This is a genomic window from Paenibacillus sp. 01T431 (assembly GCF_056398625.1).
Window position 1 is genome coordinate 173,015 of the sequence record NZ_JBFTPT010000012.1, and the last position, 57,671, is coordinate 230,685.

Here is a 57,671-nt window from a genome sequence, read left to right on the forward strand (position 1 = left end):
CTGCAACCGCTACAGGGTAGCGGCGAGAAGCGGCAATACACAAGACAGCTCAACGGGCAACATTGGCTTCCGCGTGGCCGCGGACCTAGTCCCTAAAGTAACTTAACGGCTATCGATACGGAATAAATGGAGTAGCTTAATACCCTCACGGTAACGGTGAATATTACGCCATGTGATCATGGTGTTTAGAATCACGATTAACGTGAGGATTTTTTGTCGTCGCTCTAGTGCTGAAGCGTTCGGCGCACAGGCGAGCCTGCTGCGAATTTTCTCCAATAAATTAAATGATCAACTGGAAAATATCATACCTGATTACCAGAGGTTGGAGCTGGAGAATGAGAAGGATATCGATCTAATTCAGGGTTATTTTTTCAACTATTGGAGCAATGGTCAAGGCATCATAATCGAGATGAAAGAAAGAGCCGCTTGCTACTTATTTGAATATTTTCCGAAACGAAAAAGCGAAGCTACTGCTGCTGTATTCGGATCTGAAGGTGTATGAGGTCGCGGACATGTCGGCTGTACCTACTGCCTTGTTTTGACAATTGTTTGAATGGAGAAATCATGTTATCCGTTAGTCAATTCCCTATGGGGGCAGAAGATGAACGATATGTTCATTTCTGTCCTTTTTTGTTTTAAAAATAATGAGAGAGTGAGGAGTTAGAAAAATGTAATCGACGAAGTTTAGGCACCTATACTTGCGAATGCGATGGGTCAGCATGGCAACTTAAACAATTTTTCATTTGTTAAAATAGGGTGGCAAGTGCGCCGCTTGTGTACAAAACGCACAACTGTAACCTCGTTAAGGTGAGACGAAGCCGTTCACCCAGAAAAAAATGTAGCTAGCACCTTGTACATCGCATTCAGTTAGAGAGGACGTAGGGATACGTCTTCTTTTCAAACGCAGAGAGATGCCGAACTTATAGTCARCCATTAGTCCCTTTACTTATGACAAATTGGTGGTCAACGTGGAAACAAAGGCAAGATGAATTAGGAGCGGTCGGTTTTGCTTAAAGATGAATAGCTTCCTCCTATGTGTTTTTTAATTTTAGCTCTCGCAAGTGGAGTCGTTCATTAATATACAGGAATAGCAAATGTTATCCATTATTAAACTCCAATTTATTTCTAGCGCTGATATTAGTGATGAGTTGAACTTATCCACATTTCACTTCAAATACATAACGCTGCAATCCCATTGGCAACGATGAGGTCAAAGGTTCGAACCCGGCGGAATCCATAATAATTAAAGCCTTTAAACACAGCATATCGGGTGTTTAAAGCTTTTGTATGGAGAGTAGGTTTAGAATCCTAGTTCGAGGTCGCATTTGCTCTTCTTTTATGATGTGGTTGCGTTTTGTTATAGGTTGCATAGGGTGGACGCGCCGCTATAGGAATGTAATAATTGACTTTAGGCGAATAGATATTTAGAATTTTAAAGGGAAAAATGTTTACATTTAGTGAAGTTAAAGAAACGAGAATAGGAAATGAGGTTTAAAATGAAGAAAGAGAATAAACAGACAGCAGTATTGGTCGCGGTGCTGCGAGGACTCATCGTTGTCATCGGTGCTTTTATTACGGCCTATGGCCTTGAGGCAGTATTAATTCCGAACAACGTATCGGACGGCGGCGTGACGGGTCTTAGCATCGTAGGGTCGAATCTATTCGGGTTGCCTTTGGGACTTCTCATTGCGATTTTGAATATACCGTTCGTATATTTAGGGTATAAACAGATTGGAAAAAGCTTCGCGATATATTCCGTGATCGGTATTGCTTCGCTGGCCGTGGGTACCGTCGTTATGCACCATATTACTCCGATCGTAGAAGGCGATACGCTCCTCGTCACCGTTGTCGGAGGCATCATTATCGGTTTAGGGATGGGTCTTGCTCTTCGGAACGGCGGCGCGCTGGATGGCATTGATATGTTGGCGGTATTGCTTTCCCGTAAGCTTCCTTTCGGTACAAGCGATCTTATCTTATTCCTGAACGTATTCGTATTTATCGTCGTCTCGACCGTATTTGGCTTGCAGGGTGCTATATTATCGGGGATTGCTTATTTTATAGCTTCCAAGGTGATACATATCGTCGAAGAAGGCCTCAGCGGAGCTAAAACGTTTAAGATCATTACCAAGCATCCTGAAAGCATGATTGACACTATTCGCGATCGCTTGGGTCGCGGCGCTACGTATAGTGTGGTGCAAGGCGGCTATTCAAATGAGCATTTTAAAGAAATCACATGCGTCATTAACCGTCTGGAAGAGCGAAAAATGAAAGAAATTATTCGTGAGATTGACGAAAATGCTTTCATCATGGTGTATGAGGTTGCTGAAGTAAAAGGTGGCAGCTTTAAGAAAAAGGACATCCACTAACAAATTTCAATTTCTAACCCCTTTTGAAGTGACATCAAATAAGTTAGACAGGTTATTTTATTAGGCGACATTCTGGGAATGAGTTTCGGTACTGTACCGGGTTCATTCCTTTTTATTTTGCCTTCACTAGCTCATCTCGAACTCTTCGATAGCCTTAGCGCCCTTTTTTTAACTATCGTCCATAAAAAAATTTTTTAAGTGTGAAAAATAATAGGCTCTTCGATTGTATTGCTAATGTAAGGGCGATATCAGAAACAATGAATAAAAGGCTTGAATCTTAACTAAAAACGCTACGAGGTGAAAGAAATGAAAACAAAATTCAAAATGATTACTATGTCCACTATTACCGCATTATCATTAACCTTTGTAGGTCATAGCTATGCAGCTACTAACCCTTTCTCGGATCTAACGAATATCGCGGTAAAGGATAAAATTGTTGCCTTACAAGAACAAGGCTTAGTCCATGGTATTTCAGACGACTTATTTGCCCCGAATGAAACCATCACAGCGGCACAAGGTATTCAGCTTATTGTTAATGCTGCGAATTTGAATCTAGATTTAGTAAGATTCCTTGTAGAACCTAAAGCTACGGATTATTTCAAAAACGCAGACAATGATGCTTGGTATGCGAATGCCTTAATTACGGCAAGCGTTAATGGAGTCGTACTGCCAGCCGATCTGAATCTTAACAAGAAATGGACGCGTGAAGAGTTCACTCACCAGCTTATTAGCACGATTGAAACGCATAGCAATCTTCCAAAGATTAAGCTTGTTCCTGCCCAGATTAACGATAGCACGGATATAACCATTGATTATGACGGATCCATCCAGCGCGCGCTTGCTTATAACGTAGTGAAATTAGATGAACAAGGGAACTTCCATCCTAAAGCTGAAATCTCTCGCGCTGAGGCAGCGGAACAAATCTACAATGTACTCGACTACATTAAGGCACATCCTGCTCCATCGCCACAACCAGATCAAGATTTAGAAACAAACTCAAAAAGATCGCCTTGGTCAACAAGTCCACAAATACCAGGAACAAAATAAGATCTACAAAATTGGTTTCTCAAAATGATAAAGCGATCTCCCTAATCATGGGGGATCGCTTATTTTTGACTTTAATGAGTATTAACTTTATTTTAAGTGAGTGTTCCTCTTTGGAGCTCGCTTCATGGAAAGATTCTCCTTCAATATCGATTTTAGGCAGACTCTGACCATTTCTTGTTCCGTTTCTTGTGTGAACTGTTATATGGATTCTGACCCGAGAGTTTGGTTCGCGGGAGGGTACGAAGCGGGGGCGAATTTCGTCCCCAAACATCGGATGCCATTCGATTAGAACCTATGGTTTTATAAGGCGAAGAGATAATTGATGAAAAAGGCTGATGAAAATCATCGGTCTTTTTATTATCTAAATGACGGAGTACAGGGAAATGTCATTAATTGTTGAATTTAGGATAAAGAATATACGATTAACATAATGCCCAATACAGTAAGGTATGAAGTATTGTTAAACTGGTGGGGAATTGATCAAGAAGATGCTGATTTTGGTACAGTGAACGAATTGGCATTACAATTTCTTGAAGCAGATAGGCTTGAGTTGTATAACAAAATAAGTGAAAAGATAACTGGCCTTGAGGGATGAAACCTTCAAGGTTTTCTTTTTATCCAGACTAGTGTCGAGTAAAGCAGGCGGGAAAAACGACCCAATGGCTTGTGCTTGTCGGACTCGCGCTGATGGCTTTCGCCCTATTAAGGCTTGCATTCAATGAATACAATATAAAACTCAAAATAAGAAACATTCCAGACTTAGCAGCTTGGTTGCTGCTACCTGGAATGTTTCTTTTACAAAATTATAAGTTTGAAATCGCTCGTGAAAGTACTTTGTATTTCTCATAGCGATCCTGATAGAGGGACGTATTAGATTCACTTGGGTAAAATATCCGCAGCGGTTTGACAAGTATGTTTACGGCTTCCTCATAAGTTTGGTAAACCCCTGAAGCTTTTCCAGCGAGAATGATGTTACCCATCGTTCCAGCTTCACTAACGTTTAATCTCTCTACAGGACAATTCATAATGTCAGCTTTAATCTGTAGCCACAGGTCGGATTTAGCCCCACCGCCTACCGCGCGCAGCGACTCAATAGGAATTCCCGCTTCCGCAAGGCATTCGAGGTTGTAGCGCATTTCATACGTAACACCTTCCATTAAGGCTCGGTACAGATGGGTGGAATCTGTATCAAATGATAATCCATAAATCGTACCCTTGGCTTCGGGATTCATGTATGGCGTACCCGATCCGGCAAAATGAGGAATCACGAGCAAATCGGTAGGTGATGTTGCAGATGTTGAATTCAAATAGTCGTAAACGTTAATGCCTAATTTGCGGGCTTCTGCTTCGGCGATTTGACCGAACTTGTCTCGGTACCACCGAATAAGGGAACCGCCAGTAAAATTGAAGGCATATGTCAAATATAAACCTTCAATGACATGCGGTGCGCAATTGAATTGATACTGGAGCATCTTCGTATTCAGAATTGGTGAAGAATAGGCAGGCGTAATACATTCCACGGTTCCGATACCGTCCACCGCATGATTGTTATGTAAAATACCTGCACCGAGAGCTGCACAGGCTTGATCATGGCCGCCGGCTACAACTAACGTTTCTGAACGGAAGCCTAGCGATTGTCTTATTTCATTGCGAATGGGGCCAATGATTTGACCAGACTGAATGAGGTCAGGAAATTTGTCTGCTTCAATTCCGGCGGCATCAAACATATCAGAGTCCCATTCTTTTTTGGACACATTAAAGGCCATGGTGCGAGAGGCCAAGGTGTAGTCTGTAACCGAAATACCCGTGAGTAAAAAAGCGATGAAATCGCCAAACGGCATGAATTTCCATACTTTTTGGTAAATCTCAGGCTGGTATTGTTTGATCCACATGACCTTCGGAAGGGAGAACATCGGATGCAGAGGGACTCCGGTAAGCTCCATCGTCCGTTCCTTACCGATTTTTTGTTCAATAATTGCAGCTTGCTCTATACCTCTTGAATCCGTATACAAAATGGCATTGCTTAATACATTTCCATGATGGTCGACGGGAACAACCGTCTCACCCAAGGAAGAAATGCTGAGGGCGTGAACAATGACGCCGGGAACAGCTAAGAGCACATCCGCGATAACCCGTCTGACGGACTCCCAGACTCGTTCTGGATTTAGCTCAAAAGCTCCTGGTTTAGGCTGTTCCAAAGGGTATTCCATATACGCGGCTGATAGAAGAGTTCCGCCCTCATCAAAGAGCGAAGCCTTACATCCAGTCGTTCCGATGTCGAGTCCCATTAGTGACAATTTATAATCCCTCCAATCATAAGTGTATGTTTATTATAAACAATTTTTGTTTGTTTGTATAATAGAAATTTTGAAATAATCTTTTAAACGAAATAGCTGAAAACTTTGATATATAGCGATATTAATGGGATTCTGCTATTTGAAATGCTATATTCGAAAAAAACGAATTTTAATATTTAAATTTCATGGTTGCTTATTAGATAGGAATTAACTATAATATGTTTGAAACGAACATTAAATAATATAGACTGATAGAAAGGTGGAAGGTAATTTGTCTAAAGTCTCCATGGGTGAAATGCTGCGGGATGCTTCTCGTAGGGGCTATGCAGTCCCATGCTTTAACGCAATAAATTTAGATATGGTTCGCGGAATCATTGAGGCCGCTGAGGATGAACAGTCGCCAGTCATCCTATGCCATGCTGAAATTCATTTTAAGTATACACCGCTCGAGCAGATTGCACCCATTATGGTAGAAGCGATGAACCGTGCCAAGGTACCGGTCAGCATCCTTCTCGATCACGGAAAGAGCTTCTCCGCGGTAACGAATGCGATGCATTTAGGCTTTAACGCAATCATGTTTGATGGTTCGGAGTATGAGTATGAAGAAAATGTTCGCAGAACCGCAGAGGTCGTGAAGATTGCTAAAACGCTTGGCGTTTCGGTGGAAGGAGAGCTCGGCTACGTAACTCGCCCAAAAAGCGGCGGGGCGGAAGGTGAAGATGATGATTCCATCATTGACGATACTTCGCTTTATACCGATCCCGAGCAGGCAAGGGAGTTTGTTGAGCGAACCGGTATTGATGCGCTTGCCGCTGCATTCGGTACTGTGCACGGCGTTTATTTGAAAAAACCAGTTTTGGATTTAATGCGCTTGGAGCGAATTCGGAATACGGCCGGTGTTCCGATTGTGATGCACGGTGGGTCTGGATTGTCGGAGGAAGACTTCCATAAGTCGATCGATCACGGTGCGTCTAAAATCAATTATTACACAGGGATGGCGCTTAAGGTTGTTGACCGGGCTAAAGAACGTTTTATCCAGTCCGAAGAGAAGACGTTCTATCACGAATTCATGATGAATGTCATTCAGGACTTTAAAGAAGACGCGCAGCATATTATGCGCACGTTCCGCAGCAGCAACAAAGCGTAATCACCAATAAAACAAGTATATGGGGTGTGTCAAATATGTCCGTTACCGCTCGTTTAAATCGTTTATTTAGTGAACAAGGCAAGTGCTTTGATGTCGCGATCGATCATGGCTTTTTCAATGAATATTCATTCTTGGCCGGCATTGAGAATATGAAAGCAGCAATCGAGACCATTGTACGTGCCAATCCCGATGCGATACAGCTTAGCGTTGGTCAAGCAGAGCATCTTCAAGCTATTCCAGGCAAAGAAAAGCCTTCACTCGTGCTGCGTACAGATGTTGCTAACGTATACGGCACGAAGCTTCCTTCACACTTATTCAGTGAACTCATTCATAATCCGGTTGAACAAGCAGTTCGCCTGGACGCAGCATGTGTCGTTGTAAATCTGCTGCTTCTGCCGGGACAACCGGAGCTTCATCGTCAATGCGTGCAAAATATATCAAAGCTGAAAACGGAATGTGAGCGTTATGGCATGCCACTTATGGTTGAACCGCTCGTTATGCTTCCGAATGAGCAAAAAGGCGGCTATATGGTCGACGGTGACATTACGAAGATCGTTCCGCTTGTTCGTCAAGGTACGGAGCTTGGCGCGGATATTATCAAAGCCGATCCATGCGATAACGTAGAGGATTATCATAAGGTTGTAGAAGCGGCATCAGGCAAGCCGGTATTGCCGCGTGGCGGCGGACGGGCTTCTGACGAAGAAATATTGTCGAGAACTTACGCACTTATGCAGCAGGGAGCTTCAGGAATTGTATATGGACGCAATGTCATCCAACATAATAATCCAGAGGCGATGACTCGCGCATTTATGGCTGTAGTTCACCAAGGCGCGACGCCTGAGCAAGCATTAGCTATTTTGAAAGGAGCGTAATCGGCATGGCGAAAAAAGTCATTCGCTTCGGCGTTATCGGCTGTGGGTTAATGGGAAAAGAATTTGCAAGCGCCTCAGCGCGTTGGTGCCACTTGAGCAATGTGGATTATATTCCTGAGATTACACATGTATGCGATGCGCATCTGCCTGCGACAGAATGGTTCGAGAATAACGTGCCTAGCGTGAAGAAAACCACCTCCGATTACCGCGAGCTCATTGCGGATCCGGAAGTGGATGCTGTCTACTGCGCAGTGCCGCATAACCTGCATGAGCAATTATATATAGATATCATTAAAGCTGGAAAACATTTGCTTGGTGAGAAGCCATTTGGCATCGATGCAGAAGCCAATCAGTCAATTATGAAAGCAATCGTGGAGAATCCGGACGTGATCGTTCGCTGCTCCTCTGAATTTCCATTCTTCCCGGGAGCCCAACGGATTGTCGAATGGGTTAATCAAGAAAAATTCGGACAAATTATCGAGGTTGAAGCCGGCTTCTGGCATAGCAGTGACCTCGATCCGAACAAAACGATCAATTGGAAGCGTCGTATCGGAACTAATGGTGAATACGGCTGCATGGGTGATTTGGGCATGCACGTCGCACATCTGCCGTTCCGCTTCGGTTGGAAGCCAGCTAACGTAAGGTCACTGCTTAGTAAAATCGTGCAGGAACGTCCGGATGGTAATGGCGGCATGGCCGCTTGTGAAACATGGGATAATGCGATATTGGCATGTGACGTCAAAACAGATAAGTATAATTTCCCGATGGTGCTTTCCATGAAACGGATTGCACCAGGTCATGCCAATACTTGGTTTATCCGCATTAACGGCACAAAAGGCTCTGCAGAATTCACGACCAAGAACCCGAAGCAAGTCGCATTCCTTCCATACGAGCCAGGGGGCGAGCAGGCATGGCATATTTCAGATGTTCCATATAAATCAACCTACGGAACGATTACTGGAGGTATTTTCGAATTCGGCTTCTCGGACTCGATTTTACAGATGTGGGCAGCTTTCTGCGATGAGATCGCAAATGGACAAGACAACCAATCTTCCTTCCAATGTGCGAAACCGGAAGAAGCGGCCATGAGCCATCGACTATTCACAGCGGCTTTGGAGTCAGAGAAAACAGATAATACGGTTTTGCTGAACTGGGAATAGGACTGCTTAAGGGGGAGGAAAACGTGGAGCTTTACGGAAGGAAATGGAAACGTCGCGAGCTGGAAGCGAGAGTTGGCCGCATTGAGCAAATTGGCGGTGTTGAACGTTATACAAGAAGTGAAGGGCCTGAAGCGGGAGTAGACACGTTCCGAGTGCGAACCGGAGGGGGGTTATGTTACTGGGTAACGCCAAGCAAGGGAATGGACATCTCACTTGCTGAAATGCATGGCATACCAGTTAGTTGGTCCTCGAGCAATGGAGAGCCTCACCCTTCTTATTACGATCAGCGAGAAGCGGAGTGGCTGCGAACAGCATCCGGTGGATTGCTTATGACCTGCGGATTATCACAGGTTGGATCGCCGGGTAAAGACATCGACGGTGCTTACGGTCTTCATGGCCGAATTCATCATACGCCAGCACGTCAAATTTCATCTTGGTCAGAATGGGCGGGCGATGATTATGTGCTGCGAGTCCGTGGAGTCATAGAGGAGACCTCGATTTTTGGAGAGCATCTACGCCTGACTAGAACAATAACTAGCCATTTAGGTGAAAATCGCATAACGATCCTAGATTCTGTTCAGAACGTTGGATTCCGTCCTGCGCCTCATATGATGCTATATCATTTCAACTTCGGATTCCCGCTGCTTGCCGAGGACACGACAGTGGAACTTCCGAAAGGAAGAACGTCAACTCGCGACAGCGATATGGATATGAGAAGGATGGGATTATGGCAATCGCCTGATCCTGCCTTTAGAGAACAAGTGTATTATCATAAACCTGATCAAAGCAAGGATGCGGTCTTTGCACGTATTCATAGTCCCTCATTCCCGATTCGTCCTGCAAACACCAATTCACATGGTTTATCGGTAGAATTGGAATGGGATCCTGTCACGCTTCCGAAATTCGTTCAGTGGCGAATGCCAGGGTCAGGTGAGCATGTACTCGGACTGGAGCCTTCTAATTGCTGGACGAGAGGAAGGACGGACGAAAGGGAGAGAGGATCGCTCCGTATATTAGAGCCGAGTGAAACCGTCGATTATCGATTGGAATTGCGATTTATTTAAACACATTCTAAGGAGGATAAAGGTATGCTGCAGACTAAGCCTTATGTATTTTGGTTCGTAACCGGAAGTCAGGGACTGTATGGTGAAGATGTTTTGTCAAAAGTGGAGGACAACGCGAAGGAAATGGTCGCTGGGCTGGATCAAGACGATGCTCTTTCTTATAAAATCATATTTAAAGCTGTCGTAACAACGCCGGAAGCTATCCGTCGTGTCTGTCTGGAAGCGAATTCAGACGATCATTGTGCGGGAATCATTACTTGGATGCATACGTTCTCGCCAGCAAAAATGTGGATCTCAGGCCTTACCCAACTGCGTAAGCCGTTGCTTCACTTTCATACGCAGTTTAATGTAGATATTCCATGGGATAGCATTGACATGGATTTCATGAATTTGAATCAAGCGGCACATGGCGACCGAGAATTCGGATTTATTGGAGCCCGTCTTGGCATAGCCCGTAAAATCATTGCAGGTCACTGGAAAGACGTGCAAGTACGCAGCAGAATCGGTTCTTGGATGAGAACGGCTGCCGGCTTTACGGAAAGCCAAACGATGAAGATCGCTCGTTTCGGTGATAACATGCGTTATGTCGCCGTCACGGAAGGCGATAAAGTAGAAGGACAAATAAGGTTCGGTTGGTCGGTGAACGGTTATCCTGCAGGTGATCTGGCGGAACGTGTGCAGGATGTCACGGATGGACAAGTCAAGGAATTGATGGATGAGTACTCAGAGCTTTATGACTTCACAGAGAACGGCCAACGTGAAGGCACCGAGCGTGATGCAATTCGGGAACAAGCACGTATCGAGATAGCATTAAAAGCGTTTCTTCAAGAAAGCGGTTACAGTGCATTTGTAACAAGCTTTCAGGATTTACACGGCTTGAAACAGCTGCCCGGGCTAGCTGCGCAGCGACTTATGGCTGCCGGATACGGCTTCGGAGCAGAGGGTGATTGGAAAACTGCCGCTCTTGTTCGCATTATGAAAATAATGGCTGAAAACAAAGGCACGTCCTTTATGGAAGATTATACATATCACATGCAGGAAGGCAATCAGCTTGTGCTCGGCGCTCATATGCTAGAGATATGTCCGACAGTTTCTGTTAGCAAGCCAAAGATTGAGGTTCATCCGCTGTTCGTCGGCGGTAAAGCCGATCCGGCTCGTCTCACTTTTAATGGGAATAGTGGTAAAGCAATCAATGCTACCGTAGTTGATCTTGGAGACAGATTTCGTCTGATAGTGAACGAAGTAACTGCTGTGAAGAACGAGAAGGAAATGCCGAACCTGCCGGTAGCGCGTGTTCTGTGGAAACCTGAGCCGTCGTTATCAGATGCTGCGGAAGCGTGGATTTTGGCTGGCGGCGCGCACCACTTTGGTTTCTCTTTTCATGTTACAAGCGAGCAGATGGCTGACTGGGCTAAGATGGCCGGTATCGAATGCATCATTATCAATCAGACCTCTACGATGACGAGCTTGGAGAACGAGATTCGTTGGAATGATCTATATTACCGTTTGAACCATAAATACTAGATGTTTTAATGACGAGAAACCAACGCTCCTGTCTGTTGTGCGCTATAAAGAGCCGTTTGTGTTTCTCGTCCATTTTCATTCCGGGGGGACTTGCGATGTTGAGTATTGAAGTTAAAAGTGAGTTAAAAATGATTGTAGGCGATTCCTATTTTAAAGACGATCCCCAGTCGCTGATTACCCATTCCTATGACGGTACGCCGATGCAGCAAGCACTGCCTGATGGCGTCATTTATCCGGAAACGACCGATCAGATTTCAGCAATTATGAAGGTTCTCCATCGTCATCGTATTCCCTTGATCACCCGCGGCTCGGGAACCAACTTATGCGGAGGAACTGTTCCTGTTACTGGTGGCGTTGTAATGGTTATGCACAGAATGAATCGGATATTGGAGATTGATCTTGAAAATTTGACGGCGGTTGTACAACCCGGCGTGAACACGAAGCAGTTTATCACTGAGGTTGAAAATCTAGGGCTTTTTTACCCGCCTGATCCGAGCAGTATGTCCATTTCCACAATCGGTGGAAATATTGCAGAATGCTCTGGCGGTCTCCGTGGTCTCAAATACGGAACGACCAAAGATTATGTTATCGGACTCGAAGCAGTTTTAGCCAATGGTGATATATTGCGAACGGGCGGAAAGCTGATGAAGGATGTGGCTGGTTACGATCTTACGAAGCTTCTTGTCGGCTCAGAGGGAACGCTTGCCGTTATTACGGAGGCTACACTTAAGCTTATTCCACCTCCAAAAACAAAAAAAACGATGCTGGCGATGTACAGAGATATCAATGGAGCTGCGAGAACGGTATCCAAAATCATCGAAAACCGGATAATTCCTGCGACGCTGGAGTTTATGGACAGTCCAACCATTCAGGTAGTCGATGATTATGCGAAGCTCGGATTGCCAAGGGATATGGAAGCGATTTTGCTTATCGAGCAGGATGGCGAAGCTGAGACAGTTGAGCGAGACATAGCTATGATTGAAGAAATATGCCGAAGTGAGCAGGCTGATCGTATTGATGTTGCAGAAACCGCAGAGGAAGCACTGAAATTAATGACAGCGCGCCGCAGTGCGTTCACGGCGTTAGCGAGACTGAGGCCTACGACGATACTTGAGGATGCAACTGTCCCACGTTCAAAGATTGCTGACATGGTTTTGGAAATAAACCGTATTGCCAAGAAACATAATGTTCAGATTTGCACCTTCGGGCACGCAGGCGATGGTAATCTACATCCTACGGCAACTACGGATGCTCGAGATCATGAAGAGGTGCATCGCGTGGAGGTCGCGTTCGAGGAAATCTTCGAAGCAGCTATCCGTTTGGGAGGTACAATTACGGGGGAGCATGGAGTTGGTATCGTGAAGGCTCCATTCTTAGAATGGAAAGTAGGTACGGCAGGTATTGAAGTGATGAAAGCGATCAAGTCGGCGTTTGATCCACTGAACATTCTTAATCCAGGAAAAATGTTCGCGAAGGAAACAAGGAAAAGGGTGGTAATCGGACATGCATGAGAAAAGCATAGATAAGCCGAGAAGTCCGATGGCTTCTAAGCTCGCAGCCAAACTGGATTATGAGCAGCTAACTAATTGCATGCGCTGCGGATTTTGTCTCCCTGCATGTCCGACCTTCAGGGAAACCGGTATTGAGGCAGAGTCACCAAGAGGACGAATCGCCTTAATGAAAGCGGTTGTTGACGGCATAATGGAGCCTGACCAGCAATTTGAGGAGCAAATGGATCATTGTCTTGGCTGCCGAGCGTGCGAATCTGCTTGTCCCGCCGACGTGAAATACGGGCAGCTTATCGAACAAACGCGGGATGCAATTGAAGAACATACCGATCGGCATCGTTGGTGGGTAAAAGGGATTCGCCGCACCGTATTAAAAGAGATGTTCCCTCATCAAAAACGGATGCGACTGCTGGGTGGCGCTCTTATGGCCTACCAGAAAACAGGGCTTCGCAAAGTCGCTCACGCCAGCGGGATGATGAAGCTGTTTCCATCGCATTTGCGGGAGATGGAGAACATATTACCTGACACATCATATAAAGGAGTGGCCGAGAAAATCGGGGTCAGGCACTTGGCTAAAGGGGAAAGAATCGCTACCGTTGCATTATTTCGAGGCTGCCTCATGGATATGATGTTTACGCAAACCAACATCCATACCGTTAAATTGTTAACGGAGTCGGGATTTGACGTGCTCATACCCGTGACTCAAAATTGCTGCGGCGCCTTGCACGCCCACAGTGGGGAGTCCGAAGAAGCCAAATCTCTTGCGCGGGTGAATATCAGAGCCTTTAAGGATGCGAACGTCGATTTTATCGTAACCAATGCGGGAGGCTGCGGAGCAATACTGGTCGAATACGATCATTTACTCCATGATGATCCGAATTGGAAAGCAGATGCCGAATGGTTTGCCGAGCGGGTCATTGACATTTCCGATCTTCTGGTTCGGATAGGCCGCAAGCTGCAGTTCTCAGAACGAGGTAAAAGTAAAGCTGAGAAATCACTCCGTATAACATATCAAGATTCTTGTCATCTCCGTAATGTCATGCGTGCATCGGATGCACCAAGAAAGCTTATGGGAGAGATTGATGGCGTAAATTATGTTGAAATGAAAGAAGCGGATCGCTGCTGCGGCTCTGCAGGTATTTATAATGTGACTCAACCGGAAATGGCAGGACAAATACTGGAGCATAAGATGGTGCACGCAAATAATACACAGGCGGAATACATTGTGACCAGCAATCCTGGCTGCTTGCTGCAAATGAAGCATGGGATTGAGAAGCACGGCTCTCCTGAACGAGTGAAAGCTGTCCATATCGTGGATTTTCTATTTGATCGATTGAACATCGATTAGTAATGAAGTAAATTCAAGTAGTAAAATGTTTAAAATAGACGAAAACATTATGAAATGAAACATATTTTGTTGATTTCCAAGAATTCATTCCATACAATAAAGGTACAACCTTTCGGAAATGTAATCGTTTATTGCTTTTGCTTAAAAACCATCTGCTGGAGATATGAGGGAGTGCCATGAAGGACGACTTGAATGACAGACAAAAACAAATAATTCAACAGTTACAGACCAAAGGTGAGGTCAAAATATCGGAATTGAAGGAACACTTCGACGTAACGGATATGACTGTGCGAAGAGATTTGGAGAAAATGGAACGCAGCGGCCTGCTTAAAAGAACGTTCGGTGGCGCCATTCTTGCATCGAAAGATGTTGCCCTGGGAGAGCGTTCTATTGTACGAGGAGTAGAGAAAGAACGAATCGGGCGTCTTGCAGCCAGCTTAGTGCAGCCTGGTGAATCGATATTTATTGATGGAGGTTCTACGACGCTTCAGATTGCACGGCATCTCCCGGAAGATGCCAATATTACCGTTGTTACGAATGCTATTAACGTAGCTGCCGAGTTGTCAGAAAAAAGGATTCCGACCATAGTTCTTGGTGGAATATTAATGGATACGACCAAGTCAATGGTTGGGCCTGTCACACTGGAGACGATTTCTCGTATGGCATTTGACAAGGTGTTCTTAGGAGCAACGGGACTTCATCCTCAGCACGGATTCAGCAACTCCAATATGCATGAAGCAGAAATCAAGCGTGTTGCCATTCAAAAAGCAAAAGAGTCGTATATTGTAATTGATCACTCTAAGTTCGGTACGAGCATGCTGGTTTCTTTCGCGGATTTGAAAGTCGTCACAGCAATAATTACGGACGAAAGACCGAATCAAGAAATGGTTTCCATTTGTCAAACTGCCGAGACAACCATCTTCTTAGCATAGATATCATTAGTTGAATTTGTCTCTACGCTTATGTTTTATGTATCACTTAATTGTTATTGAAATGAAATCGATAAGGATGAATGAACCAATCGTTGTGACATCACAATGGTTGGTTCATTTTTATTGCCGAATATTATACAGAATCTACGTTGTCTACCAACCATACTAGTTATGCTTGAGCAGATTCATCAAATATTGAAGCCAAAATACCACCAAAACACATAGCAGTTTCAAAGATAAGTACATGTTAATAGAGATGGACGAAGTGATAGGATAATGATGTTAAGAAGGGATCCTATCACGGGGGGGTATTTAATTGAAAACAATGATTTGGAATCGAGTTTTCCTAGTTGTGATGATTGTGATGTTGTTGACGATGAGTTGGCCGACGGGAACGAATATTTCATATGCTCAAGCAGGTGAAAGCTCGATTTTCTTTGACAATTTTGAAGATGAAGAAGCTGCAGCCTGGACCCATGAAAGTGGAACCTGGGCTACCGTTAATAGTAAGGGAGTAACTTTATTTTCTGATGAATTCGAGAATGGAAGTGCTGCAGGGTGGACTAATAATGGGGGCGAGTGGTCTAGCGTACAAGGCGAAACGTCCAAAGTCTATCAACAGAGTTCCAGCAACAGGGGAGCAGAGCTAATTGCAGGGAGCAATGCTTGGACAGATAACTCCTTTGAAGCGGATGTGAAGCTGATCAGCGGCGCTGGAGCGATGCTGGATTTTCGGCATCAGGATAACCAGAATTTTTACTATTTGTATATGAGTGAATCGTACATCAGGCTGATGAAACAAAACGGCAGCGCTCAAGATTGGTTAAAGGCATATGATGGTCCTTCACTTGATGTCTCGAGGTTTGTGCATCTGAAAATCGATGTGATAGGGAATCAAATCCGAGTATATAAAGACGATGATTTGGTCATAGAGACTACGGACGATAACGGTTATATTCCATCCGGTAAGGTAGCGCTTGCCACATGGGCCTCATCGGCGCAATTCGATCATGTTGCCGTGACAGATCTGTCTGCTAATCAAGTTTATTCGCAAACGGAGAGTAGCGGCGGTATTTCCTATACAGGCAATAGTACTTGGGCTGATTATTCCGTACAAGCTCAAGTTATGCCGACAGCGATAAGCGAGGATGGAACGGTAGGCTTAAGCCTGAGATATAAGGATAGTCATAACAGATACGATCTACAATATATCGAAGCTGGGAAAATCCAGATTGTCAAAGTTTTGGACGGAGAAGTGACAGCGCTTTCAGAAGCGGCTTTCAGCATGGAAAAGGGCAAGTCCTATACATTCAAAGGTGTAGCAGGGGGGAAATACATCGATTTTTATATTAACGGCGTTAAACTACTGTCTACAGTAGACACATCTTTTGCAACCGGAAAGATTGCTTTGACGATGTCGAGGGCTACTGCGGACTTTGATAATATCGAGGTGCAAAAGGTATTAGCACCTGTTAATTCGGATGGTCATACAGCTTATTATGTTAGTTCCAGCACTGGCGATGATGCGAACGATGGTTTAAGCGCTGAACGCGCATGGAAAACTCTGAATAAAATCAATATTTCGACTTTCAGTGCAGGGGATTCCATCCTTTTGAAATCGGGCGACGCATGGAATGAACCGCTTGTTTTGAAGGGCTCCGGCTCGAAGGAATATCCGATTACTGTTTCTTCTTATGGTTCAGGCGCTAAGCCTGTCATTTCGTGGAATGCTCCATACGGTGGAAGTGTTGTCACAGGACATAATTTAAGCCACTGGACGATTAAGGGATTAGCCGTTAACATCCTAACCTCTTCAACGTTATCATGGAGCAATATTACAGCAGGAATAAACGTTATTTATGATAATGCCGAGCGGTACGAAAATCTGCGAATTGAAGAGAATGATGTGTACAGCGCTAATTACAACAGTAATAGCAATGGAATTATGATTACTGCGTTGATTCCGGGAACAGACATCAAAGAGGTTGCGACGGATGTGTCGATAATTAACAATGAGGTCCATAATGTGGGGTGGTATGGAATAACCACTGCTGGATGGGATACCGCGAAAAACGAGGATTTGCGCTCCCAGATGCTTTTTGGAAGATTTAAAATCAGCGGAAACTACGTGCATCATACTGCCAGCCAAGGAATCGTTCTGCAAGATGCTCATCATTCCGTTATAGAAAGAAATGTTGTTCATGACGGAGGTCTCGGTGTGGACACTTGGGGGCCAGGTGGCTTGTGGATCATTGCCTCCCGGGATTCTGTAATTAAATTTAACGAAGTTTATAACATGAAGGACGCGGAATCGGGTTATGACGGATCAGGGGTCAACGTGGATTGGTACTGTGACAATATTACCGTTCAGTATAATTACGCGCACGATAACAAAGGCAATGGAATAACGACAATGAGTAATTACGGAACAAAAATATGGAATAACAAAGTCAGAGGCAATCAAGGGCTACAATCGAACGGGAATGGTCAAATTGCGCTCGGGAATTTCACGGGTAGACCCGATCTCTCATCAGGAGAGCATGATCTTGATGTTGCAAATAATATGATCATCGTAGACATAGAGAATACGGCCGCGATCAATAGCGCTTCTAATCCCCATGGAACGTGGACAGGAAATAAGATTTATAATAATCACGTTGCGATTGCCAGAGGAATAACGAACTTCAATATTTTCGATATTGCTTCAAATACGAACTTTGATGTTATTGATCATAACGATGTCACTAATGAAGCACYAGCCTTTAGCTCGATTTATCATGGAACAACCTATACGAGTCTTGGATCATGGCAACAAGGTACAGGGTTTGACGGCAATACACAAGTGCTGCCGATTGATGAATCGATTCCTTCGACGGTAAATCAAGTTACCGCGACGCTTAACGATTATCCTGAGTTATCCTGGTCGGAGGCAGAAGATCAAGGGAACGGGATCCTGCACTATAACATCTATAGAAGCGAAGACGCGGCTTTTTCGCCAGCTTATTCCAATATGGTGGGAGAATCCGCTACGACAAATTTTATTGACAGGGAAGAAGCACAGCCAAACACGACGTATTATTACAAGGTAGAAGCGGAAGATCGGAGCGGAAATGTAGGGGCTGCTTCAGAGGCTGTCCATCTAACTACCGGACCGACTGTCCCGGAAACCGAGCAACCGAAAATGGTTGATTTTGCAACCTTTCGAGATGGTTATCAATTAAATGTTACCGATTTACAGACTATGCCTTATATCGCGGGAATACGACCCATTCAAAAAGTAGAGCTGTACGTGGATGATAGATTGATTCAGGAAATGACGGTATCGCCTTATGCATATACCGTAAAGGGCTTAAGCAATGGAGAGCATACTTTGCAATACAAGGTTTACGATATGACCGGGACTGTTACCGAGTCGAGACGGATTAAAGTAAACAAACAAGTTACCGCCCTGCGCAGCTTATTCACACAATCTAGGCCGACAATTGACGGCTCAATCCAAGAATGGGGTACGCCCGAGTTTGTCATGGATCAGAAAGCCCAGGTGAAAAGTATTGAAAGCACTTTCTCTGATCAATGGTCTCCGCAAAGGTTAAATGCAATAGGGCATACCCGGTGGGATAATGACAATTTGTATATCGCAATTAAGGTTATGGAAGACGTACATCGTTTGCCTATCTCGAATGCGGCCGATTTGTGGAAAGGCTCCAGCATTCAGATCGCCATAGATCCCGATAGAGGAACTATTCCGGGAAGCAAAGGATACACTGAATTCGCATTTGGGTTAACAGATGAAAGCCAGGCTGTCGGATATCGTTACAATGCTATTGCCGGCAAAACTGCAGGTGAGTTTACCGCAGGCGAAATGGAGATCACCAGAGACGAAGCGACGAAGTCTACTAGTTACGAATTGAGTATTCCTTGGGGCGAAATCATTCCGGGAGGAATTTCAGTTAAAGACGGTTCCGCCTTAGGGATCTCTGTACTTGCCAATTATAGCGACGGAAGCTTCATCAACCCGGGTAATGGAGATGCCCGAAATGGATGGATTGAATACAATAGTGGGATAGGTGCTGGAAAAGCCCCAATTCAATATGGATATTTGATTCTTAGCAAACAGATATTTGAAACTCCAACGATTAGCGCGATAGCCGGAAATGGAGAGGCGCAATTAAGTTGGAGTGCGGTAGCCGGAGCAACAGGTTATAACATTAAGTACGGTACAGCTAGCGGTTTGCATTCTAGCAAGATTGATGCAGGAAGCGTCACCCATCTTACTGTATCTGGGCTGACAAAGGATACGACCTATTACTTTGTTGCGGAAGCCTACGATGCATATGGCGAAAGCGGTCTTTCTAACGAAGTATCAATCGTCGCTTTAGGCGAGAGTGGTATCGGAAGTCCTGGAAGCCAAGTCGGCAACGCTCACTCAAAGGTAGAGATTAAGGACGGGGCGGCTCAAGTGAAGTTGGATGAAGGTCAATCGAAAGCTGTCGTCCTCTTATCGGAAGTCGGGAATTATCCGCTTCAAGTGCATCTTGGCAAAATGGCGATTACCATAAGTCAAAAGACGCTGGATGATCTCAGAAAACAATCAGGCATTATCGCTGGTACTTTAATTGAAGTGACCATGAGCCCTATTAACAATTCTGCTATATTAAACGTGCCGATCAGCGGCAGCAAAGCGACGATGAAAATCGCAGGTGAAGTTTATGATTTCGAAGTCAAACTCAAGACTGCCGATAATCGTGAAATCCCAACCGATATAGTCTCAGGCGGCATTACGCTATCTCTGCCTTATGATCCCGGTCAAGTCGATGAGAAGCTTCTCGGTATTTACTATTACGATAAGGCGAAGATGCAATGGGAATATGTCGGCGGTGAAATCGATGAGGTCATGAATCAAGTTAAGGTAACGCTGCAGCATCTTAGCGTGTATTCGGTTATGGAGTATAACAAGACTTTCAGCGACGTGAAGGAAGGTCACTGGGCGAAGCGGGTGCTTCAAATATTGGCAGCAAAGCATATTGTCAATGGTGTGGATGAGTGGAGATTTAACCCTGAAGGAAAAACAACCAGAGCAGAATTCGTAACTTTACTGGCGAATGCTTTAAACCTGGAAGATGATGGTGTGAGCAATTCGTTCATCGACGTCAAAGAAGAAGCATGGTATGCGGATAGTATAGCGGCAGCAATTAAAGCTGGAATCACTTCAGGGATAAGCGCAAATCAGTTTGCCCCAGACCAATTCATCAGCCGAGCGGAAATGGTCACGATGATCGTGCGTTCGGCCGGCATTCAACCGAAGCCTGTGGCGACAGTCGGCTATACGGATGCGCAAGATATTCCGAGATGGGCTCTACCCTACATTGCCGCTGCCGAAGAAGCGAACTTGGTGCGTGGAAGAGGAAGCAACTTGTTTGCGCCTCAGAGCAATGCGACGCGGGCGGAAGCTGCCCAACTCGTTTACAATCTATTGAATAAATAAAGGGAGCGATGGCACATGTTGCTACAGGAAGGACAGAAAATGATATTTATTGGCGACAGCATTACGGATTGCGGCAGAAAGGATGATCCTGAAAATATAGGAGGCGGATATGTACGCATCGTTCGGGATTACTTATCGATCGTACGACCGGAGATCTCTTTGCAGGTAGAGAACCGTGGGATAAGCGGTGAGACGATATTGGATCTAAAGGCACGTTGGAATGAAGATGTAATCGAGTTAAAGCCGGACTGGCTATCCGTATCTATTGGCATAAATGATGAATGGAAAAATGTCAGCTGCGATGATTTCAGAGATACCTACCGGGAATTATTGGCTGAAACGAAAAGCAAAACGGGGTCATCGTTGATATTAATGGAAACGACAATCCTATCCGAAGATTCGAACGACGGGAAGAATGAACGACTTCTTCCCTATAATCAGATAATTAGAGAAGTCGCGGCGGAATTCGAAGCCATTCTCGTGCCTCAGTTTCAGTCATTTACAGCATATTTAAGGGAGCAGCGCGGGAAAACACTAACCGTGGATCAAGTTCACATGAACTCGACAGGGAATTTGCTAATGGCCCTCAATTGGTTGAAGGCTTGCGGGTTCGCACAATAAAAAACACATAAAAGCACACCCGAATCCACAATAAAACACATAGACAAACTGATTATATTGTGACATTATTGAGTCGTTAACCCTTGTCCGAACTGCTGAGAAATTGTTGCTATCATCATATGTCTCGGAGGATCTCATGTTTAAAGAACTGGTGTCCTATACAACAAAGTATAGATTAAGCTTTCGGATGATCCTCACAAATATTTGTATTGCCGTTTTGCCCATTCTCCTTCTAGGGACAGTGGGCTATTTTTCTTATATTAATATTCTAAAAAAGAACGCACTCGATAATATTAATATTTTCGTGACGCAAACTAACAATCGGTTTGACGAATATTTTTACCGAATGGATCAGCTTTCAAAGTCGATTTTCTTTAACCGGAATGTTCAGTCCATCATGCTCGAGAATAAATCATGGCAGGAATCCGATATTTTGCTGAGAAATTTAAACTCGTACTTGTCATTGGAACCTGCCTTAAAATCCATCGGTATGATTAGTTCAGAAGATTTCCGCTTAGTATCCACAGGAGAACTGCTTATGCATCCTATGGTGACGTATTTGAAAGAGATGGAAAATAAGAACAGAATAAGCAATAAGCTGCAGATTTCTCCTCCATTTTCAAAAGACCAGGGCATACTGGCTTTCAGGAAGGTTAAATCCGTTCTTCCAAACCGATACCTGCAGGAAATTTACATAGGCGTTTTGTTATTGGATACGGAGTGGATACAGCAAATATTACGTTCAGCGGATTTGGCGGATAAAGCAGAGCTCTATATTATGAACGAGAGCGGCGATCTCATTGGCTCTTCGACTAATAATCCCGATTTTGAACAAATATATGCCCAGACTAGAACGAATCAGGATCACAAAGTCATCGATTTTCAAATGAACGGCATCAATTACTTGTACCAGTCTCTCCCGATCAAAAGCTTGGGTTGGAAGTTCGTTGCATTAATTAATGAGGATAAGCTGGTGGGAAAGGCATCAATCATTCAGTATATCGTGATTTCGGCTATAGCGATCATGGTTCTAATCGTCATTTGGGTCGCGATCTCCTTTAATATTCGTTTAACCCATCCCATTACTAAGATGGCTGATATTTTCGATAGCGCAGCGAGCGGTGACCTGGATGCCAGGTTGAGATTCGGCTATAAGAATGAAATTACTATTATTCAGGACCACTATAACAATATGATGAATGAAATCAAGAAGCTTACGGACAATCTGCTGCAATCACAGCAGCAGCTCTATGAAACAGAAATGGAAAAACGAATGTTTCAGTTAAATGGGCTCCAAAGCCAGATTAATTCTCATTTTTTGTATAACGTGCTTCACTCTATAAGAGGCATGGCATTGTCCAACGCAAAGAGGGAGGTAGCTGTCGCAATTGACAATCTCGTCTCTTATTTTCGCTACATTACACGTACGGATGAATTTGTTCTTCTGCACAAAGAGCTGGAGCACCTGGAGCGATACATAGATATTCAAAAAATAAGGTTTGGAGAACGGCTGCAGTTTAAAGTAATCATAGATCAGGGTCTCGGAGCCCGTTCGATCGTGAAGCTCATTCTTCAGCCGCTTGTGGAAAACGCCTTATTTCATGGTCTCGAAGGAAAGACAGGGCGATGGATCATTCACATCCATGCGACTATCAAAGAGGAGAATCAATTGCTGATCAAGGTGATGGATAACGGAGTCGGAATGAGCGAGGAACGCTTGATGCGCATGCGGCAAGAGTTTGAAAGCATGAATAAGAACTCATCCGAAACCGCAGGGCTGGGACAAGGAATCGGGCTCGTCAATATTCATAAAAGAATTCAAATCTATTATGGCAAGCCCTATGGACTATCCATCAAGAGTTGGAAAAATAGGGGTACGGTTGTGACGGTCAGCGTACCGCTTAAAGCGAAAGGGTGAGTAAACGATGTACAAGTTGATCCTCGTTGATGATGAGCCGTGGATATTGAAGGATATGGAACAAATTGTGGATTGGGAAGCACTCGGCTTTCAAATTGTAGCGAAATTAAACGACGTACATATGGCTGAAAGCCTATTGAAGCGGCAATCGATCGATATCGTGATCAGTGATATTCGTATGCCAGGGAAAAGTGGCTTGGATTTATTGTCTTTCGTGAACCGTGTTTCTCCCCATACGCTGGTGGTGTTCATGAGCGCATACAGTGAATTCAGCTACGCGAAACAAGCGCTGGAGCTGGGCTGCTTTGCCTATCTGCTTAAACCTGTCAACGAACAGGAATTGCGGGATACGTTAAATAATTGCAGCAATCGGTTAGCTAAACGTGATCGGGATCAGCGCGTACTTCAAACCTACCACAACTCCATGCTGTTTTTGGAAATGATCGAGAAGGGATTAACCGTACAACAAGTATCCAAGTTGTTAAAAGGTTTGGGAGTTGAAATGGGAACCGGAGCAGGAGCAGGATATGCCTTTGCTATCGTTAAAAGCAAAACAGCCATATCGGAGCAATCCTTGCTGAGTTCGGATCGATTGCTGCAAGAGCATGGTGTTGCTTTATTCCGTGCCATGGCGAGTCCACTCAAATGGACGTATTTATTAAGTCGTTCCGACATGGATTCGAATACGTTTAAGTCATTATATAAAAACATACTAACCATGGCCGCAGAGTTTCAATGGGATGTAGGAATAAGTCTGTCGAACGACTCCGACAGTCAAATCGCAAAATATTACAACCAAGCGAATATGATGGCTGAAACCTCGAGCTTGAACCGCAGGATAGGCGTTTACCGCTATAGGCCGAGAGTAAACGCGGCATTGCCGTCTATCATGGAGCGGATAGGCAAAGCAACAAAGCTTGAGCATCTGGAAGCGGCGTTATTCGATTTACATAGAGGAATCGCCAAAGATCAAATTCATTTAAGTGGGCTAGTTGAAATCTATAATTTTTTTGTCGTGGTGATCAAGAACTTCTCTTCGTCGACCCAATCATTAGCTGAGGACTCCATTACCGTTCAAGATCTGGTCCTCCACTACGGCAATCCCCATGATTTGCTTGTACAAATGAGAATGTTAATTGACGAGCATAAGAAGAAACCGTCGGAGTTAACAACATTTCCAATCGTTGAGGAGATTATCAAGGACATCGAACGACGATATGCGCACAAACTATCTCTCAAAGAGTTTGCCCAGCAGTACTTTATTAGCCCAAATTATTTGAGTCATCTGTTTAAACAGGAGAAGGGCCAAAGCTTTATCCATTTCCTCATTCAGAAAAGGCTTGATGCGGCTATTACGCTATTGAAAGAGGATATATCACTATATGATGTCGGAAAGTTAGTTGGATATGAAGATTATGCCCATTTCAGCAAGCTATTCAAGAAACATCTAGGTCAATCGCCGCTAGAGTACAAACAGCGCATTGACAATAAAAACATCGTACACAAGAAACCACAACCAAATCTCTTTGATTAATACATAGAAATGCCTTCGAGCCCGTGTCACAATGAGAACCATCAATCAAGAATAGAGGGTGAATGAAAAGTGACAAGGGCCTATGGTATGGAGATGGATACGATGGAAGTGCTGAGTTGGATTAGAATTTATGAAAATGGAATTTATTTGGAGATACAGATTGCCGAATGCGGAGATGTCCGTCTGGTTCATTTGTCTCCCTTCCCAGCGAATGAAGATGTACGAGGAACAGAGGAGGTACGAGGAACGCGCCGAATCGTCGAACTGCAAGTGACGGGTGAAGATCGGAACGATCATCATGCGTCTAAATACACAGGGACAATGCCGGGAGGTAGGCTGAAGTACGATTGCCACAGAGATTTCTATAACGAAAGTGGAAGAAAACTTGAAGTGGTTATGGAAGATAGGGGTATGTGGGTGACGGTTCATTATCAATTTTATAACGATATCCCTGTCATCCGAGCTTGGACGGAGGTCGTCAATCAGAGTTTGAATTCCATTCCGATGGAATACGTCTCCTCGTTTACAGTGACAGGTATCTCGGGCGGAAGCCGCGGGTCATGGGAAACCAAAAGTCGACTTCATATTGCACATAATGCTTGGCACGGAGAGCTGCAGTGGAGAAGTTATAGGCTATCCGAGCTAGGTTTAACGAAAGTAAATGATTTTTCGATCAAAAGACTTTCGTACAGCAATTCGGGAACCTGGTCTTCCGCCGATCTTCATCCGATGGGTGGATATGAAAATATTGAGGCGGGAATGGCCATGTGCTGGCAAATCGAGCATAACGGTTCTTGGCATTGGGAGATTAGCGATAAGGCGAATGATCAACTCTATTTGCAATTAAGCGGCCCTACAGAGAATGAAAGCCATTGGTGGAAAAATGTCGCGCCAGGTGAAGCATTTATGTCCGTTCCTGCAGCAATTGCGATTGTCAAAGGAGGGTTCGAACAGGGAATTGTGGAATTGACGCGTTATCGGCGAGAAATCCGTCGTTGGAACGAAGACAATAAGCGGCTTCCCGTTATTTTCAACGATTACATGAATTGTTTATTCGCTGATCCAACGACCGAGAAGATTTTACCCTTAGTCGATGCGGCTGCTTCGGTGGGTTGCGAATATTATTGCATCGATGCTGGCTGGTATGCGGATGGCGAATGGTGGAGCGATGTAGGGCTTTGGCAACCGTCACAAAGGCGTTTCCCAGGCGGATTGCAGGAGGTGCTGGGCTACATCCGAGCGAAAGGTTTAATCCCGGGACTTTGGCTGGAACTTGAAGTCATGGGAATTCATTGCCCCTTAGCGCAGCAAGTGTCGGATGAATGGTTTTTCATGCGACATGGCAAACGGGTCATTGATCACGGCAGGTATCAATTGGATTATCGACATCCCGAAGTCATTCAATATGCAGATGAAGTAATCGATCGTCTAGTGACGGAGTACAAGGTCGGTTACATCAAAATGGACTATAACATTAATGCAGGCATTGGAACAGAGGTTAACGCCGATAGCTTCGGCGATGGCTTGCTTCAGCATAATCGTGCCTACCTGCGCTGGCTTGATAGCGTATTTGCTCGTTATCCGGATTTGGTCATCGAGAATTGTGGAAGCGGCGGTTTGCGTATGGATTATGCTTTGCTCGCCAGGCACAGCGTGCAGTCCATTAGCGATCAGATGGATTACCGCAAGTTTGCGGCGATATCTGCTGCTGCTCCTACGGCGCTCACACCAGAGCAATCCGCTGCTTGGTCATATCCGCTTAAAGAAGGAGATCGGGAAGAGGTCATCTTTAACATGGTGAACGGCATGTTAATGCGAGTTCATCAGAGCGGGCACTTGTCAGACATTGCATCGGATCGCTTTGAACTGATTCGCGAAGGAATTTCCTATTACAAGAGTATCCGAGCATCCATTCCGAAGGCTCTTCCATTTTGGCCGATTGGCTTGCCTAAGCATGGCGATCATTGGCTTAGCCTTGGATTAAGATGCGGTGATAAGGCTTATGTGGCTGTTTGGAGATTGGAAGGCGGAACGAAAGAGGCGAGATTTCCTATTCCGGATTGTGACGGCAAGAAAGTAACGGTTCGATGTGGGTTTCCTCAGTATGAGAACCGTAGTTGGAGCTGGAGTCAGCTTGAGAATGCGTTAGTTGTTACACTTCCAACGGAATTTACGGCACGCCTGTATGAGTTGCACATTGAGGAGGAGTAGCCAATGGCCAAAAAGTGTGTCTTTGTTGCATGGATATTCGTTATAGCAATGATTGTCTTCGTTCATAATGACAGGGCTTACGCAGCGGGTACGACCTATTATGTAAGCAGTTCGACGGGCAATGATAATAATAACGGGACGAGCGCAGGCACTCCTTGGCAAACTTTGGCTAAAATTTCTAATCTTACGTTTAATCCTGGCGATAAACTATTATTAAAATCAGGTGACACTTGGAATGAAAGCGTTACCTTAAACGGTTCGGGAACGAGTCTGCTTCCGATCCAAATTACCGCCTATGGCAGCGGGAGCAAACCCATTATTCGATCTTCGGCCCCGGCTGTGGTGAGCATGACGAATGAGAGTGGTTGGATCATTTCGGGATTGGACATCGAGTGTACAACGACGAATGCGCTAACTAGCTCGACTACAACGAACAGAGCGATCGTTATTACTTATAATGCTGAAGGAGCCTGGTCCAATATCACGATAGATGGAAACCTTGTTCGCGGTCCTGGAATAAACAGCAATTCGGAAGGCATTCTGATTTCGGCGGTTTATCCGACAAACAAGCATAGTGAAGTCGCACGAAATATCGTTATTAGCCATAATGAAATCTATATGCTCGGTTGGAGAGCAATCGGAGTTGCCGGTTGGGATAGCACCTTATCAGATAATCATAAAAGCTCCGCGTTATTCCGCAATGTTAAGGTTCACAATAATGTGGCATCTCAGCTTGGAAACCAAGGGATCGTCATCGGGAATTTGAATCATAGCACGATAAAATGGAACCTCGTACATGATGCTGGTCAATATGCCGGAACAGGGGTCACCTGGGGACCGGGGGGAATTTGGCCAGTCGCAAGCTCATATGTTGATGTCATGTTTAACGAGGTCTACAATATGTCCGACAGCAACACGGGGCATGATGCATCCGGATTAAACATTGATTGGTCTAATGAATATATCAACGTACAATATAATTACGCTCATGATAATAAAGGCAACGGCGTAACGACGATGGCGAACATTAATTCGAGAATCACTGACAATAAAGTGAAGGGCAACCGCGGAGAAACCTCTATCGGATCGGGCCAAATCGCATTAAGCGACTTTACAGCGGATACGGGGAGATATTCAGGCTTGAAAAATCTCGTTGTCGCAAATAATTTAATCGTAGTGGATCAAGCGAATACGAGTGCGTTAAGCAGCAAAGATGCGTCACCCGGGGACCCTTGGTCGGGAGATTCGTTCCAGAATAATCGGATCATTATGGCGAACGGAACTTCGGGAACTTCAGCTTATAAAATTGGGTTAAGTGCACCGGTTGATCTTATCAATGACAATCGATTCTATCAGGTAAGCGGGACGGCATTACAAGCTGAAAGGTTTGGGGTCAGCTACAACACGATGGCGGCATGGAGAAGCGCATCCGGATTCGATCTAGGCAGTACCATCTCCGCATTGGATAGTGTGGCGCCAGGTAATCCGTCCGGGGGATTGGCAGCTTGGAATAGCGGAAGCTTAGGCATATCGTTATCTTGGACGGCAGCTTCCGATACGGGTTCAGGACTTAATCACTACAATATTTACCGTTCAACGACCCCAAACTTTACGCCTGCCTACAGTAATATGGTTGGAGAATCAACGACAGCAAACTTTACCGACCGGCAAGAGCTTCAAAGCGGCACGGCCTATTATTATTTGATTGAAGCCGAAGATAACAATGGAAATATTAGTTCAGGCACAACGTCGGCAGGCTCGACCAGCGGAACCATTCCGGCATCCACAAGAAAGTATGAAGCGATTAAGGACGTCGGGGCGATCTCGCAGGGACCGGTTTGGTACTATCACAAATGGAATGGCACGACTTATACGTCATTGGCAAATTACTACGCCCCATGGAGAATGTGGCGGGATGGCTCAACTTTTTTAAGCGTAGGGGAAAATGTGCAATCTCCAGATGGCAGCGATTCTGTAAGAACATGGATAGCGCCGGAGGACGGCGAAATTACGCTCTCGTCAAACGAAACCATTCACATGTTGAACACGGGGGCGGGAGCGGATGGCGTAAACGTGAAGATTTTAAAAAACAACGCGCAAATTTGGCCGGCGAGCGGCTGGCAGCAGGTCATCTACGGAACGACAGTATCGTCTCCCGCAATAACGCTCGATGTGATCAAGGGCGATGCGGTACGTTTTGTTGTGAATCAGAATTCGAACAATTTGTACGATACTGTTTATTGGAATCCTATCGTAACCTATCATTCCATTTATTTATTATCTGAAAATTTCGAGAGCTCCGCAGGAAGATGGAGCGTGCAATCGGGCAGTTGGTCGGTCGTGACAGATAGCGCCAGTAAGAAATACAGGCAGACGGACTATTCAGGGAGCCTTGCAACGGCAGGGATCGACTCGTGGAGCAACTACACGTTAGCTAGCGATATTCAAATAAGCAATACCGCGGGAAGCGGCGGTTTCGCGAATCTGGTCTTTCGTGTAACGGATGCAAACAATAAATATTTTGTCTATATCGGTAATATGCATGGGATCGCGATCAAGAAAACGATAGCGGGAACCCAGACGGAGCTGGCATCGAAAGCTTATACGATCAATGTCGGGACGACTTATCGCGTGTCAGTTGAAGTTATTGGAAATCAAATGAACTTGTATGTGGATGGCATTCTTCAACTAAGTGCAACAGATCCTGCTTTTACGTTCAGCAAGGGGAGGATTGGGTTAGAAACGTATAATGCGACTGTGCTGTACGATAACGTTATACTCACTGAGCTATAGAGACGCAAGACGCCTCGATCACCGATCGGGGCATTTTTTTTGAATAAGCATCCATACAACATCGTAACAAACTACATCCAATGTTCTATTCTCAGCACATATTAAGGGAAGGCCGTCTATGGCACAATCAATATAGCAAGAGAGTTAACAGGGTGGATAGAGAGAGGAGGCAGGTGAGTGGAGCGCGTAAAGAATGATGATACAGCCGTGAGCATGTCTGAAATCTCAATCAGTGTTCCGGAATGGAGTGAATATAAGAGAGTTAGCGTCGCTGATTTCGGTGCTAGATCCGAGGAAGGGTATTGTAACGGTAGTGCCTTTCAGAATGCCATTGATTATTGCAAACGGGAACATTCGTCCGAGCTTGTCGTCCCTTCGGGAATATATCGATTTTATAATGGCAATCATCCTATATTCGAAGGGATGCACGATTTTCAGTTCGATGGTGGCGGCTCTGAATTCATCTTTTCTACGGTGGAAGTCTTCTTTACCATAAGGAATTGCATACGGACGATATTCAAAAATTTCACTGTCGATTGGGACTGGGAAAGCGGGCAATTGGCAAGCATCGGACTAGTAAGGGAAGTAGCCTCAGACAGCACTTATTTCGATCTTCACTTTCCGGAGTATTCGCAAGCGCCGAGCGATCTGAACATACGGACATTAAACGCGATGAACCCGCTGACGTTATCTGCAGGCTTCGAGTTAGGTCGTGAATTCCACAATACCCATTTCCGGAATATTAGTCGCCAGGATCTCAATACGTTCCGAATTGCACTGTCCAACCCCGAAGAATTTCGCTTTCTGAATCCAGGGCAAGCTTACATCGTACGTCATTACATTTATGACGCGAACGCTTTCGAACTTAAAAGCAATCAGCATTTGCAAATCGAGCATGTAACGATCTATTCTGCGCCAGGACATGCTTTCGTGGCGTCGGGAGATCAACACCATTGGGCGCTGCGACAATGCAGAATTGTGAAACGGCCAGGAACGACGCGTTGCATTTCCGTCACGGCAGATGGCTGCCATATCAGTAATTCGCTAGGTTACTTTATGATTGAAAACTGCGATTTCAGCTACAACGGCGACGATTGCCTGAACATTCACGATAATTCAGTTCAGGGTTTTAAGCGAATCGATGATCGGACCTTACGTTTAATTCGTGTGCTAGCATGGCGTAATCCCTTTGCAGTAGGGGACGAAGTTGAGTTTCGAAATGAAGATCTGTCGCCTGCCGAGATCACGGAGCGTATCGCAGACGTGGAATGGAACAAGGAGTATAACACCTGCACGCTTACCTTTGAAAAACCGATCCCAGCCGAGGTTTCAGAACGCGCGATACTTTTTAATCGAAGATATGATTCCAGCAACTATATCGTTCGCAATAATTTCTTTCACCATAACCGCGCAAGAGGGATATTGCTACATTCCAGCAACGGCTTGGTGGAGAACAATCATTTCTTTATGAATCAAGGGTCAGCGATTCAAATTGAGTGCGGTTCCGAGTCTCGCTGGTCGGAAGGATTTGGAGTAAGCAATCTGCGTATCCGCAATAATTTGATTGACAGCTGCGATGTGAATCACTGGAACATGGCCGTTATCTACATGGGTGTATATCTTGCCATGGGTAGAACGCAATATGCGGTCTTTGACCGAGTGTGGATCGAGAATAATACAATTATCAATTGTCCGCAGCAAGCGGTTTATGCTTCATCCTGCAGAAGGGTATATATCCGCAATAATGCCATTCTGAATTCCAATGCTATGAGGCTCAAATCGCATGCCGATGGAGATGAGAATGGCTTGCTCCACCCGGAATATTATCAGGGAAGTTTAATGGCAAGCCATTGTAAAGAGGTTTGGATCGAGAACAACAGAAGATTGTCCACGGTTGAAACAACAGAGGATCATATTTATATTGATGATGCGACTAGTACGAATGTGAATTTGCTTAATAACATCGGATTCAATAGAGACGACAGCCGGTTCAGGCTGCAGAAGAAGACGGGTGAGCTATAATATGGCGACAATTGGGGCGAAAGCCGTAGCGGGTAAGGATGTACGCAGAAGAATAGTCAAATATAAAATGCTGTATCTCATGCTGCTTCCTGCCGTTGCGTTTTTAATTATATTTAGTTACATCCCCATGTATGGTGCATCGATCGCATTTAAAGAATTTTGGATTACGAAAGGAATTTTAGGCAGTCCATGGGTAGGATTTAAGCACTTCGAACAAATTTTCGCGACCGATAAGTTTTGGCAGGTTTTTACCAACACGATTGAAATCAATTTAATGCGTCTCCTATTTGGATTTCCTGCTCCGATTATTCTGGCTATTCTTTTAAATGAAGTAAGGCACAGAATCTTCAAGCGATCGATTCAAACGATTATTTATTTGCCCCACTTCATCTCGTGGGTAACGATCTCGGGTATATTGTTCGCACTGCTGTCTAACGAGGGTTTGGTCAATAGCATTATTGTTCTGTTCGGCGGAGATCCTGTTAATTTCTTGACAAGCAACAGCATGTTCCGGCCACTATTGGTCATTTCAGGAATTTGGAAGGAAGTCGGATGGGGAACGATTATTTTTCTGGCGGCATTGTCCGGTGTCAATCCGGATCTGTATGAGGCATCCGTGATCGATGGTGCTAACCGCTGGAAACAGATTGTTCACATTACATTGCCAAGCTTGCTGCCGATCATATCGATTTTGTTAATATTGAATTTTGGCAGCATGATGAGCGGTGGTTTCGACCAAGTGTTTAATATGTACAACCCGATGGTCTATGAAAGCGGCGATGTTATCGATACCTACGTTTACCGGATCGGGCTGACGCAAGGACAGTATAGCATGGCAACCGCAATCGGGTTATTCTTAAACGTAATCAATTTTGTTCTTCTTATCGCGGTAAACAGCGCGGCTAAAAAAATGAACGGACATGGCATTTACTGAGGTGATTGAATAATGGTGCGATCTACGAGTGTTTCTGGGAAAATATTTGACATACTGAACATCATTTTTTTAGTTTTCATGGCTTGTATTATGCTTTACCCGTTCTGGCATGTACTTGTTGGATCCGTACTGCCGTATGAAGAAGCAGTCAAAACGAGATTTAATATCATTCCGCGAAGTATTTCTTTTGAAGCCTATGAATACGTTTTCTCGAAAAATACGATTCTTATGTCGGTTGTGGTTTCCGTATTCGTTACGGTTATTGGTACGCTATACCAGCTTTTGATTACATCTATTGCGGCATATCCGTTGACGAAACAAGATCTTCCGGGTAGAACCGCTATCTTTCTCTTTATCATATTCACGATGTTTTTTGGCGGGGGGCTAATTCCTTATTACTTGCTAATCAAGAGCCTTGGGATGGTAAATAGTTTGGCCGTTATGATCATTCCGGCAGCGTTAAGCACTTATAACTTGATTGTGCTCAAAACATTTTTTCAAAATATCCCAATTGATCTGGAGGAATCAGCAAAAATCGATGGGGCTGGTTATATGAGAGTGTTCTTTCAGATCATCATCCCCTTATCGTTTCCTGCTCTGGCAACTATCGCATTATTTATCGCGGTTGGTCAATGGAACAACTGGTACGTTCCGATGTTGTTTCTTAACGATAAGGAACTATGGCCGTTAGCGATGGTGTTAAGGGATGTTCTGATTAATAACAATATGGAATTGACCCGCAGCGGCAGCTTCGTAAGCAAGGATTTCATGCTGGGTGACACCATTAAGAATGCGATTGTAATGGTTTCTGTCATTCCCATCATCATTGTATATCCTTTCATTCAGAAGCACTTTGTTAAAGGGGTGATGATTGGATCAATCAAGAGTTGAAAGTCAGTCAGATTACTAGAATGAATTAATTATTCATTAAAGGGGAGTAGTGAACAACATGTTGAATAGAAAGAAAGGTCTCATTTTATTGCTTGCAGTTGTGTTGTTATTTGTTGGGATTATTGCAGGATGTGGAAGCAATAATGAGAAAAACGAAGCGGGTGAGTCTTCTTCAACTGCAAGCCCAAGTTCTAAACCAGTCGTTGAAAATACAAAGCCTGTTGAATTATCCGTATTTAGTTGGATGTTCGAGGGAGCTGACTCGCAGGATTCTCAAATCTATAAGTATTTGCAGGAAAAGCTCAACATCCGCTTGAAGCCGATTACAGCTTCGTGGAATGACTGGGAAGAGAAGCTGAACGTGATGATTGCCTCTGGGGAGATGCCCGATGTATTTGTCTCCTACGGCGTTGACCGTCCGGTTCAATATCGTCAGTGGATTAAAGAGAGCATGCTTCTTCCGCTTTCAGATTACTCAGAGCAGTATCCGAATATTAAAGCGTCGCTGGCCAACTTTGAACATTTAGCTAAAACGACCGACAACAAACATTATGCGCTCCCTATATTCAATGAATCCGGAAGCGGCAAGATGGCGGTGAGCGGTCACAATATTCTAATTCGTAAGGATTGGCTGGATAAGCTAAATCTAGAAGTACCAAAGACGATCGATGAGTTCTATGCGGTTGCTAAGGCATTTGCCGAGGGTGATCCAGACGGCAATAACAAGAAGGATACGTACGGTTATTCCTCCAGCGCTGGAGGAATTTGGTGGCAATATCCACTGTTCAACGCTTTCGACACGAGCACTGATAGGTGGGAGAAGAAAGATGGGCAATGGGCGCCGGAGGTGCTTTCCGATGAAACGAGAGACGGGCTTTCTTTTCTAAACCAGCTTTACAAGGAAAAAATTCTTGATCCTGAGTTTATGTTGAATACAGATGATCAGAAAATCGAGAAATTCATAACGGGCAAAGTCGGAATCATGATTCATAACGCAAATGCGACCTTCTATAATGATTTTTATGATAAGTTCAAGCAGGCATATCCCAATGCCGATCCGAAGTCGATTTTCACATGGGTAGGTACCTTGGTAGGGAAAACAGGCGCTCAGCGAATGGATGGCTTCAATAACTTCTGGGCGGAAACGTCTATTAATGCGAACATCTCGGATGAGAAAAAGAAAAAAGCGTTGGAGCTGCTAGACTACCTACTCTCAAGTGAAGGGCAGCAGCTAATGATGAACGGTATTGAAGGGGTCCACTACAGCAAAGACGGAGATAAAATCACACCCCTCATGACGGATGAAGAAAAGGGCAAAGATAAAGCCTTTTCATTAAAAGCATTGGTTTCTTGGAATTCGGACTTCCTAGCCGACAGTACGCCTAATAAAGAGGACATTGTAGCAATGGCAAAATCGACAGGCGACTTCGCCGTTCCGAATCCGTTAGCTTATTTAAACATTAATCCAGAGGAACTCGATCCGAGTATTCCAAGCCAGCTTAATGATTTAGTAAATGAAAAATTCGTAAAAATAATTGTGGAATCCAAGGACGTTCCTGCGGATTTCGCTTCCTTCAAGGAAGAGTGGTTGTCTAAAGGCGGTACGAAAGTGATTGAAGCAACGAATAAGCAAGCGCAAGCGGAAGGTCGCTAAATCCGCGAGAAAGCTCGTTTAGTGTAGGAAGAGACCTTGCTGGAGCCGAATTTATCAGCAAGGTCTCTTTAATTGGGCGTAAATTACATATTTGCAACGCTAAGAGTGGAGGTTGTTGGAATGATAAAGTATGAGGATTTTCAGCCGGGCGAATTGTGGCTGGATACGAATGGAAAGCCTATTCAGGCACATGGCGGCAGTATATTATTCGATAACGGTAAGTATTACTGGTATGGAGAGAATAAAGACGGTCCGAACAGTTTAGGTCGGATCGGTATTCAGCGCGTAGACATCATTGGCATATCCTGCTACTCTTCAAGTGATTTATACAACTGGACATTCGAAGGCATCGTGTTGCCTGCGGTTTCCGATGATCCGAATCACGACCTTCATCCGTCTAAAGTAGCGGAACGTCCGAAGGTTCTGAAGAACGATCGGACTGGTCAATACGTCATGTGGCTTCATATTGATAGTGAGGACTATACGCTGGCTAAAACCGGCGTGGCCGTAAGTGAAAATCCAGCGGGACCATTTGAATACGTGGGAAGCAAGCGTCCTAACGACGTGGATAGCCGTGATATGACATTATTTAAAGACGACGATGGAACGGCGTATTTAATTCATTCGTCTGACTGGAACAAAACCCTGGTCATTTCGAGGTTAACGGATGATTATACAGATTTGAATGGCGAGTTTACGAAAGCGTTCATCGACCAGTCCCGGGAAGCGCCGGCGGTGTTTAAACATGCGGGGAAGTATTACTTGCTATCCTCGGGTTGTACGGGGTGGTATCCCAATGCGGCTCTCGTTGCCGAGTCGGATCGAATGATGGGACGGTGGGAGCTAAGGGATAATCCGTTAAGTGGACCAAATGCCCGGAAGACGTTTTATGCGCAGAGCACGTATGTGTTTCCTGTTCAGGGATTGGAGAACAGCTTTATTTTTATGGCTGACCGATGGCGGCCGGAAGAGCTAGCGGATTCAAGATATGTATGGCTTCCTATCACTTTTATGGAAGATGGGATAGAAATCAAGTGGGCGGATCGCTGGGATTTGAATGCGTTTCGAAAATGAATATATGAATGAAGGCCGTTCCTCAGGTAGGAGCGGCCTTATGTTATTGAACTGAATAACCTTATTTTGTGCCTACTATATGGACAGAGACACACTTTCTTAAAACTTGTATTCAAAAGCATAAGAAATAATTCATAAGTTCTGAGATGCCAAAACTGCTCGTACAAGCTACTGTAATCGAAATATTAGTGTAATTGCTAAAAGATATGTATAGTCGATTTGAAGGCTATTGGAGAAAAGATACATCTTCATCCTGTTTAACTAGGTAATCTGTTTAAAGCTGAAGAAGACATCTTCTTTAATAATTATTTATTAAAGGTGCGTATGAAAAAGTCTAAAGAGTTGTTGCTTTATTCCGATAAAAAAAGTATATGAAATTGCTCCTCAAGAGGTAGAGTATCGGAAATTGGTTTAGTTTTATAAAAAATCAAGGAATATACTGGTGTCAGCTCGAATGAATATCACAATAAAGTGAAAATGAGTTAGTAGGTTATTTCAGTGTGCGAATAAAAATACTCCATTAATGAAGAAGAGGTGCTTATGATGACAGCTAATTCTAATATTAAGCCAAGCCCGAAACAACTCGAGTATCAATCCTGGGAGTTCGGATTATTTGTACATTTTGGTCTACGTACGTTTTATGAAGGGTACGTAGATTTTGATTCAAGAGGCATGTCCCCCGAGTTGTTTAACCCGCAGCAATTGGATTGTGAGCAATGGATCCGTACGGCGAAGGAAGCCGGAATGAATTATGCTGTACTTACGGCTAAGCATCATGATGGGTTTTCTAATTGGCCGTCGCAGTACAGCTCGTTCTCTACGAAACAATCGCCATGGAAGGATGGTCATGGTGATGTTGTACGGGAGTTTATAGAGGCTTGTCGCAAATATGATGTAAAGCCTGGTTTATATTATTCTCCTTTTGACGGATCTGCAGATTTCTACAACCAGGATGCAAGCGCTTACGATGATTATTTTGTAAATCAAATTACTGAGCTGCTAGGTCAATATGGAGAGATTGATATTTTGTGGTTTGACGGTTGTGGCTCGGAGGATCATGAATATGATTGGAAACGAATCATCGGAGAAATTCGCCGCCTTCAACCGAATATTTTAATTTTTAATATGGGAGATCCTGATTTCCGGTGGGTGGGGAACGAGGATGGCATTGCGCCGATTCCATGCTGGAATGTCGTGGATTCGCTTGAGTTTTCGATCATGACCGAGGAAAAGGAAGCTTTGACGGATAAGCTATGGCTGCCTGCGGAATGTGATGTGCAGATGAGAGCGAATTGGTTTTATAGCGATAGCGACGAGCATACGATCAAAAGTCTGGATCAGCTCATGGGCTTATACTATTATTCGGTAGGGCGCGGTGCGAATCTGCTGCTGAATATCGGCCCGGATAGACAAGGCTTGCTGCCTTCGAAAGACGCAAGCCGACTGGCTGCAATGGGTGCAGAAATACGAAGAAGATTTGACAGCCCCATCGCGACCTTGGAGCAATGTACTCACAACCAGAATGAATGGATTTATGAGCCTGCTCATCCACATCTGATTGATCATATTGTTATTCAAGAGGATTTATCTTCTGGGGAGCATATTCTCAATTTTCAAATCAATATTATGACAGAGAAATCGCATCGAACCATAACGGTATATGAGGGACAAAACATTGGTCATAAAGCTATTGTACGAATTCCGCCAGTTAAAGTTCGAGGCGTCTCTCTAACCGTTACAAAGTCGCAAGGCGAGCCTGCTATTAAGGAGCTATCATTTTATTATGTTGGGGAGATTGGGAATGGATAAAGCATTAAAGTTTCGTACAGACGGTACATTCAAAATAGTCCAGTTTTCTGATACCGAGTATATGGATGATGCCGCTGACCTAAATGAGCGAACCGCTGACATGATGCGAACCGTCATGGAGACGGAGCAGCCTGATCTTGTTGTATTTGCAGGTGATGTCATAGGCAGTTTGCGCTGCAGCAATCCAGAGCAGTCATTCCGAGATGTAGTATCAACTATAGAAGCGATGAAAGTCCCGTGGGTTGCTATTTTTGGCAATCACGACTCGGAAGCAGGAATTACAAGGGAACAGCTAATGGATATTCAACTGAGCTATAGCTATTGCGCCGCTGAACGGACGGCTGAGCATATCAGCGGTGTAGGCAATTATGTGTTGAGAATACAGGGTAGTGATGAACGTTTCGCGGCAGCTTTATATTTTTTGGATAGCGGGAGTTATTCTGCCTTGCCTCACATTCATGGATACGATTGGATTCGCAGAGATCAAATTGACTGGTATGCGGCACAATCGCAGGCATTCACGGATCAGAACGGAGGCCAACCTATCCCTTCACTGGCATTCTTCCATATTCCGCTGCCGGAGTATCAAGAGGTATGGGATAAGTCCGAGTGCCATGGCGAAAAGAGAGAAGAGGTTTCTTGCCCTCGTATTAACAGCGGTTTATTTTCCGCAATGGTAGAGATGGGCGATGTTATGGGGACCTTTGCAGGGCATGATCACGGAAATGATTATTCGGGCGAGCATCATGGCATTCGCCTTTGTTATGGACGCTCTTCAAGCTATATTATATGGGATACGGATATTCCAATTGGTGCAAGAGTGATTGAATTGCAACAGGGATCCAGAACGTTTGATACTTGGCTGAGATTAAGTGATGGATCGGCTCAGCAGCGCTCGATAGGGTAATATTTAGAAACCGTCAATAAACGTTAGAATTTGTTATAATGGATAGCAAGCGTTATGTTGGCCTCCACTCACAGCGGTGGAGGTTTTTTTATGCTACGAATCCCTCAATAGGTATCTATAATATAGAACATAGAAATTAGGAGGCAATATGTCCTGGAGCAAATTGAAGCAACAGCTTGAGAGTTTTCTCTCTCCTGCTTTACATGGCAGGTTCGAATATCGTGCAACCAGCTATCGTTATTTACCTGACAAAGCAGGTCAATGTTATATTGCGGTAGATAAAAAGAACGTACTCAGTATGAGTGATAGTACTACTTTAATTAGATGGTATCAGACGGAGCTGGAAATTAAGAATGATTCAGCTATCGAAATTCCTATCAACCTTGAAGAAATTGAAACGGTGAGAAAAGATACCAATGGGAAAGTTCCTGAGGATCGTCTAAAAGTAATGGCAAGAAGCAGAAAACTATCCGAATATGCTAAGGAAATTTTTTCAGCACAATTATCATTAAGTAAATCAAATTTTGTCGTTGTAGCTAATAAATTTTTATCCACTTCTATAGAGGAAAGCCTAGAGAGCAATGATATTTTATTGAATGTTTTAGCTTTGGTGGACAGACGAGTTGGAAAAAAACGGCTTTTAAACATGGCCGAGAAGATGAAGCTAAAGCATCCCATTGTGCAGTATTTTTATGAACTACGGCTTAATACGTTATGAAAATAAGTAACTCATTCACCTCTAATCACCGGCGAGCTCTCTATACTGCTTCGGGGTAATCTCCGTTTCCCGCTTAAACAGGCTGCAAAACTGCGCATCCGTCGAGAAGCCGCATTCCATCGCGATAACCGATATTTGCAAGGGGGTATGCCTAAGCATTGTTTTGGCATGCTCGATCCTACGCTGCAAAATATATTGGCTGGGAGATAACTTGATCTTCTCTTTGAATAAATGACGAAACCGATCATAGCTATAACCAGATTGGTCGGCAAGAGCTTGAAAGTCAATTTTCTGCGTATAGTACTCATCGATGAAAGCCTGAGCGAATCGGATAATGTCATGACGGCTATCTGGTTCTTGGGCAGGATGAGTCCGCAGTACCTCCAAATATAAGCGCGAAATCAAATTATCGAGCAATTGCTTATAGAAGGGGGGCTTATCACGAAGCTCTTTGGCCATCATCTGCATGAGGCCAAGAATAGGCCTTGACGGGGGATCTTGGTAGATTCCTTCTTTCAAGGGAGGATAGATGGTGCTCGTGAACCCCGTAAACATAACCTTCGACTGTTTGCCATGCCGTTCATCGTGAGGCGTGCAGGGTGCTATTATCGCATAATCACCTGCCTTGAAAACATGTTCGGCATCCCCGATTCGAGTTGTCCCCTGACCGCAGTCGTAATAAACCAGCTCATAACACTGATGGTGATGCATTGCAATATGCTCATGCTTCGCTCTCGTTTCTTGATAAAAGAAATCCAATGAGGCTGCCATTCATAGCTCTCCTGTCATCGTAGCCAATTCGTGATATAGAACGACCGTATGATGCTACTACATTATTCAAATTATTTATAAAATGAATTCATTATAGCATGGCTGAAAAGCCAATTCATTATATAAATGGAGGTAGATGATATGGGTCTAGATTTCGGGGCATTGCCCGTAGATGAGCTGGTTCGCAAGTTGGAGGCACCGGGTAGTAGAGTTAAAATGGTGCTCGATACGGATACCTTTAACGAGATCGACGACCAATTTGCAGTTATTTATGCGCTGTTGTCACCAGAAAAAATAGAGCTTCAGGCTCTATATGCAGCACCGTTTCATAATGAGCTCTCTACGGGACCCGATGACGGGATGGAAAAAAGCTATAAGGAAATCATTCGCATTCTTAAGTTAATGAATCGAGAGGATGTCCCCGTCTATCGCGGCTCCGAAGCTTATTTACCTACTGATAGCTCCCCGATTCGTAGCGAGGCAGCTCTAAACCTGGTAGAACGCGCAATGGCAAGCGATAAAAATGATCCATTATATGTAGTCGGTATCGGTGCCATTACGAATATTGCGAGTGCCATACTGCTAGAGCCGCGAATCATTGAGCGCATCATTGTAGTCTGGCTGGGAGGCCATGCACTGGATTGGCCTGACACTCGCGAGTTTAATCTCGAACAGGATGTCCATGCATCGAGAACCGTAATGAACTGTGGAGTGCCTTTGGTCCTTATCCCATGCATGGGAGTCGCTTCAAACCTTCGTACGACACTATCGGAGGTGAGAGATTATGTGAAGCCATCCGGCGCAATTGGAGAGTACCTCTATGAGACGTACAAAAACTGCAAGGATGATCATTTCGCCTATTCCAGAGTGATATGGGATATCTCGGTTATCGCATGGCTGAATGAGCCCAAGTGGGTTCCTTCGCGGCTTGTTCCAAGCCCAATCATTTCGGATGACTTCCGCTGGAGCACGGACAGCACAAGACATTTGATACGCTGTGCAAGCTATATTGACCGTGACGCGGTATTTCAGGATCTGTTTTCCAAGCTTGCTCTAAGCAAAGTGGAGTAACAAGATGACCTAGCCGAGAATAACCGTCGAAGGCCAGCTCAATATGGGTCTCGTAGTTCCGTATCTCATATTTGGTTACTAGGTTATAGCGAAGGGCCCCTGGTCATTCCGAGCGGAATGATAGGGGCTATTTTGATAGATCTTACTTCAAAAAGGGAATGTCGACGAATCGAGGGTCAGGTGCAGACCTTGGTTCCTTGAGTGTTTCGAAATATTAGTTAATATGTGGGGGCAAATCTATAATTTGTTAAGTTGTAATGTATGCGCTTACTTTCTATAATTTAGTTATTCAAGACATGAATTGTCTTGTATTGAAAGAAAAATTCCTTTAGTTAGGAGGGACAGATTTCACGTTATTTGAAACAGGACAAGTTACGCACTGTACTGCAAGGAAAAACAACCGACAAACAATGAAAGGAGAGAGATTTATAAAAATTTATAAAAGGTAATATTCAAGTAGTGTGTAGGCAAGCAGTAACAAACACTAAATTTTAGGAGGTAATAATATATGTTTAAGTATAAAAAGAAAGTGTTTACGTTAGTTATTGCAGCTTCAATGAGTATTTCCAGCTTGTTTGCAGTATCCGCAAGTGCAGCGACAGACTACTGGCAAAATTGGACCGATGGTGGCGGAACAGTAAATGCTACTAATGGATCTGGTGGGAATTACAGTGTCAGCTGGTCAAACACCGGAAATTTTGTGGTTGGTAAAGGCTGGAATACTGGATCGCCATCTAGAACAATAAACTATAATGCCGGCGTCTGGGCGCCGTCCGGCAATGGGTATTTGACTCTCTATGGATGGACAAGAAACTCACTCATTGAATATTACGTCGTAGATAGCTGGGGCACTTATAGACCTACAGGAACATTTAAAGGCACAGTGTCCAGTGATGGAGGAACATACGATATTTATACGACGCAACGAGTCAATGCACCTTCCATTGACGGCACAAAAACGTTCACCCAGTTCTGGAGTGTCCGCCAGTCTAAGAGAGCGACAGGCAGCAACGTCGCTATCACTTTTGGCAACCATGTAAGTGCATGGCAGAGTAAAGGAATGAACCTCGGAAGCAGTTGGTCCTACCAGGTGTTAGCGACAGAAGGATATCAAAGCAGTGGCAGCTCTAACGTAACCGTTTGGTAACAGTTCATCTTCAATTTGGGCAATGGATTGGCGCCCGATGAATCTACTGTGTTGAGAATGTGTTTAATCTTTTGATAATGTTACGGTCGTCCGGTCTCACAGCCTGCGGCCTTATCTATTTCAAAAAATGATAGAACCTACATGCTACTTGACTATTATCTTTTAGAATCCATCCAGTTGGATCCTTCAGTTTGGACGCATTGAGGGCCATTTTTAACGGTCCTCGGTGCTGCCAGAGGAGAATTGTAGGCTGTCACGGACTATAATTTTCCTAAACGTTTAAAGGAGATATAACAATGAGAAAACTAATCGTTTTTCTTATCATAGCAATAATGGTTGTTGTCAGCGCTTGTTCGCAAGAAAAGCCTGATAAAACTTCGAATAAAATACCTGATGACTTTGTCTTAGTCAAGGGCGGACCGTTTATGAACAAGAAGTCCAACTACTATGGTGAAAAAGTAGCATTATCGAATTTTTATATCGGCAAATATGAGGTAACTCAAAAAGAGTGGATTGAGATTATGGGGAGCAATCCCTCAGAATTTAAAGGCGATAATTTGCCGGTAGAAATGGTGAGTTGGTATGACGTTGTGGAGTATTGTAATAAAAGGAGTATCAAAGAGGGATTAACAACGTATTACTCAATAGACAAGAATAATAAAGATCCGAAAAATACAAGTGAAAACGATAATCTAAAATGGACAGTAACGATCAATGCTGGAGCGAATGGTTACCGATTGCCGACAGAAGCAGAGTGGCAATATGCTGCAGGTGGTGGTCAGAAGAGCAAAAGTTACACCTACAGCGGAAGCAATAATGCAGATGATGTAGCATGGTATTGGAAAAACGCTGGAGATAAAATTTTATCAGGAGAATGGAACTGGCCTATAGTAGAGAGCAACCATAACAAAACAAAATCCATCGGTGTCAAGAAACCCAACGAGTTAGGGCTTTACGACATGTCAGGTAATGTAAGGGAATGGTGCTGGAACGGGTTTGGAGACTCGGAAAGTAATAGTAACTCTACCCGTGTTGTAAAGGGCGGGGGCTGGCTTGGTGATGTTGGCGAGTTATCTTATCTGAGCAATTTTGAGGCAAATGGCATGGGTCCCGATCAAGGTTTTCGTGTGAGCCGTGACGAATAAAGGATAAAACCCCAAGAAGAAGGGTCAAAAAGCGTTAATTGACAATGATGCGTAACGATGATAACTTAAAAAATATAAAACATATTAAACTAATCGGAATTACAAGCTGGCTGGACAACCGGAAGCATGGATTATTAAATCCATGCTTTTTTTTATGTTCACAAAGGGTAGGTTTGAAATGAACCTATTAGCGATTGAGTCTGGCTTAGAGAGGAGAGTGCAAATCTTGAAATTTGCTTTGTTTAGCCTAATGATGAACATACCGAATGCTGTAAGCGGGGAAACATTGACCACCCACCAGAAATTTGAGAACGTACTTAAACAGGCTGTCCTTGCCGAAGAACTTGGCTTTGATGCATATGGAATTGGAGAGCGGCATGGAGCACCATTTATCTCATCTTCGCCACCAGTCGTCCTGACCGCGATTGCTGCCAGAACCGTAAAGATTCGTTTGCTAACAACGGTCACCGTTTTAAGTGTTCTCGACCCAGTGCGTGTTGCAGAGGACTATGCCACACTGGACCATCTCTCGGGAGGTCGACTCGAGATGATTATTGGCAAAGGAAACGACCCTCGCCACTATCCGCTTTTTGGAATTACCGAAGACGAACAATGGGAATCCCTTGCAGAGCGGTATGCACTCCTGAAGCGCTTGTGGCATGAAGAGAACGTAACCTGGCAGGGGCGCTACCGTTCACCGCTTGATAATGTGACTACACAACCAAGACCCTTTCAACATTCAATTCCGGTCTGGCATGGAAGCGCATCTAGTACGCTGTCGACCGAATTGGCTGCGAAATATGGTGAACCGATTTTTTCCTCCAATACGTTTCACCCCCAGGCTAAATATAAAGCATTAATCGATCATTATCGCGAGAGATTGGCCCATTATGGCCATGATCCTCAAAAAGCAATGGTTGGCTCGGGATTTGGAAGCTTATATCTGGCGAACACCACAGAGGAAGCCGTCAAACGATATAGGCCCTATTACGATGCTTTCCATGCAACGGCTGCATCGCAGCACAACAACTCGCCTTTCAAAGACCTCGAGGACAATGTACAAAATGGGCCTGCCTTGATCGGCAGCGCTGATAAAGTGATCGAGAAGATTTTAAACTATCATGAAGCTTACGGTCACCAAGTGGTCAGCATCAGTGTAGATGGCTTGTCAGAAATGGAGCAACGCGAGCAAATTGAACGATTTGCTACCGATGTGGTACCTGTGCTGCGTCGAGAGGTTCCTAGTACAGTATGGAATAGTCCGCAATCATAGAAATCGTGTTTGATGGTGATGAACCAATCGTTGTGATGTCACAATGCTTGGTTCATTTTTTTACCGGAAAATTGAGTTTTAAAGCTCCAGACAATCAGAAGATGTTATACTTTTAAAGCAGCCGTATTGTATTCGTTTTGGCTGCTTTTTATATTGTGCTTCTGATTGTGTACGAAAGCTACCGCGTGGTCCGTCCAGTAGATATAAGTTGGGGATTGCAGCGTTCAACATTCAAACGTAAGGCTATCGTTTTCCAAGTGGAGGATTGTTAATATGGTCAATATTCTTATCGTGGACGATGATCCTAACATTCGCGCCTTGATGCGACTTTATTTGAAGAATGAAGGATTCTATCTGACAGAGGCGGACAACGGCATCGATGCGCATGCTATCTTCAAAGGTTCGGGAATCGATCTGGTCATCCTCGACATTATGATGCCGCAAATGGACGGATGGGATTTGTGCAGAGAAATTCGGAAAAGCGATCCCGACATTCCGCTTCTGATGGTAACAGCCAAGGGCGAATCGGGTCAAAAGATAAAAGGCTTCCAGCTCGGGACCGACGATTATATGACGAAGCCGTTTGATCCGGTTGAGCTTGTGATGCGGGTTAAAGCGTTACTGAAGCGATCCCGTATTGCCTCGTCCCAGGTCATACCGTTGGGAGAAATCGTGCTGAATCGGAAAACGTATAAGGTTATGCGGGGAGAAGAGGAATTAGCGTTGCCGCTAAAAGAATTCGAGCTGCTGTTCATGCTTGCCGGCCACCCAGGGCAGATATTTACGAGAGAGCAGCTGATCACTCAGATTTGGGGCATGGATTACGAAGGCGACGACCGAACCGTCGATGTACATATCAAGCGGCTTCGGGAACGCTTTGCCGGGGACGTCCGCCATTTTCGCATTGAAACGGCACGCAGCGTCGGCTATCGTCTGGCGGTGAATCCGGGATGAAATCGTTATACGTTCGCGTCGTGCTGACTTTTCTGGCCGCCATTGTCATCAGCTTGGTCTCATCCCTTCTTCTCGCCCTTGCTCTATTCCAGAATGATCTGAACGCTACGGGTAAAAACGATATGATCGCGGCCGGCGATCGTATTATACGCGTGTACGAGCAAACGAATCCTCCGGATTTGGATGTGTTCATGAATGATATGGCTGAATTGGTTTCCTATACCTTGCAGCTTTATGACGACAATGGCGGGATGAACTCCTATGTGCCGACCAAAGGCAAGAAGGTCGGAGCGATTAACTCGGAATCGGTTCGCATGGTACTTCGCGGAGAACCGTACCGTTCGCATGGAAAAGATAACGGTACGTTCGTCGGCCTTCCGTTTTCTTCCGATGGAAAACATTATGCTTTATTTTTGCAGAGCTCTTCCAAGAACGAAATTACGATCTTCCGATTATTATTCACTATTCTGTTCCTCATGCTTGCGATCGGAAGCTTGTGCATTCTCATTGCTGGCAGATACCTGGTGAAGCCTCTTCAAGCGATGACGGATGCGACTAAGCGGTTGGCCAAAGGGGACTTCGAGGTTGAGTTGAAAATCAATCGCGGAGACGAGCTCGGAACTCTCTCGCGGAGCATCAACGACATGGCTAGGGAAATCAAGCAATTGGAGCGGATGCGACAGGATTTCGTATCAAACGTGTCCCATGAAATCCAATCGCCGTTAACTTCCATCTCCGGATTCGCAAAGGCGCTAAAAGATGGCAATCTGGTTATTGCGGAGGATGATCGCGTCCAATACTTGGATATTATCGTTACCGAGAGCGACAGATTATCCAGACTCAGCGATAATCTGCTGAAGCTCGCTTCCCTCGAATCGGATCATCATCCGTTCGAGATGGAATCGTATAAACTAGATGAGCAAATTCGACGAGTAATCGTCGCGTGCGAGCCCCAGTGGTCGGCCAAAAGCATTCGCGTCGACATAGAGTCCCCTTCGGGAGCCAGCGCCGAAATAACGGCCGACCGGGACCAACTCAATCAAGTTTGGATGAATTTGCTCGGGAATGCCATCAAGTTCACGCCCCGCGCCGGTCAAGTTCTCATCGCGATCAGCCGGCCTCATCCTCATGAGATTGCTGTTGCAATAAGCGATTCCGGGATCGGCATTGCGCCGGACGATTTAAGCTCTATTTTCGAGCGCTTCTACAAAGCGGACAAGTCGCGGGCCCAAGACCGAAGCGGCAATGGTCTCGGTCTTGCCATCTCCCACAAAATCGTTGCTCTCCATCGCGGAAGTATAGAGGTGAAGAGCACCGTCGGACTGGGCACGACGTTTACCGTGACGCTTCCCGCTGCCTTGCATAAAGATTCCGCCATTTGCAAATAAGTTCACGCTCCGTTCATATTTCTCCAATACACTCAGTTCGATTCACATATAACTGATCGGAGGAATTGAAACGATGAGCTTTATTCAAGATGTTATCGATTCATTAAAATGGTTGACTGTCTGGGAAATGATTTTATGTGCGCTAAACTTGTTCGTCTTGCTGAGGTATGCTTGGCCCATTCTCAAAAATAACCGCTGGTTGGATTTTATACCGAGCGTAGGTATAATCATTGCGGTTATTAGCCTTATGAATGGCGATACCTCTATACTGGCTCTGCTGATTTACTCCTCTACGGCCATCCTATTCTTAAGTACTGCGAGAAGAGTCTTTAAACCGGCCATTAAGCCGATGTCTTCGAAATTTCGCTTTGTCATGGTTATCGTTTGCGTCCTTGGTACCCTTCCTACGCTATTGGCATTAACCGTTGCGGGAGAAGTTCGTTACAATCCGGTGAGCGATTTAAGCCATAAGAGCTATTCCAAAGCTTTTATCGCGATGAACGAAAGGTTGTCCGCCGAATACCCTTTCGGAGACTGGAAAAAAATCGATTGGGAGGCAAAGAAAAAGAAATACGAGCCTCTATTCCTCCAAGCGGAAATCAACCATGATCCGAATCTCTACTATAAAACTTTAAGGGATTACCTCTTTTCTTTCCGCGACGGCCATATCGAAATCGTGAATGAACATCTGTACGACGATAATAACACGTTTAAAAATGAAGTCGGCGGCGGAGTTGGAATTAGCGCGGTTCAATTGGATAACGGCAAAGTATTGGTTAGCTTACTGTTAGCTGACAGCCCGGCTGACAAAAGCGGAATCAAGCTCGGAGCCGAAATCATTTCGTGGGACGGGAAAAACGTTCGGGAAGCATTGGACCAAACGTCATGGAGCGAGAACCCGTCGGCAACCGAAGGCGATCGGATTCAAAATCAAGGGCGTTTCTTGGCAAGAGCTCCAATCGGCAAAGAAATCCAAGTTGAATTTCGGAATCGGGATGATGAAGCGAGCAAGATTGCGACGCTTACAGCCTACGATGATCAATATGAGACCTTGAAGAAAACGAAAATTAAGCTAAAAAAAGAAGATCCTCCCGTAGAAGGCGAGATCCTCCGGAAGGAATACGGGTACGTGAAAATCATATATTTTCTTCCCGGAACGACACAATCCGATCCCGCGCAAGCGCTGGACGACCAATTAAAAGAGTTTCAAGAGAAACGCGTAAAGGGTATCATCATCGATTTGCGGGATAATCCGGGCGGAGACGACGATCTTGTTGCCCAAATGGCAGGACATTTTGTGAACGAGAAGAAGATCTATGAATACGTCAGTTACTATAATCGAAATACGGGACGTTTTGAAATCAACCGCGCTGAAACCAGAACCATTCATCCTTCGCGGATTTATTTTCCAGGGAAAATCGCCGTCCTCATTAATTCGAACACCGCTAGCTCAGGGGAAGGATTGCCTTTGTTCTTAAAAGGAATGCAAAATGTCAAGATTATCGGCTTTGCGTCCACGAACGGTTCGTTCGGAGTCGTGTCCGCTCCTATAGAGATGAAAATGCCGGAAGGATATATCTTGCGGTTCCCGGATGGCCGATCACTTAATCAAGACAAAACGATTCAAGGCGATAGCGATGAACGCGGATTTGGCGGAGCAACTCCCGATATCACGGTTCCGATAAACGAGCAAACATTTAAGATGAAATATATCGATGGGCAGGACGTGGAATTGAATTATGCATTAGCTTCTTTCAATGGCTAGTCGGCTACCTGAGAGCGAGTTCATCAACGACACATGTGGAGAGCCGTATCTCACTCATAAGGAAGTAGTATTTCAGAGCCGCAAAGTGAGATAATGATAAGATACAAGTTCAATAGAGAGTCAAGTGATTCTACCAATAATAAAAATGAGATGCCAGAATTGTGAAGGAGAAAAACAGATGACCATAATCGACAAATTAGCATCGTCACTTAACCGCAAAGACGAAGGTCCTAACCAGGAGCTGGCGAAAAACATTGCAGATCGAGATGATAAGGGAGCTGTAATAGAACTAGTTGATAACTTGCATAACAATGACAAGAACATCCAAAGCGATTGCATTAAAGTTCTCTATGAGATAGGAGATCTGAGGCCATCTTTAATTGCTGAGTACAGCAAAGAGTTCGTAACATTGCTTGATCATGGAAACAATCGACTTGTTTGGGGGGCTATGACAGCACTAGATGCGATAACTCTTGAAAATCCGGAAGTTATATATTTAGCACTTGAAAAAATTGTTGATATTACGGATAAAGGTTCGGTAATCACCAAAGATCACGGGGTAAATATTCTGATTAAACTTTGTTCGATCAAACCATATGCGGATCATGCATTCACATTACTCATCGAACAGCTTAAGAAATGTCCGACCAATCAGCTTTCAATGTATGCGGAGAATGCAATAGCCATCGTTAACGATAATAACAAAGCCCTTTTCATAAAGACGCTTTCCTCACGACTGGGCGATATTGAAAAGGATACAAAACGAAAGCGAGTGGAGAAACTGATTAAGAAATTGAGCTGATTCTACCCTTTATGTAAGATGTGACAGTAGATTGAGTTCCGATATATTTATAAAATATTGAGGTTTAATAAAAGGCGAGGATTCAAGTTATGCCAAAAAACGATAATATGCTGGCCATTCTATGGATGCTGAATTCGGGCGTGAAAATGACTGCAAAACAAATATCAGAAAAGCTAGAAATAAATATACGAACAGTTTATCGGTATATTGATGCACTATGTGCCAGTGGAGTGCCTATAATATCCGACACAGGTCATAATGGCGGGTATAGCTTGCTGAATAATTTTATCAGAGCACCTCTGCTATTTGATATTGAAGAAAAAAAGGCACTCCTTCAAGCTGCTGTTTTTGCAAAAGAAGCCGGATACCCTTTGAGTGAGGCATTAAGCAATGCGACTTCAAAATTGAAAATGTATTCGAATCAGGAGCAGGAAAGAATACTTAGCCGTCATTTAGCCGGATTTGAAGTTATTAACCGCATGGGAGATCCTTCTATTCAGCCGGTATTGGCGGAATTGGAGCAGGCTGTAGCAAACGAATTCTCTGTAGAAATTGATTATCGCACAAGCCATGAAGAACAACCCAAGAATAGGGTGATAGATCCCTATGGAATGGTTTACTGGAACAATAAATGGTATACTGTTGCATTTTGCCACTTAAGGAATGAGATCCGCAGCTTTCGGGCAGATCGGATTCTACAAATCAAGCGTACTCAAATCCTATTTAAGCGTTCCGAAGCTTTTTCGGCTCGAGAATTTTTTATGCAAAATCTGTTACCTGATTTAGGTGGCAAGGACGGATTAATTTCTTTAATTATCCGAGGCAGGTCAGAGGCATTGGATGACTTATGCTTGCATTGGTTTTTGGGGCACCATCTGAAAGAGCGGTCATCAAATCAAGCAATCTTTTTACTTGAGGAAAAATCAATTCATCTATATGTCCCTTATTTTCTCCTATCCTACGGGAAATCCATTCAAGTAATCGAACCACAGAGTTTGAAGGAAAAACTTGTTGCTGTTACGTCGGAATTAATGGAATATTATCAACTTTAATAGCTTCACTGACAGCAGATGTCAGTGAAGCTATTTTATAATGATGATAATCATTAATTACCGATGGAGTGTTGGTATTACTTGATGAATTGTTAAATAAGGAGAACTTGCAAATGAATAATACGGAATATATAAAATTGATCGATTATGATCATTTAAAGGAGGAGTAAAAATGACTGAAAGCAGAGAGTATAGGGGAGTGTCAGGTAAATATACAAAGAATGGAACACCCAACGGCTGCACATCGATTACCCCATTTATAACAGTGAAGAATCCTTCTGAAGCAATAGAGTTTTATAAAACTGTTTTCAATGCAAGAGTTAAGGATATTACTGAATATCCTGATGGAAATGGCAATAAAATAATTGCTCATGCGGAATTAGATTTTGGAAATGGTTTTTTGCAGCTGGGAGCAGCGAATCCGGCGTATAAATTGGTCTTGCCGCCAGATGAAGACAATGCGTGTTATTCTTTAGGAATTTATGTAATTAATGTTGATCAGGCAATTGAAAATGCGGTAGCAAGAGGAGCAAAAATAAGGGAACCGGTTATAAACTTTGTTTCAGGTGATCGATTCGGAAGTATATTGGATCCTTTTGGAGTAAGATGGTCTATTATGACTAGGATTGAGGATTTGTCAGAAGAAGAAAGTAGTCGGAGGGTTGCTGAATGGGCCCAAAGCTTTAAGTAGAAGTTTACACGCTGCAACTAAATAAAGTACAAGAACTCATTTGAATGTAAATAAAATGAGTTCTTGTACTTTATTTTTTTAAGATTGATTCTTGCTCAGAACGTATTGCTTTCAAACAGAGCAACAGAATTAGCAGCTAAATTCGAGGTTTTCCTTCTAGAGACCGATCGCAAAATACATCGAACGAGGGAAGGTCATTTCTTTTGGATGGTATATGATGGAAAAATAGTGCAGCAATGGGGCGTTGCCTCCATAAGTTAACCGGTGAAACAACAAACCATGTTCTAAAAAATAGGATACAAGGAGATGAAGGTAGTGAAAAAGTTAATCGATTTCAAAAATGTAACCAAAGAATACAACATAGGTGAAGTGACAATTAAGGCGCTAGCTGGTGTTGATTTTTCCATATCAGAAGGGGAATTCGTTGTCATTTTAGGCGCAAGTGGTGCCGGCAAAAGTACAATTTTGAATATACTTGGCGGTATGGACACAGCTACTTCTGGTCAAGTGTTTGTTGGTGACCATGAAATCACAAGATTAGGCGAAAAAAAATTAACAGAATATCGTGGTGAGAAGATAGGTTTTGTATTTCAATTTTATAATTTGATTCCAAATCTAAACACGCTGGAGAATGTTGAATTTGCGACGGAAGTATGTAAAAACCATTTGGACGCTAAAGATATTTTACATAAAGTCGGATTAAAAGACCGAATCAAAAACTTCCCTTCCCAGTTGTCTGGAGGGGAACAGCAAAGAGTAGCTATCGCGAGAGCGGTTGCCAAAAACCCTTTACTATTGCTTTGTGATGAGCCCACCGGAGCTTTGGATTATGTAACGGGCAAGTCTGTCTTGAAGCTTCTTCAAGATTTGAACAAAGATACAAAAAAATGCGTTGTTGTGGTCACACATAACTCTGCAATTGCTCCTATGGCTGATAAAGTCATAAAGGTTAAAAGCGGAATGATAGAGAGCATCACTATAAATGAGGAAAAACAAAGTGTTGAAGGGATTGAGTGGTAATTATGAAATTATTACTGAAATCATTAAGGGATGTCAAACAATCTATAGGACAATTTATAGCTTTTGTTTTGGTTATCGCAGTAGGAGCTTTCTTCTATACGGGGCTTGTAACTTTGAGCGACAATCTTGGCGCGTATACGAAGGTTTATTTTAAAGAACATCATTTAAGCGATTTAAATGTATACTACAGCCAAATTTCAAGCGATGATGTGGCTCGTCTAAGCGAGATTGCAGGTATTCATAAAATAGAAGGACGGTATAGCTTTGATGCCACGCAAGCTTTTAATGATTATAAAGCGATTTTGAAAATCCATTCAATTCCCGAAAAAAATGAAATAAATACGCCTACGATCATTACTGGCAATGTCCCGTCAAAACAGGATGAAATCGTATTAGATTCCGCTTATGCCAAAGAACATCATTTTCAACTAGGTGACACAATCAGTATTAGCAGCAATGGCAGAAGCTTTAATTTTACAATTAGCGGCTTGATTGAGAATGTTGAACATACAAAAAAGAACGAAACGCAGGACCATAAAACCAGCGGAATCGCTTATATTAGCGAAGAGACAATTCCTGCAATCGCAGACGGCTTTTACTATAATGAAGTCATGATTGAGGCTCAAGAGGGTTACGATATTGAAAAAATAGGTCAAACCATTGAGGTGCAATCCAAACAACTCCCTTATTTAACCCAAGAAAGTAAAGAACGGTCTTTCAATTACTCTCAATTAAATCAAACAATACATAATAATAAATTGATGAGTAAGGTTATACCTCTTGTTCTCTTTTTGATTGAAGCAATTATTCTGTTCCTTACGATGTCGAGAATTATAGATTCACAAAGAAACCAAGTAGGCATTATGAAAGCATTGGGTGTAAAAAACAGAAATATTATGCTTCATTATATGGGGTATCCTGTGCTGGCAAGCATCATAGGTTCTATCCTTGGCTATATCATATCCGCTATTGTATTTATTCCATTAATTACGGCGTCGAATGCTAGAGCTTACTCTATGCCTGACATTTCATTTACACTTTCATTATTTTCTATTATTCCTCCTATTATTTTCTCCAGCGCTTTTGGAATCCTGTCATGTTACTTTAGTGGCAGAACGATATTAAATGAACGTGCAGCCCAGGCAATGCGTCCTAAACCGCCAAAGAAGATGAAGAAGCTGCTCATTGAAAAAATTCCGGGTATTTGGAGCCGTATTTCCTACAGCCATAAGCTCATTTTGAGAAATATATTTTTAAATAAACAAAAAGCTCTAGCAAGCTCCGTTGGTGTGGTTGTAAGCACTGTTTTATTGATCACTGCATTTGGCACACAAATGTCTTTGGTGAAGGTGGCTGATCAAGTTGAAGAGGTGTATACCTATGATTTGAGAGTCGATTATGCGATAGGAACATCTTCTGATTCGATTAAACTCCCATCCAATATTACTAAAAGCCATGGATTATCCACCTTTCCTGTTGCCTTTATAAAAGAGGATGTCAAAGAAAACGCCACATTAGTGGTTACGGAAAAAGAGAACGACCTTATTCATTTCTTTGATGAAAATGATAAAAGAATTCGTTTAGAAAACAATGGTGTGCTAATACCCAAATCTTACGCTGACAAATATCATATAGCTGAAGGCGATACGATCCAAATGGAATTTACAGCACCAGAGCTTAACCAAAAATCGGTGAACATGAAGGTTTTAAAAATATCTAATCAGTATTCGAATCCTTCGTTTTATAGCACGCCAGATTATATGAATAGTTTAGGTATAGACTATCGCCCAACCTCGGTTTTAGTTAAAGCGAACAGCTCGGCGGATCTGACAAGCATTCGTAATTTCTTTGAGCAGGATCAACGTGTAGACACCATTGCAGATAAGAATGATCTAAAGAAATCCGCGCAATATATTTTGAGGCAAAATAGTTTTGTATTCATTATGTTTATCATTTGTGCGGTCATACTCTCCTTTGGGGCTATTTATACGATATCTTCCATTAACATTTATGAAAGGATTCGTGAGCTTGCAACACTGAAGGTATTAGGCTATCAAAAAAATAAAATAAACCGGCTTATCTTCTCTGAAAATATCATTTTAACCGCCTTTGCGGTCATTGTAGCGTTACCGATCAGCGGTTATATCTACACCATTATTGTTCAGGCATTGTCGAGTCCCCATCAGCAAATCCCAGATAAATTAAACATAACGATCTTGTTAGTTTCTATTCTGCTTGCGTTCTTACTTACTACGCTTTCTAATTTACTGCTTCGGCGAAAAGTTTCTCAAATTAATATGATTGAATCATTGAAAAGTATTGAATAGAACGTATTAAGCGTTTCACTAGGTAAGGTTTTCGAAAGCCTCACAGGGCATTTATGTTAAACACGCTATAGTTTAGCGTGTTTTTTTGTGCTGTGATACCTTTTGCTAATAACGAGCTCAGAGGGGACAAATGGCTATAGAAGGATAATATTAAACGATTCCGTTTTCTATGAAGTTGAAATTAAAACCCATTTTCAAAGAATAAGAGATATTTATCCCTTAATAACATAATCAACCTTCTTTTTGGTTATGGAGACACCTCGTACAATAAAGGGAGAAACATATCAGATACTCGCTTTACACCGCAATTTCCCCCCGATTTTCTTTGTGCAATCTTCTTTTCTCTTGTTCAAACGACTTAGCAGAACTATGATGTGACGGTTTTCCTTTGTTTTTATCCTTACTTTAGGAGGTGACTGGGCGGAGTCTATTTGATATTCACTTATTGAAAGCGATTTCAAAATTGAAGGAAGAGGTGTATTTAAGAAATGGTACTAGGCGGAGCATCGGTACGAAAAAGTAGTGTTATCCTGTTGGTTGCGTTTCTCATCCTCTCATTGTTTTACTCCCTAGCATTTGGTGGACAGAAGGTAGAAGCAGCTTCAAATTCAAAGATAATCGGGTATTATCCCTCTTGGGGTGCCTATGGCAGAAATTACAATGTCATGGATATGGATGTTAGCAAGGTGACTCATATTAACTATGCGTTTGCAGATATTTGTTGGAATGGCATTCACGGAAATTCAGATCCGACAGGGCCTAATCCCGTGACATGGGCTTGTCAGGACGAAGTTGGTACGATTAATGTGCCAAATGGGACAATCGTATTAGGCGATCCTTGGATCGACACAGGAAAAGCGTTCCCTGGGGATACGTGGGATAAGCCGATAAAGGGAAATATTGGGCAGCTTATTAAGCAGAAGCAAGCTAATCCTCATTTAAAAACAATTATTTCCGTCGGCGGATGGAGTTGGTCGAACCGATTCTCTGATGTTGCGGCCAGTATGGCCACAAGGGAGACATTCGCTAATTCAGCAGTAGACTTCCTGCGAAAATATCAATTCGATGGCGTTGATCTCGACTGGGAATATCCGGTGAGCGGAGGGTTAGCTGGCAATAGCGTGAGGGCTGCTGATAAGCAAAACTATACGCTGCTGCTTCAGAAGATTCGCGAGAAGCTTAATGCTGCGGGTGCGGCGGATGGTAAAACCTATTTGCTGACGATAGCATCAGGTGCAAGTCCGACGTATGCACAAAATACCGAGCTAGGTAATATTGCTGCGATTGTCGATTGGATCAACATTATGACATATGATTTCAACGGTGGCTGGCAAACCGTAAGCGCCCACAATGCTCCGCTGAATTATGATCCTGCAGCAGCAGCGGCGGGTGTTCCAAACGCAGCGACATATAACAGTGCGTCTGGCGTGCAAGGGCACTTGGATGCCGGTGTTCCAGCAAGTAAAATTGTATTGGGAGTACCTTTCTATGGTCGGGGCTGGGCCAATTGCGCAGCGACCGGTAATGGGCAGTATCAAAGCTGCTCTGGCGTGCCTGCGGGTACATGGGAAGCGGGGTTATTTGATTATACAGATCTCGAAAACAACTACATTAATAAAAACGGCTACACACGGTATTGGAATGATACAGCGAAGGTACCTTACTTATACAACGCTGCAAAACGTACTTTTATCTCCTACGATGATACAGAATCACTCGGGCACAAGACAGCCTTCATTCAAAGCAAAGGGCTTGGCGGTGCCATGTTCTGGGAGTTTAGCGGTGACCGAAACAAAGTTCTATTAAACAAGCTGGCGAGCGATTTGGCAGGATCCGGTAGTGCAGATATCATTGCGCCATCGGTACCGGGCAACCTTCAATCCACTGCAAAAACATCAAATAGTGTAACATTGGCTTGGGGTGCGTCCACTGACAACGTTGGCGTGACGGGTTATACCGTGACTTATGGTTCTACAAGCGTAAACGTCACAGGAACGAGCACGACAATTAGTGGGCTTGCTGCTAATACAGCCTATACGTTTACTGTGAAAGCGAAGGATGCGGCTGGAAATATTTCGGGAGCGAGCAATGCGCTTTCGGTAACGACGAATCCACTTGCGGGAGACACAACCCCGCCAACAGCGCCAACGAATCTTCAAGTCACAGGCAAAACTTCATCCAGCGTAAGTCTTTCATGGAACGCATCCACTGACAACGTTGGCGTGACGGGCTATACCTTAACTTATGGTTCTACAAGCGTAAACGTCACGGGAACAAGCACGACAATTAGCGGTCTTGCTGCTAATACAGCCTATACGTTTACTGTAACAGCGAAGGATGCAGCTGGGAATATATCGGGAGCGAGCAATGCACTTCCAGTAACGACGAATCCAGCTGCGGGTGATACAACCTCGCCAACAGCGCCAACG

42 protein-coding genes (2 of these 42 running past the window's edge) are annotated in these 57,671 nt (G+C 43.9%); 40 read left to right on the plus strand and 2 right to left on the minus strand.

What is annotated here, in order from left to right; translation table 11 throughout:
• From AC1DM9_RS21985 to AC1DM9_RS22005, 5 genes are all read left to right on the plus strand, one after another.
• On the plus strand, positions 1–106 hold the final stretch of the coding sequence (locus tag AC1DM9_RS21985) for a formylglycine-generating enzyme family protein (RefSeq protein WP_477582325.1). It extends 869 nt beyond the left edge of the window; only the last 106 of its 975 coding nucleotides appear in the window; the start codon falls outside the window, past its left edge; it ends in the stop codon at positions 104–106.
• A gap of 96 nt (positions 107–202) precedes the next feature.
• Positions 203–502, plus strand: coding sequence for a hypothetical protein (locus AC1DM9_RS21990; protein WP_477509237.1), 300 nt, complete (start codon positions 203–205; stop codon positions 500–502).
• Positions 503–1,496: 994 nt separating this feature from the next.
• Positions 1,497–2,366: a YitT family protein gene (locus tag AC1DM9_RS21995; protein ID WP_339208096.1), complete on the plus strand. Its 870-nt coding sequence runs from the start codon at positions 1,497–1,499 to the stop codon at positions 2,364–2,366.
• Positions 2,367–2,672: 306 nt separating this feature from the next.
• Positions 2,673–3,413, plus strand: coding sequence for an S-layer homology domain-containing protein (locus AC1DM9_RS22000; RefSeq protein WP_477582200.1), 741 nt, complete (start codon positions 2,673–2,675; stop codon positions 3,411–3,413).
• A gap of 430 nt (positions 3,414–3,843) precedes the next feature.
• Positions 3,844–4,008: a hypothetical protein gene (locus AC1DM9_RS22005; RefSeq protein ID WP_477582201.1), complete on the plus strand. Its 165-nt coding sequence runs from the start codon at positions 3,844–3,846 to the stop codon at positions 4,006–4,008.
• Between the two features lie 208 nt (positions 4,009–4,216).
• On the opposite strand, the gene AC1DM9_RS22010 is transcribed toward AC1DM9_RS22005, so the two are convergent.
• Positions 4,217–5,701 carry an FGGY-family carbohydrate kinase gene (locus AC1DM9_RS22010; RefSeq protein WP_477550931.1) on the minus strand — a complete coding sequence of 495 codons (1,485 nt, stop codon included), beginning with the start codon at positions 5,699–5,701 and terminating at the stop codon, positions 4,217–4,219.
• Between the two features lie 280 nt (positions 5,702–5,981).
• Here AC1DM9_RS22010 and AC1DM9_RS22015 point away from each other — a divergent pair, with 280 nt between their 5' ends.
• From AC1DM9_RS22015 to AC1DM9_RS22120, 22 genes are all read left to right on the plus strand, one after another.
• Positions 5,982–6,857, plus strand: a complete 876-nt coding sequence (locus tag AC1DM9_RS22015) for a class II fructose-bisphosphate aldolase (protein ID WP_339208099.1) — start codon at positions 5,982–5,984, stop codon at positions 6,855–6,857.
• A gap of 35 nt (positions 6,858–6,892) precedes the next feature.
• Entirely contained in the window at positions 6,893–7,729 is an 837-nt protein-coding gene (locus AC1DM9_RS22020; protein WP_339208100.1) for a class I fructose-bisphosphate aldolase, read from the plus strand.
• A 5-nt stretch (positions 7,730–7,734) separates the two neighbouring features.
• Positions 7,735–8,889: a Gfo/Idh/MocA family protein gene (locus tag AC1DM9_RS22025; protein WP_477582204.1), complete on the plus strand. Its 1,155-nt coding sequence runs from the start codon at positions 7,735–7,737 to the stop codon at positions 8,887–8,889.
• A 23-nt stretch (positions 8,890–8,912) separates the two neighbouring features.
• The gene (locus AC1DM9_RS22030) at positions 8,913–9,953 is read left to right on the plus strand and encodes an aldose 1-epimerase family protein (protein ID WP_441879678.1); all 1,041 of its coding nucleotides are present in this window, start codon (positions 8,913–8,915) and stop codon (positions 9,951–9,953) included.
• A gap of 24 nt (positions 9,954–9,977) precedes the next feature.
• Entirely contained in the window at positions 9,978–11,477 is a 1,500-nt protein-coding gene (gene araA, locus AC1DM9_RS22035) for an L-arabinose isomerase (protein WP_339208103.1), read from the plus strand.
• Positions 11,478–11,572: 95 nt separating this feature from the next.
• Positions 11,573–12,988, plus strand: a complete 1,416-nt coding sequence (gene glcD / locus AC1DM9_RS22040; protein WP_477582207.1) for a glycolate oxidase subunit GlcD — start codon at positions 11,573–11,575, stop codon at positions 12,986–12,988.
• Positions 12,981–14,333, plus strand: a complete 1,353-nt coding sequence (locus AC1DM9_RS22045; protein ID WP_477582209.1) for a (Fe-S)-binding protein — start codon at positions 12,981–12,983, stop codon at positions 14,331–14,333. The genes glcD and AC1DM9_RS22045 overlap by 8 nt, the downstream gene beginning before the upstream one ends.
• A gap of 176 nt (positions 14,334–14,509) precedes the next feature.
• A complete protein-coding gene (locus AC1DM9_RS22050; RefSeq protein ID WP_339208108.1) occupies positions 14,510–15,265 on the plus strand; it encodes a DeoR/GlpR family DNA-binding transcription regulator in 756 nt (251 codons plus the stop codon).
• A 325-nt stretch (positions 15,266–15,590) separates the two neighbouring features.
• Positions 15,591–20,750, plus strand: a complete 5,160-nt coding sequence (locus AC1DM9_RS22055; protein WP_477582327.1) for an S-layer homology domain-containing protein — start codon at positions 15,591–15,593, stop codon at positions 20,748–20,750.
• Between the two features lie 15 nt (positions 20,751–20,765).
• The gene (locus AC1DM9_RS22060) at positions 20,766–21,371 is read left to right on the plus strand and encodes an SGNH/GDSL hydrolase family protein (protein ID WP_441879671.1); all 606 of its coding nucleotides are present in this window, start codon (positions 20,766–20,768) and stop codon (positions 21,369–21,371) included.
• A 304-nt stretch (positions 21,372–21,675) separates the two neighbouring features.
• Positions 21,676–23,289, plus strand: coding sequence for a sensor histidine kinase (locus tag AC1DM9_RS22065; RefSeq protein ID WP_477582211.1), 1,614 nt, complete (start codon positions 21,676–21,678; stop codon positions 23,287–23,289).
• 7 nt (positions 23,290–23,296) lie between these two features.
• Positions 23,297–24,823 (plus strand): response regulator transcription factor, encoded by a 1,527-nt coding sequence (locus tag AC1DM9_RS22070; RefSeq protein ID WP_477550836.1) that lies wholly within the window; start codon positions 23,297–23,299, stop codon positions 24,821–24,823.
• Between the two features lie 69 nt (positions 24,824–24,892).
• Positions 24,893–27,034 carry a glycoside hydrolase family 36 protein gene (locus AC1DM9_RS22075; protein WP_477582213.1) on the plus strand — a complete coding sequence of 714 codons (2,142 nt, stop codon included), beginning with the start codon at positions 24,893–24,895 and terminating at the stop codon, positions 27,032–27,034.
• 3 nt (positions 27,035–27,037) lie between these two features.
• Complete coding sequence (locus tag AC1DM9_RS22080) at positions 27,038–29,827, plus strand: hypothetical protein (protein ID WP_477550834.1); 2,790 nt, start codon at positions 27,038–27,040, stop codon at positions 29,825–29,827.
• 177 nt (positions 29,828–30,004) lie between these two features.
• Positions 30,005–31,849 (plus strand): right-handed parallel beta-helix repeat-containing protein, encoded by a 1,845-nt coding sequence (locus tag AC1DM9_RS22085; protein WP_477582215.1) that lies wholly within the window; start codon positions 30,005–30,007, stop codon positions 31,847–31,849.
• Position 31,850: 1 nt separating this feature from the next.
• Positions 31,851–32,783, plus strand: a complete 933-nt coding sequence (locus tag AC1DM9_RS22090; RefSeq protein WP_339208115.1) for an ABC transporter permease — start codon at positions 31,851–31,853, stop codon at positions 32,781–32,783.
• Between the two features lie 78 nt (positions 32,784–32,861).
• Positions 32,862–33,674, plus strand: a complete 813-nt coding sequence (locus AC1DM9_RS22095; RefSeq protein ID WP_339208116.1) for a carbohydrate ABC transporter permease — start codon at positions 32,862–32,864, stop codon at positions 33,672–33,674.
• A 58-nt stretch (positions 33,675–33,732) separates the two neighbouring features.
• A complete protein-coding gene (locus AC1DM9_RS22100; protein ID WP_339208117.1) occupies positions 33,733–35,328 on the plus strand; it encodes an extracellular solute-binding protein in 1,596 nt (531 codons plus the stop codon).
• A gap of 120 nt (positions 35,329–35,448) precedes the next feature.
• The gene (locus AC1DM9_RS22105; protein ID WP_477582218.1) at positions 35,449–36,402 is read left to right on the plus strand and encodes a glycoside hydrolase family 43 protein; all 954 of its coding nucleotides are present in this window, start codon (positions 35,449–35,451) and stop codon (positions 36,400–36,402) included.
• Between the two features lie 540 nt (positions 36,403–36,942).
• Positions 36,943–38,211, plus strand: a complete 1,269-nt coding sequence (locus tag AC1DM9_RS22110) for an alpha-L-fucosidase (RefSeq protein WP_477582220.1) — start codon at positions 36,943–36,945, stop codon at positions 38,209–38,211.
• On the plus strand, positions 38,204–39,118 hold the full coding sequence (locus AC1DM9_RS22115) for a metallophosphoesterase family protein (protein WP_477551523.1): 915 nt from the start codon (positions 38,204–38,206) through the stop codon (positions 39,116–39,118). Before AC1DM9_RS22110 ends, AC1DM9_RS22115 begins: the two co-directional genes overlap by 8 nt.
• A 148-nt stretch (positions 39,119–39,266) precedes the next feature.
• Positions 39,267–39,836 carry an SF0329 family protein gene (locus AC1DM9_RS22120; RefSeq protein WP_477582222.1) on the plus strand — a complete coding sequence of 190 codons (570 nt, stop codon included), beginning with the start codon at positions 39,267–39,269 and terminating at the stop codon, positions 39,834–39,836.
• A gap of 21 nt (positions 39,837–39,857) precedes the next feature.
• Here the strand turns inward: AC1DM9_RS22120 and AC1DM9_RS22125 are convergent, their stop codons facing one another.
• Positions 39,858–40,607 carry a helix-turn-helix transcriptional regulator gene (locus tag AC1DM9_RS22125; RefSeq protein WP_477582224.1) on the minus strand — a complete coding sequence of 250 codons (750 nt, stop codon included), beginning with the start codon at positions 40,605–40,607 and terminating at the stop codon, positions 39,858–39,860.
• 141 nt (positions 40,608–40,748) lie between these two features.
• Here AC1DM9_RS22125 and AC1DM9_RS22130 point away from each other — a divergent pair, with 141 nt between their 5' ends.
• From AC1DM9_RS22130 to AC1DM9_RS22190, 13 genes are all read left to right on the plus strand, one after another.
• Positions 40,749–41,678: a nucleoside hydrolase gene (locus AC1DM9_RS22130; protein ID WP_477582226.1), complete on the plus strand. Its 930-nt coding sequence runs from the start codon at positions 40,749–40,751 to the stop codon at positions 41,676–41,678.
• 508 nt (positions 41,679–42,186) lie between these two features.
• Positions 42,187–42,825, plus strand: coding sequence for a glycoside hydrolase family 11 protein (locus tag AC1DM9_RS22135; RefSeq protein ID WP_477582228.1), 639 nt, complete (start codon positions 42,187–42,189; stop codon positions 42,823–42,825).
• A gap of 296 nt (positions 42,826–43,121) precedes the next feature.
• Positions 43,122–43,970, plus strand: coding sequence for a formylglycine-generating enzyme family protein (locus AC1DM9_RS22140; RefSeq protein WP_477509207.1), 849 nt, complete (start codon positions 43,122–43,124; stop codon positions 43,968–43,970).
• Between the two features lie 226 nt (positions 43,971–44,196).
• Positions 44,197–45,243 carry an LLM class flavin-dependent oxidoreductase gene (locus AC1DM9_RS22145; RefSeq protein WP_477582231.1) on the plus strand — a complete coding sequence of 349 codons (1,047 nt, stop codon included), beginning with the start codon at positions 44,197–44,199 and terminating at the stop codon, positions 45,241–45,243.
• A 273-nt stretch (positions 45,244–45,516) separates the two neighbouring features.
• Complete coding sequence (locus tag AC1DM9_RS22150) at positions 45,517–46,197, plus strand: response regulator transcription factor (RefSeq protein ID WP_477582233.1); 681 nt, start codon at positions 45,517–45,519, stop codon at positions 46,195–46,197.
• On the plus strand, positions 46,194–47,585 hold the full coding sequence (locus AC1DM9_RS22155; RefSeq protein ID WP_477582235.1) for a sensor histidine kinase: 1,392 nt from the start codon (positions 46,194–46,196) through the stop codon (positions 47,583–47,585). Before AC1DM9_RS22150 ends, AC1DM9_RS22155 begins: the two co-directional genes overlap by 4 nt.
• 73 nt (positions 47,586–47,658) lie before the next feature.
• Positions 47,659–49,350 (plus strand): S41 family peptidase, encoded by a 1,692-nt coding sequence (locus tag AC1DM9_RS22160; RefSeq protein ID WP_477582237.1) that lies wholly within the window; start codon positions 47,659–47,661, stop codon positions 49,348–49,350.
• Positions 49,351–49,528: 178 nt separating this feature from the next.
• The gene (locus tag AC1DM9_RS22165) at positions 49,529–50,152 is read left to right on the plus strand and encodes a hypothetical protein (RefSeq protein WP_477582239.1); all 624 of its coding nucleotides are present in this window, start codon (positions 49,529–49,531) and stop codon (positions 50,150–50,152) included.
• A gap of 89 nt (positions 50,153–50,241) precedes the next feature.
• Positions 50,242–51,204 carry a helix-turn-helix transcriptional regulator gene (locus tag AC1DM9_RS22170; RefSeq protein ID WP_477582241.1) on the plus strand — a complete coding sequence of 321 codons (963 nt, stop codon included), beginning with the start codon at positions 50,242–50,244 and terminating at the stop codon, positions 51,202–51,204.
• 172 nt (positions 51,205–51,376) lie between these two features.
• The gene (locus AC1DM9_RS22175; RefSeq protein WP_441879609.1) at positions 51,377–51,895 is read left to right on the plus strand and encodes a VOC family protein; all 519 of its coding nucleotides are present in this window, start codon (positions 51,377–51,379) and stop codon (positions 51,893–51,895) included.
• A gap of 315 nt (positions 51,896–52,210) precedes the next feature.
• Positions 52,211–52,915, plus strand: a complete 705-nt coding sequence (locus AC1DM9_RS22180) for an ABC transporter ATP-binding protein (protein WP_477582244.1) — start codon at positions 52,211–52,213, stop codon at positions 52,913–52,915.
• 2 nt (positions 52,916–52,917) lie between these two features.
• A complete protein-coding gene (locus tag AC1DM9_RS22185; RefSeq protein WP_477582246.1) occupies positions 52,918–55,242 on the plus strand; it encodes an ABC transporter permease in 2,325 nt (774 codons plus the stop codon).
• 488 nt (positions 55,243–55,730) lie between these two features.
• Positions 55,731–57,671 carry the 5' portion of a glycosyl hydrolase family 18 protein gene (locus AC1DM9_RS22190; protein ID WP_477582248.1) on the plus strand. 396 nt of this gene lie beyond the right edge of the window, so 1,941 of the gene's 2,337 nt are visible here — the first part of the coding sequence; the start codon lies at positions 55,731–55,733; the stop codon falls past the right edge of the window.

Bases quoted from the DNA above. Each gene is read 5' to 3' on its own strand.
- AC1DM9_RS22050 (WP_339208108.1), top strand. From the start codon at position 14,510: ATGAAGGACGACTTGAATGACAGACAAAAACAAATAATTCAACAGTTA.
- AC1DM9_RS22060 (WP_441879671.1), top strand. From the start codon at position 20,766: ATGTTGCTACAGGAAGGACAGAAAATGATATTTATTGGCGACAGCATT.
- AC1DM9_RS21995 (WP_339208096.1), top strand. From the start codon at position 1,497: ATGAAGAAAGAGAATAAACAGACAGCAGTATTGGTCGCGGTGCTGCGA.
- AC1DM9_RS22130 (WP_477582226.1), top strand. From the start codon at position 40,749: ATGGGTCTAGATTTCGGGGCATTGCCCGTAGATGAGCTGGTTCGCAAG.
- AC1DM9_RS22185 (WP_477582246.1), top strand. From the start codon at position 52,918: ATGAAATTATTACTGAAATCATTAAGGGATGTCAAACAATCTATAGGA.
- AC1DM9_RS22100 (WP_339208117.1), top strand. From the start codon at position 33,733: ATGTTGAATAGAAAGAAAGGTCTCATTTTATTGCTTGCAGTTGTGTTG.
- AC1DM9_RS22150 (WP_477582233.1), top strand. From the start codon at position 45,517: ATGGTCAATATTCTTATCGTGGACGATGATCCTAACATTCGCGCCTTG.
- AC1DM9_RS22160 (WP_477582237.1), top strand. From the start codon at position 47,659: ATGAGCTTTATTCAAGATGTTATCGATTCATTAAAATGGTTGACTGTC.
- AC1DM9_RS22110 (WP_477582220.1), top strand. From the start codon at position 36,943: ATGATGACAGCTAATTCTAATATTAAGCCAAGCCCGAAACAACTCGAG.
- AC1DM9_RS22105 (WP_477582218.1), top strand. From the start codon at position 35,449: ATGATAAAGTATGAGGATTTTCAGCCGGGCGAATTGTGGCTGGATACG.
- AC1DM9_RS22090 (WP_339208115.1), top strand. From the start codon at position 31,851: ATGGCGACAATTGGGGCGAAAGCCGTAGCGGGTAAGGATGTACGCAGA.
- AC1DM9_RS22005 (WP_477582201.1), top strand. From the start codon at position 3,844: ATGCCCAATACAGTAAGGTATGAAGTATTGTTAAACTGGTGGGGAATT.
- AC1DM9_RS22020 (WP_339208100.1), top strand. From the start codon at position 6,893: ATGTCCGTTACCGCTCGTTTAAATCGTTTATTTAGTGAACAAGGCAAG.
- AC1DM9_RS22155 (WP_477582235.1), top strand. From the start codon at position 46,194: ATGAAATCGTTATACGTTCGCGTCGTGCTGACTTTTCTGGCCGCCATT.
- araA (WP_339208103.1), top strand. From the start codon at position 9,978: ATGCTGCAGACTAAGCCTTATGTATTTTGGTTCGTAACCGGAAGTCAG.
- AC1DM9_RS22125 (WP_477582224.1), bottom strand. From the start codon at position 40,607: ATGGCAGCCTCATTGGATTTCTTTTATCAAGAAACGAGAGCGAAGCAT.
- AC1DM9_RS22115 (WP_477551523.1), top strand. From the start codon at position 38,204: ATGGATAAAGCATTAAAGTTTCGTACAGACGGTACATTCAAAATAGTC.
- glcD (WP_477582207.1), top strand. From the start codon at position 11,573: ATGTTGAGTATTGAAGTTAAAAGTGAGTTAAAAATGATTGTAGGCGAT.
- AC1DM9_RS22045 (WP_477582209.1), top strand. From the start codon at position 12,981: ATGCATGAGAAAAGCATAGATAAGCCGAGAAGTCCGATGGCTTCTAAG.
- AC1DM9_RS22000 (WP_477582200.1), top strand. From the start codon at position 2,673: ATGAAAACAAAATTCAAAATGATTACTATGTCCACTATTACCGCATTA.
- AC1DM9_RS22135 (WP_477582228.1), top strand. From the start codon at position 42,187: ATGTTTAAGTATAAAAAGAAAGTGTTTACGTTAGTTATTGCAGCTTCA.
- AC1DM9_RS22080 (WP_477550834.1), top strand. From the start codon at position 27,038: ATGGCCAAAAAGTGTGTCTTTGTTGCATGGATATTCGTTATAGCAATG.
- AC1DM9_RS22010 (WP_477550931.1), bottom strand. From the start codon at position 5,701: ATGGGACTCGACATCGGAACGACTGGATGTAAGGCTTCGCTCTTTGAT.
- AC1DM9_RS22070 (WP_477550836.1), top strand. From the start codon at position 23,297: ATGTACAAGTTGATCCTCGTTGATGATGAGCCGTGGATATTGAAGGAT.
- AC1DM9_RS22165 (WP_477582239.1), top strand. From the start codon at position 49,529: ATGACCATAATCGACAAATTAGCATCGTCACTTAACCGCAAAGACGAA.
- AC1DM9_RS22095 (WP_339208116.1), top strand. From the start codon at position 32,862: ATGGCTTGTATTATGCTTTACCCGTTCTGGCATGTACTTGTTGGATCC.
- AC1DM9_RS22025 (WP_477582204.1), top strand. From the start codon at position 7,735: ATGGCGAAAAAAGTCATTCGCTTCGGCGTTATCGGCTGTGGGTTAATG.
- AC1DM9_RS22140 (WP_477509207.1), top strand. From the start codon at position 43,122: ATGAGAAAACTAATCGTTTTTCTTATCATAGCAATAATGGTTGTTGTC.
- AC1DM9_RS22120 (WP_477582222.1), top strand. From the start codon at position 39,267: ATGTCCTGGAGCAAATTGAAGCAACAGCTTGAGAGTTTTCTCTCTCCT.
- AC1DM9_RS22175 (WP_441879609.1), top strand. From the start codon at position 51,377: ATGACTGAAAGCAGAGAGTATAGGGGAGTGTCAGGTAAATATACAAAG.
- AC1DM9_RS22170 (WP_477582241.1), top strand. From the start codon at position 50,242: ATGCCAAAAAACGATAATATGCTGGCCATTCTATGGATGCTGAATTCG.